Annotated in this window: 23 protein-coding genes; 8 read left to right on the plus strand and 15 right to left on the minus strand. The window is 75.8% G+C overall.

Features of this window, described 5'->3' with window-relative positions; genetic code table 11:
• Positions 1 to 65: 65 nt before the first annotated feature.
• The 4 genes from sbnB to ACFUK0_RS23875 all read right to left on the minus strand — a co-directional run bounded on the left by sbnB (position 66) and on the right by ACFUK0_RS23875 (position 3,782).
• Positions 66 to 1,079 carry a 2,3-diaminopropionate biosynthesis protein SbnB gene (gene sbnB, locus ACFUK0_RS23860; protein ID WP_380253423.1) on the minus strand — a complete coding sequence of 338 codons (1,014 nt, stop codon included), beginning with the start codon at positions 1,077 to 1,079 and terminating at the stop codon, positions 66 to 68.
• Positions 1,073 to 2,092 (minus strand): 2,3-diaminopropionate biosynthesis protein SbnA, encoded by a 1,020-nt coding sequence (sbnA, locus tag ACFUK0_RS23865; protein WP_380253425.1) that lies wholly within the window; start codon positions 2,090 to 2,092, stop codon positions 1,073 to 1,075. The genes sbnB and sbnA overlap by 7 nt, the downstream gene beginning before the upstream one ends.
• Before the next feature lie 154 nt (positions 2,093 to 2,246).
• Positions 2,247 to 3,530 (minus strand): MFS transporter, encoded by a 1,284-nt coding sequence (locus ACFUK0_RS23870; protein WP_380253427.1) that lies wholly within the window; start codon positions 3,528 to 3,530, stop codon positions 2,247 to 2,249.
• A gap of 33 nt (positions 3,531 to 3,563) precedes the next feature.
• On the minus strand, positions 3,564 to 3,782 hold the full coding sequence (locus tag ACFUK0_RS23875) for an MbtH family protein (protein WP_380253429.1): 219 nt from the start codon (positions 3,780 to 3,782) through the stop codon (positions 3,564 to 3,566).
• A 190-nt stretch (positions 3,783 to 3,972) separates the two neighbouring features.
• Here ACFUK0_RS23875 and ACFUK0_RS23880 point away from each other — a divergent pair, with 190 nt between their 5' ends.
• Genes ACFUK0_RS23880 through ACFUK0_RS23890 form a run of 3 tightly spaced genes read left to right on the plus strand, consistent with a single transcriptional unit; the run spans position 3,973 to position 18,732 of the window.
• Complete coding sequence (locus tag ACFUK0_RS23880) at positions 3,973 to 5,073, plus strand: TauD/TfdA family dioxygenase (protein ID WP_380253431.1); 1,101 nt, start codon at positions 3,973 to 3,975, stop codon at positions 5,071 to 5,073.
• A complete protein-coding gene (locus tag ACFUK0_RS23885) occupies positions 5,060 to 11,518 on the plus strand; it encodes an amino acid adenylation domain-containing protein (RefSeq protein WP_380253432.1) in 6,459 nt (2,152 codons plus the stop codon). Before ACFUK0_RS23880 ends, ACFUK0_RS23885 begins: the two co-directional genes overlap by 14 nt.
• Positions 11,515 to 18,732 carry an amino acid adenylation domain-containing protein gene (locus tag ACFUK0_RS23890; RefSeq protein ID WP_380253433.1) on the plus strand — a complete coding sequence of 2,406 codons (7,218 nt, stop codon included), beginning with the start codon at positions 11,515 to 11,517 and terminating at the stop codon, positions 18,730 to 18,732. The genes ACFUK0_RS23885 and ACFUK0_RS23890 overlap by 4 nt, the downstream gene beginning before the upstream one ends.
• Positions 18,733 to 18,866: 134 nt before the next feature.
• Here ACFUK0_RS23890 and ACFUK0_RS23895 read toward each other — a convergent pair whose 3' ends face one another.
• From ACFUK0_RS23895 to ACFUK0_RS23945, 11 genes are all read right to left on the minus strand, one after another.
• Entirely contained in the window at positions 18,867 to 19,403 is a 537-nt protein-coding gene (locus ACFUK0_RS23895) for a hypothetical protein (RefSeq protein ID WP_380253435.1), read from the minus strand.
• Between the two features lie 536 nt (positions 19,404 to 19,939).
• On the minus strand, positions 19,940 to 22,237 hold the full coding sequence (locus ACFUK0_RS23900) for a lantibiotic dehydratase (protein ID WP_380253437.1): 2,298 nt from the start codon (positions 22,235 to 22,237) through the stop codon (positions 19,940 to 19,942).
• Positions 22,238 to 22,248: 11 nt separating this feature from the next.
• A complete protein-coding gene (locus ACFUK0_RS23905; protein WP_380253439.1) occupies positions 22,249 to 22,509 on the minus strand; it encodes an acyl carrier protein in 261 nt (86 codons plus the stop codon).
• A gap of 51 nt (positions 22,510 to 22,560) precedes the next feature.
• A complete protein-coding gene (locus ACFUK0_RS23910) occupies positions 22,561 to 23,508 on the minus strand; it encodes a threonine/serine dehydratase (protein WP_380253441.1) in 948 nt (315 codons plus the stop codon).
• Positions 23,505 to 25,031, minus strand: a complete 1,527-nt coding sequence (locus tag ACFUK0_RS23915; RefSeq protein WP_380253443.1) for an amino acid adenylation domain-containing protein — start codon at positions 25,029 to 25,031, stop codon at positions 23,505 to 23,507. The genes ACFUK0_RS23910 and ACFUK0_RS23915 overlap by 4 nt, the downstream gene beginning before the upstream one ends.
• Positions 25,028 to 27,358 (minus strand): lantibiotic dehydratase, encoded by a 2,331-nt coding sequence (locus ACFUK0_RS23920; RefSeq protein ID WP_380253445.1) that lies wholly within the window; start codon positions 27,356 to 27,358, stop codon positions 25,028 to 25,030. The genes ACFUK0_RS23915 and ACFUK0_RS23920 overlap by 4 nt, the downstream gene beginning before the upstream one ends.
• Positions 27,359 to 27,417: 59 nt before the next feature.
• Positions 27,418 to 28,365 (minus strand): ornithine carbamoyltransferase, encoded by a 948-nt coding sequence (locus ACFUK0_RS23925; RefSeq protein ID WP_380253447.1) that lies wholly within the window; start codon positions 28,363 to 28,365, stop codon positions 27,418 to 27,420.
• Between the two features lie 51 nt (positions 28,366 to 28,416).
• Entirely contained in the window at positions 28,417 to 29,685 is a 1,269-nt protein-coding gene (locus ACFUK0_RS23930) for an aspartate aminotransferase family protein (protein WP_380253449.1), read from the minus strand.
• Between the two features lie 56 nt (positions 29,686 to 29,741).
• A complete protein-coding gene (locus ACFUK0_RS23935; RefSeq protein ID WP_380253451.1) occupies positions 29,742 to 32,933 on the minus strand; it encodes an amino acid adenylation domain-containing protein in 3,192 nt (1,063 codons plus the stop codon).
• A 170-nt stretch (positions 32,934 to 33,103) separates the two neighbouring features.
• Complete coding sequence (locus ACFUK0_RS23940; RefSeq protein WP_380253453.1) at positions 33,104 to 33,745, minus strand: response regulator transcription factor; 642 nt, start codon at positions 33,743 to 33,745, stop codon at positions 33,104 to 33,106.
• Complete coding sequence (locus ACFUK0_RS23945; protein WP_380253455.1) at positions 33,742 to 34,365, minus strand: LuxR C-terminal-related transcriptional regulator; 624 nt, start codon at positions 34,363 to 34,365, stop codon at positions 33,742 to 33,744. The genes ACFUK0_RS23940 and ACFUK0_RS23945 overlap by 4 nt, the downstream gene beginning before the upstream one ends.
• A gap of 338 nt (positions 34,366 to 34,703) precedes the next feature.
• Between ACFUK0_RS23945 and lanM the strand changes: the two genes are divergently transcribed.
• The 5 genes from lanM (at position 34,704) to ACFUK0_RS23970 (ending at position 44,145) form a co-directional block, all read left to right on the plus strand.
• Positions 34,704 to 37,871: a type 2 lanthipeptide synthetase LanM gene (gene lanM, locus ACFUK0_RS23950; protein ID WP_380253457.1), complete on the plus strand. Its 3,168-nt coding sequence runs from the start codon at positions 34,704 to 34,706 to the stop codon at positions 37,869 to 37,871.
• A gap of 108 nt (positions 37,872 to 37,979) precedes the next feature.
• Positions 37,980 to 38,183 carry a hypothetical protein gene (locus ACFUK0_RS23955; RefSeq protein WP_380253459.1) on the plus strand — a complete coding sequence of 68 codons (204 nt, stop codon included), beginning with the start codon at positions 37,980 to 37,982 and terminating at the stop codon, positions 38,181 to 38,183.
• 73 nt (positions 38,184 to 38,256) lie between these two features.
• Positions 38,257 to 41,163 (plus strand): helix-turn-helix transcriptional regulator, encoded by a 2,907-nt coding sequence (locus ACFUK0_RS23960; RefSeq protein WP_380253461.1) that lies wholly within the window; start codon positions 38,257 to 38,259, stop codon positions 41,161 to 41,163.
• A 151-nt stretch (positions 41,164 to 41,314) separates the two neighbouring features.
• The gene (gene lanL, locus ACFUK0_RS23965; protein WP_380253463.1) at positions 41,315 to 44,020 is read left to right on the plus strand and encodes a class IV lanthionine synthetase LanL; all 2,706 of its coding nucleotides are present in this window, start codon (positions 41,315 to 41,317) and stop codon (positions 44,018 to 44,020) included.
• Between the two features lie 5 nt (positions 44,021 to 44,025).
• On the plus strand, positions 44,026 to 44,145 hold the full coding sequence (locus ACFUK0_RS23970) for an ALQxL family class IV lanthipeptide (protein WP_380253465.1): 120 nt from the start codon (positions 44,026 to 44,028) through the stop codon (positions 44,143 to 44,145).
• Positions 44,146 to 44,192: the final 47 nt, after the last annotated feature.

A 44,192-nucleotide genomic window follows, 5' to 3' on the forward strand; every position in this document is an offset into this window, starting at 1 on the left:
GCAGCACACGCTGCCCGCCCGCCCTTAGACGTCCCGCCCGTCAGCCGTCGAAGCCGTCAATGCCGTCAGCCGTCGGCGCCGGACGCGGGGCCGGGCAGGAAGTCCGGTACCCGGGTGCCCAGTCCGAGGGGTTCGGCCCGGCGGCGGACGAGGTCGGCGAGGGCGAGGTCGAGGGTGCCCAGGCCGAACGGGGAGAAGACCGTCACGCGGTCCTCGGCGCGCCGGTACGGCTCCTCGGCGCCCAGCACCGAGCCGATCGAGGCGGCGATGAAGTCCCGGTTGCCGGAGTGCTGTTCGGCCAGGTGCAGGGAGGTCGACTCGCGGCACACGTGGTCGGCGTCGTCGACCACGTTGACGGCGGCCAGGATGCTCTCCGGGGTGAGGTCGCGCAGCGACACGTGCAGGACCAGCGTGCCGGGCCGGCAGGCGTCGGTGCTCAGGTGCGGGGTGGCGGCGGTGGTCGCCAGGGTGACCAGCCGGTGGGCGGCGAGCGCGTCCTCGGCGCTCGCGGCGACCTCGGTCTTCAGGCCGGGCCAACGGGCCTCGCAACGGGCGGCGAAGGCCTCCGCCCGGGAGCGGTCGAGGTCGAACACGGTGACGGTGGCGAGGTCCGGCAGCACGGCCCGGAGGTAGGCCAGGATCTCGAACCCGATCACCCCGCAGCCGATCAGCGAGACGCCGGTCTCGGGGACGGACGAGGCCAGCACCGCCGCGGCCAGGGCGGCGCTCGCCGCCGTGCGCCGCGAGGAGATCACCGAGCCCTCCAGCAGGGCCTCCGGCCGCCCGGTGGCCATGGAGTTGAGGATCACCGCGGCGGAGGCGCGCTCCAGGCCGGCCGCGGTGTTGCCGGGGAAGGAGGCGATCCACTTGATCCCCGCCACCGGTTCGTCCTCGCCGAGGTAGCCGGGCAGTCCGATGATCCGGTTGCGCGGGTCGTCGGGAAATCGGAGGAAGACCGAGTGCGGCAGGGCCGTCCGCCCCTGGTCGTGCAGCAGGTACGCGCGGCGCACCGCCGCGACCACCTCGGTCTCGGCGCCGTCGAGGACTTGGCGGACGTCCCCGGTTCCCAGGATCAGCATGGTGCCACCTTCATCGCGAACTCCTTCTCCTTCCACAGGTGGGACACGTCGCCGAAGTGGCGGGCGGCCCATTCGTCGTTGTAGATCGTGTCGAGGTACCGCTCGCCGCGGTCGGGCAGGACGACCGCGCAGCGCGCGCCCGCCGGGATGCGGTCGGCCATCTGGTCGAGCGCCGCCACCAGCGCGCCGGAGGAGCCGCCCGCGAGGATGGCCTCCCGGGCGGCGAGCCGGCGGCAGCCGACCACGCAGTCGAGGTCCGTCACGTGGACGACCTCGTCGGCGAGCCCGTCGCGGTAGAGGGCCGGCCGTACGGCCGCGCCGTGGCCCGGGATCAGCCGGGACGTCGGGACACCGCCGAAGATGGCGCTCCCCCTGGCGTCCACCGCCACCACGGTCACCGGCAGCCCCAGGTCCCGGACGTACTCCGCGCAGCCGCGCAGCGTGCCGCACGAACTCGTCGCGCAGAACAGGTAGTCGATCCCGCCGGGCACCGCGTCCAGGATCTCGCGCATCGTCCGGCGGTGCGCCTGCGGGTTCAGCGGGTTGGCGTACTGGTTGGGCCAGTACGCGCCGGGGATGCGGGCGGTCAGCTCGCTGATTCGGCGGATCCGGACGGGCAGGTACTCGCCGGTCTGCGGGTCGGTCTCGTGGACCACCTCGACCTCCGCGCCGAGCGCCCGCATCACGGCGATGTTCTGCTTGTTGGTGCGCGGGTCCACCACGCAGATGAACCGGAGCCCGTAGTAGGCGCAGATCTGGGCGAGCCCGATGCCGAGGTTGCCGGAGCTCGATTCGACGACCACCGAGCGGCCGGGCACGAGGGTGCCGTCACGGATCAGCTCGCGGAGCATCTCCAGGGCCGAGCGGTCCTTCATGCTGCCACCGGGGTTGAAGGCCTCCAGCTTGGCGTAGGTGGTGAAGTGCCGTCCCGGGGCGAGCTTGGCGAGTTCGACCAGCGGGGTGCCGCCGATCGTGCCGAGAACGCCGGCCGGCCCGTCGTCAGGTACCGGCATGGTGGCCTCGCCCCGTCGGATCGGGGCACGGCCCGAGGATGGTGCGGAACACGCTAGTTCCTCCTGTCAGCACTGGATCGAGGGTTTGTGCGGCGGCCGCCACCCCTGCGGGCGGGCCGGCGGTGGCGGGGTCCGCGGCCGGGCCGGGGCCCGTTCACCGCGCCGACGGACCGGGCGCGGCGCGTACGGAGCGGGCGAGGGAGGCGGCGCCGGCGATCAGCACCATCCAGCCCGCCAGGGCCAGCGCGGCGGTCCGCGCACCGGCCGAGTCGAGCAGCAGGCCGCCGAGCAGGGAGCCGACCGGCAGCGCCCCGTTGGACATCGTGCTCATCGCCGCGAGCACCCGGCCGCGCAACCGGTCGGGGGTGATACTGAGTTGGTAACTGCCGAGCGCCACGTTCCACAGCGGGCCGACGAACCACATCGCCGCGTAGGCGACGGCGAGCGTGAGCGGGTCGCGGCTGAGGGCGATCACGGCCATCAGCACCGCCCAGGCCCAGTTCGCGCCGATCACCAGGGCGCTCAGCCCGACCCGGCGGGCGAACCACGGCGCGGCCAGCGAGCCGAGCACGCCGCCGGCGCCCGCGAAGCCGACCATCAGGCCCACCCCGGCCGAGGACGCGCCGACATCGGTGGCCAGCACGATGGCGACCAGGAACAGCGCCCGGAACATCAGGTTGCTGCCGGCCACCAGCAGCGTGGTGGTGCGCAGGAACGGATGCCCCCACAGCCACCGCAGGCCCTCGCGGACCTGCTCGCCCATGCTGCCGGTACGGGCGGACCGCTCGGCCTCGAACTCCTTGCGGATGAACAGCAGCGTGGTCAGCGAGACCAGGTAGCTGACCGCGTCGGCCAGGAAGGGCACGGCCCGGCCCAGACCGAACAGGACGCCGCCGAGCGGTGTCCCGAGCATCACGGCGGCCCGCCCCCGCGCCTCGTTGCGGGACAGCGCCAGCGGGAGCTGGCCCGGCGCCACCACGTTCGGGACGGCCGCGTGCGCGGCGAGCCCGTGGAACACCGTGAGCGCGCCCTCGGCGAAGCCCACGGCGAGCACCAGCGGCAGGCCGAGGACGTCGAAGGCCGCCGCGAGGGCGATGGCCGCCGCGCCGAGGGCGCGCAGCGCGTCGCACCAGATCATCAGCCGCCGGCGCGGCCAGCGGTCCACCAGGGCGCCGGCCGGCAGCGGGAGGAGCAGGGCGGGGAGGAGCGCCACGAACCCGGCGAGTCCGGCGGCGAACGGCGAGCCGGTGAGGGCCAGGACCAGCAGCGGGTAGGCGATGGTGGTCGCCGTCGAGCCGAGCAGGGAGACCGCCGAGCCGCCCCACAGCAGCAGGAAGTCGCGGTTGCGGTGCAGCGGCACCACCGGGTCGGCGGTGGCCGCGTCCGGCGCGTCCGGCGGCCGCTCGGCCACCGGCGCCCTCGTGTCGGGGTTCGTCATCTTCACACTCCTCGTCCGGCCCCGGCCCGGCCGCTAGCCGCGCCCCGCCCGCTCCATCTGCCGGCGCAGACTGAGCGGTCGCATGTCGGTCCAGACGGTGCCGATGTGGGCCAGGCACTCGGCCCGGGTGCCCTCGGTGCCCTCGGCGTACCAGCCGAGCGGCAGGTCTCGGTCGGCGAGCCAGACGGAGTACTGCTCCTCGTCGTTGAGGACGACGCGGTACGTACGGTCGTCGGTGTCTTCCTCGGCCACGGCGGGCCCTCCTTCGGGTCGACTGCCGCGTCACGAACGTCACGTGACGGTGGCGGCGCCAGCGATCCTGCCCTGCCGGGCCCCTCCGGCTGCAGAGAAGGAGGCGCAGTCACCGCGACGCGGACGCTGCCGACGTGACTGCCGGTTGTTCTCTCGAAACCGCACCGGCCCGGCGGCGACGCTGGGGCGCATGACTGCGAACCCCTCCATCCGGACCGCGCCGGCGGACCGCGCCCGGGAGCGCGGCGCACGTTCCGCCCTCCCTCTGACGCTGCCGGCCGAGTCCCCCGGTACGCCCCTGGCCGAGTACCTGTCGGCCGCCCGACCGCTCGTCCGCGGCCGGCTGCTCGAACACGGCGCGGTGCTGCTGCGTGGGTTCGACGTCGGCGGTGTGGACGGCTTCGAGGCGGCGGTCCGGGCCGTGTCCGGCGCGCCGCTGCCCTACGCGGAGCGGTCCTCGCCGCGCAGCACCATCAAGGGGCAGGTGTACACCTCGACCGACTACCCGCCGAACGAGGAGATCTTCCTCCACAACGAGAACTCCTACCAGGCCGACTGGCCGTTGACGCTGTTCTTCCACTGCGTGCAGCCGCCCGAGACCCTGGGCGCCACGCCGCTCGCCGACACCCGGCGGGTGTACGAGGCGATCGACCCGTCCGTCCGGGAGGAGTTCGCCGCCCGGGGCTGGATGGTGGTGCGCAACTTCTCCGACGGGTTCGGCGTGCCGTGGCAGCAGGCCTTCAACACCGCCGACCGCGGCGAGGTCGAGGCGTACTGCGCCCGCAACGGTGTCGAGACGGAGTGGACGGCGGACGGCCTGCGGACCCGCGCGCGCCGCCGGGCCGTGCACCGCCACCCGGTGACCGGGGAGACGGTCTGGTTCAACCACCTCGCCTTCTTCCACGTGACCACGCTGGCGGAGGAGGTGTGCGGCGCGCTGCGGGAGATGTACGACGACGCGCAGCTGCCCACCAACACCTACTACGGCGACGGCCGGCCGATCCCGGACGAGGTCGTCGCGCACCTGCGCGCCTGCTACCGCGCCGAGCAGCGGCGCTTCGACTGGCAGCGGGACGACGTGCTGCTGGTGGACAACATGCTGTCGGCGCACGCCCGCGAGCCGTTCACCGGGCCGCGCCGGATCGCCGTGGCGATGGCCGAGGCCTACTCGGCGGCGGTGCGGCCGGACGCACCCCTGCAGACCGTCCCACCCGTACGGACCGCATCCGTGCGGACCGACTCGCCCGTCCAGACCGACTCGCTCGTGGAGGCGACCGATGCCCACCGGTGACAGCGGCCACCCGCTCTCGTTCGCCCAGGAACAGCTGTGGTTCCTGGACCAGTTGCGCTCCGGCGCCTCCACCGAGTACCTGATGTGCGAGGCGTTCCGGATCCGCGGGCCGCTCGACCCCCGGGTGCTGGAGGCGGCGTTCACCGAGATCTCGGCGCGGCACGAGGTGCTGCGCACCCGCTACGGCGCCGACGGCGGCGCCGGGGCACAGTTCGTGGACGAGCCCGGTCCCGTCCGGCTCGCCCGGGTGGACCTGACCGGCACCGCGCCGGCGGAGGCCGGACAGCGGCTGCGCGAGCTGCACGCGGCCGAGCTGCGCACGCCGATCGACCTGCGGAGCCGGGCGCCCTGGCGGCTGACCCTGGCGCGGCTGGCCGAGGAGGAGGCCGTCCTGCTGGTGACGGTCCATCACATCGCCTTCGACGGCTGGTCCTGGGGCATCCTCGCCCGGGAGCTGTACGAGCTCTGCACCGCCTTCGCGGCCGGCGAGCCGTCACCGCTGGAGCCGGTCGAGGTGCAGTACGCGGACTTCGCGCAGTGGCAGCGCGACACCTGGGCCGCCGATCCCGGGCGGGCCGAGCGGCGGCGCGGCTTCTGGCGGGAGCGGCTGGCGGGCCTGGAGCCGCTGGAGCTGCCCACCGACCGCCGGCGCCCGGCCCAGTGGGACCCGGCCGGCGACAGCGTCCCGTTCACCGTGCCGGCGGCCCTGGCGCGGCAGCTCGCCGCGCTCGGCCGCGACGCCGGTGCGACGCCCTTCATGGTGCACCTGGCGGCGTTCCAACTGCTGCTCGCCCGCTGGTCCGGCCAGGCCGACGTGGCGGTCGGGGTGTCGGTCTCGGACCGGGGCGAGGTCGAACTGGAGCCGCTGGTCGGCATGTTCCTCAACACCCTGGTGCTGCGGACCGACCTGTCCGGCCGGGGCTCGTTCCTCGACCTGCTGGCGGTGGTCCGGGCGACCACCCTGGACGCCTACGAGCACCAGGACGTGCCGTTCGGCTGGGTGGTGGCCGACCTCGCACCCGAGCGGGACCTCTCCCGCAACCCGGTGTTCCAGGTCGGCTTCGCGCTCCACAACGCCGAGCGCCGCCCGCTGCGGCTGCCCGGGCTCGACGTCGCGAAGGTCGAGTCGGCCACCGAGCACTCCGCCTTCGACCTGTCGCTGCACCTGTCCGAGCTGCCCGACGGCTCGTTGGCGGCCCGGCTCATCTACCCGACCGCACTGTTCGACCGCGCGCGGATCGAGCGGATGACGGCGAGCCTGCTGCGGCTGCTGGCGAGCATCGCGGAGCAGCCGGGCACCGCCGCGCACGCGCTGGAGACCGTCCCCGAGGCGGAGCTGGCGGCCTTCGAGCAGGGCAACCGCACCGAGCTGGCCCGCCCGCGGCAGTCGCTCGCCGAACTGTTCTTCGCCCAGGCCCTGGCCACCCCGGACGCGGTGGCCGTGGTGTCCGGCGCGCGGGAGACCGACTACTCCGAACTCGCCGGCCGGGTGCGCCGGCTCGCCGGGCAGCTGCGCTCGCGGGGCGTCGGCCCGGAGACCGCGGTGGGCGTCGCGCTGCACCGCGGCACCGACCTGGTCGCCACCGTCCTCGCGGTGCTCACCGCGGGCGGCGTGTACGTGCCGCTGGCCCCGGAGCACCCGGCGGAGCGGCTGGCCCATCTGGTCGCCGATGCCGCGGTGGGCCTGCTGGTCACCGAGGAGGCGCTGCTCGGGCAGCTGCCGGCCCACCCGAACACCCTCGTGCTGGACGCGGCCCGGCCGCCGGCCGGCGACGGGGAGGCGCCGGCCCTCGAACCGGCCGGCGCCGCCGACGCGCAGGCCGCGTACGTGATGTACACCTCCGGCTCCACGGGCCGGCCCAAGGGCGTCGTCGTCCCCGAGGCCGCGATCCGCAACCGGGTGCTCTGGTCGGTGGAGCGCTTCGGCCTGGGCCCCGGCGACCGGGTGCTGCAGAAGACCACCATCGGATTCGACGCCGCCCTGTGGGAGTTCCTCTCGCCGCTGGTGTGCGGCGCGGCGGTGGTGACCGGCCCGCCGGACGCCCACCGCGACCCGGTGGTGATGCTCCGCGCCGTGGCGGAGCACCGGGTGACCGTGCTCCAGGGCGTGCCCTCGATGCTGCGCCTGCTGCTGGACGAGCCCTCCCTGGCCGACTGCGGCTCGCTGCGCCTGGTCTGCTCGGCGGGCGAGCCGCTGCCCGTCGAGCTGTCGGCCCGGCTGCGCGGCGCGCTCGGCGCCGAGGTGGTCAACACCTACGGCCCCACCGAGTGCGCCGTGGACTCCACCGCCTGGCCGTTCGACCCGGACGAGCCGGGCGACGTGGTGCCGATCGGCCTGCCGCTGCCCAACGTCCGCACCTACGTGGTGGACGCCGAGGACCGGCAGGTGCCGGTCGGGGTGACCGGCGAGCTGTGCGTCGGCGGCACCGGACTCGCCCGCGGGTACGCGGGCCGGGGCGACCTCACCGCCGACCGCTTCGTCCCCGACCCGTACGGGGCCGTGCCCGGCGCGCGCCAGTACCGCACGGGGGACCTGGTGCGGCGGCGCGCGGACGGCGCGCTGGAGTACGTCGGGCGGGTCGACGACCAGGTCAAGATCGGCGGGGTGCGGATCGAGCCCGGCGAGATCGAGGTCCTGCTCGCGGCCCACCCGTCGGTGGCCGCCGCCGTGGTGGCCGTCCAGCGGTCCGAGGGCGGTGACGCGCGGCTGACCGCGTACACGGTGCCCGTCGCGGGCGGGCGCACCGACCCGGAGGAGCTGCGCGCCCACCTGGCCGCCGCACTGCCGGAGGCCATGCTGCCGTCGGCCTTCGTCGGGCTCGCCGAACTGCCGCTCACGCCCAACGGCAAGGTGGACCGCCGCCGGCTGCCCGCCGCCGAGGCCGCCGAGCCCGCCGAGGCGGCCTGGCAGGCCCCGCGCACCGACACCGAGCGGACCGTCGCCGAGCTGATGGCCGAGGTCCTCGGGGTGGAGCGGGTCGGCGCCGAGGGCGACTTCTTCCTGCTCGGCGGCTACTCGCTGCTCGCGATCAAGCTCGTGCTGCGGCTGCGGCGCGCGTTCGGCATCGACCTGACCGTCGGCGAGCTGTTCCACGCCCGGACGGTCGCCGCGCTGGCGGCCCGGGTCGACGAGGCCGGCGCCGAAGCCGGGGCCGGCACCGGCCCGGACACCGACCCCGACGCCGTCCGCCCGGCCGGCCGGGACCGCCCGCTGCCGCTCTCGTTCGGCCAGCAGCGGATGTGGTTCCTCGACCAACTGGAGCCGGGGAACCACGAGTACGTCGTCCCGCTGGCGCTGCGGCTGACCGGCCCGCTGGACGTCGCGGCGCTGCGCCACGCGCTGGACGCGCTGTCCGAGCGGCACGAGGTGCTGCGGACCAGGTACCGCTCCGAGGGCGGCGACCCCGTCCAGATCGTCGACCCCGCCGGGCCGGTGGACTTCACCCTGACCGACCTGACGGGCGGGCCCGACGCCGGGGCCCGGGCGCGCGGCCTGGTCGACGAGCTGGCCCGCCGGCCGTTCGACCTGGCGGACGGGCACCCGCTGCGGGCGACCCTGATCCGTACCGCCCCGCAGGACCACCTGCTCGTCCTGACCCTGCACCACATCGCCTTCGACGCCTGGTCGACCAACGTCTACCTGCGCGACCTGGACCTCGCCTACCGGGCCCTCGCCGCGGGCGACCCGTCGCCGCACACCCCGCAGCCGGTGCACTACGCGGACTTCGCCGTGTGGCAGCGCGAGCAGCAGCAGGCCGGCCGACTGGACCACCAACTCGCCTACTGGCGCGACCGCCTGGGCGGCCTCACCCCCGTCGAGCTGCCGACCGACCGGGTCCGCTCGGCGGTCCGCGACGCCCGCGGCGGCAACGTCGTCGTCGAGGTGGCGCCGGAGACCGGCCGGGCACTCACCGAACTGGCGGGCCGGCACGGGGCGACCCCGTTCATGGTGATGCTCGCCGCCTTCCAGGTGCTGCTGCGGCGCTACACCGGCCGCGACGACCTCGCGGTGGGCACTCCGGTCGCCGGGCGGACCCGCCAGGAGACCGAGGACCTGGTCGGGTTCTTCACCAACAACCTGGTGATCCGCAGCGACCTCGGCGGCAACCCGGTCTTCACCGACCTGCTGGAGCAGGTCCGCGGCGCCGTGCTCGACGCCTTCGCCCACCAGGACGTGCCGTTCGAGCACCTGGTCGACGCGCTGCGGCCGCAGCGCGACCTCTCACGCAACCCGCTGTTCCAGGTCATGTTCGAGCACCAGCACCTGGCGGGCATACCGGACCGGCTCGGTGCGGTCGCCGTGGAGGCGGTCCGCGCCGGGCTGGAGATCGCCAAGTTCGACCTCACCGTGACCGTCAAGGAGCGCGGCGGCCGGATGTACTGCTGGTTCGAGTACGCGAGCGCGCTCTTCGACCGGGAGACCGTCGAACGACTGGCCGGCCACTACCTGACCCTGATCGGCAGCGTCGCGGCCGCCCCCGGCGCCCGGATCGGCGACCTGGCCGTGCTCACCGGGGACGAACGGCACCACGCCCTCACCACGTGGGCCGACCCGGGGGCCGCGCGGGCCGCCGTGCTCGACCCGGAGCAGGAGCACGGGCTGTCCGTGCCGGAGCTGTTCGCCCGGCAGGTCCGCCGGGCCCCGGACGCGATCGCCGTGGTCTTCGGCGACCAGCAGGTCAGCTACGCCGAACTCGACGCGCGGGCCGACCGGTTCGCCGCCCGCCTGCGCTCCCTCGGGGTCACCGCCGAGACGGTCGTCGGCTCCTGCCTGGAGCGCGGCGTCGAGGCGGTGGTGGTGCTGCTCGCCGTGCTCAGGGCCGGCGGCGTGTACGTGCCGTTCGACCCGCAGCACCCCGCCGAGCGGCTGGACCTCATGCTCGCCGACGCCGGCCCGGAACTCGTGGTCACCACCGGCGCGTTCGCCGGCCGGCTGACCGGTGCGCACCGGCTCGTACTGGCCGACGCCGAGGACGACGGGCCCGCGGCCGCCCCGGAGGCCGGGAGCCCCGCGCCCGCCGTGACCCGGCCGGGGAACCTCGCCTACGTCATCTACACCTCCGGCTCGACCGGCCGCCCCAAGGGCGTGATGATCGAGCACCGCTCCTACGCCCACCACTGCCGGGTGATCGCCGACGCGTACGGGATCGCCCCCGGCGAGCGGGTGGCGCTGCTGTCCGCACTCACCTTCGACGTGGCGATGGACCAGATCGCGGCGACCCTGGTGGCCGGCGCCACCGTCGTGGTCGCCGACCCGGTGTTCTGGACGCCGGCCGAACTGCCGGCCCGGCTCGCCGAGCACGGCGTCACCGTCCTGGAGATCACCCCGTCCTACTACCGGGCCGTCCTGGAGTCGCCCGACCTGCACCTGCTGCGCTCGCTGAAGCTGATGAACGTCGGCAGCGACGTGGTCACCGGCCTGGACGCGCGGCGCTGGGCGCAGACCGGCCTGCCCGCCCGCTTCCTGTGCAACTACGGGCCCACCGAGGCCACCGTCACCTGCCTGCTGCACCCCGTCCCCGAGGTGCCCGCGGAGGGGGACGCGGCCGGCACCCTGCCGCTCGGCCGGCCCGTGCCCGGCACCCGGGCCCACATCCTGGACGCAGACCTGCGGCCCGTGCCGGTGGGCGTGCCCGGTGAGCTGTACCTCGGCGGCGTCCGGCTGGCCCGCGGCTACCACCGGCGGCCGGACCTCACCGCCGAGCGGTTCGTCCCCGACCCCTTCGCCGCCGAGCCCGGCCGGCGCCTGTACCGGACGGGCGACCTGACCCGCCACCGGCCGGACGGCACCATCGAGTTCCTCGGCCGGATCGACCACCAGGTCAAGGTCCGCGGCCTGCGGATCGAACTCGGCGAGATCGAGGCGGCGCTCGCCCGCCACCCCGCCCTCCAGGAGGCGGTGGTCACCGCCCCGCAGACGGCGCCGGGGGAACGACGGCTCGCCGCCTACCTGGTGGCGCGGCCCGGCAGCCAGGTGCCCGACGTGGCGGAGCTGCGCGAGCACCTGCGCGCGCTGCTCCCCGAGTACATGATCCCGTCGGTCTGGGTGCCGCTCGACGCGCTCCCGCTGACGGCCAGCAAGAAGGTCGACCGCAAGGCCCTGCCGGACGCCTCGGCCGCCCTGGCCGGCGGCGCCCGCGAGCACCAGGCCCCGCGCGACCCCGCCGAGGAGGCCGTGGCCGCGATCTGGTCCGAGGTCCTGGGCGTGGAGCGGATCGGCGTCCAGGACGACTTCTTCGCCCTGGGCGGGCACTCGCTGCTGGCCACCCGGGTGCTGTCCCGGCTCCGCGAGACGTTCGCCGTCGAGCTGCCGCTGCGCCTGCTGTTCGAGGCCACCACCGTGGCCCGGCTCTCCGCGGCGGTGTCCGAGGCCGTGGAGGCCGACATCACCGCGCTCACCGACGACGAAGTGGCGGGCCTGCTCGCCGAGGAAGGCCTCCGATGACCGACACCAAGGACCGCGCGCGACTGCGGCAGGAGCTGCTCCGCCGGCGCCTCGCCGGCCGGGCCGCGGCCGCACCGGCGGAGGGCATCACCCGCGCGCCGCGCGGCGGCCCGCTCCCGCTCTCCTTCGCCCAGCGCCGCCTGTGGATCCTCGACGGGCTGCAGCCCGGCGGCACCGAGTACCTGATGACCGCGGCGCTGCGGCTGCGCGGCCCGCTCGACCGGGCCGCGCTGCGCACCGCGCTGGACGGGATCCTCCGGCGGCACGAGGTGCTGCGGACCCGCTACCCGGTGGTCGACGGCGAGCCCGTACAGGTCGTCGACGAGCCGGGCGGCGTCCCGCTCGACGAGGAGGACCTCGTCGGGCTCGACCGGGCCGCCGCCGAGGCCCGGATCGCCGCCCTCGCCACCGGCGCGCGCCGGCCGGTCGACCTGGCCGGCGGCCCGGTGTTCTCCGCGGTGCTGGCCCGGCTGGCGCCGGAGGAGCACGCCGTCCTGCTGACCGTCCACCACATCGCCTGCGACGGGGAGTCGGAGGACATCCTGCTCCGCGAACTCGCGGAGCGCTACGACGACGCCGTCGCCGGGCGGGCCACCCGCTCGCCGGAACCACCCGTGCAGTACGCCGACTTCGCGCTCTGGCAGCGCGAACGGCTCTCCGAGGCGGCGCTGCGCGGCCGGCTCGACCACTGGCGCGAGCGGCTGGCCGGGCTGGCGCCCCTGGACCTGCCCACCGACCGGCCCCGCCCCGCCGTACGCGACTCGGCCGGCGGCCTGGCGCCGCTGGCCGTCCCGGCCGGCACCGCGCGGCAGCTGACGGCGCTCGCCCGCGAGCACGGCGCCACCCCGTTCATGGCCCTGCTGGCCGCGCAGGCCGTCCTGCTCGGACGCTGGAGCGGGCAGCGCGACGTGGCCGTGGGCACCCCGGTGGCCGGGCGGGACCGGGCGCAGCTCCAGGGCCTGGTCGGCCTGTTCCTCAACACGCTGGTGCTGAGGGTCGACCTGTCCGGGGCGCCGTCGTTCGCCGACCTGCTGCGGCAGGTCCGGGAGAGCGCGCTCGACGCCTACGGCCACCAGGAGCTGCCCTTCGAGCGGCTGGTCGAGGAGCTGGCACCGGAGCGGGACCCGTCCCGCACGCCGCTGTTCTCCACCATGCTGCTGTGGCAGGACGCGGCCGCGTCGCCGATGCCCGCGGTGATGGGCGACCTGGCGGCGGAGCGGCTGCCGGTCGGCGAGAGCACCGCCAAGTTCGACCTGACCGTGGGTCTCGCCGAGCAGCCGGACGGCTCGTTGTCCGGCGGCGTCAACTACGCCTCGGCGCTGTTCGACCGGGAGACGGCCGAGCGGTTCGCCGCGCAGTTCGCCCGCCTGCTGGAGAGCGCGGTGGCCGCCCCGGACGCCCCGGTGGACGAGCTGGAGATCCTGCCCACGGCGGAGCGCGAGCGCCAGCTCCTCAGCTGGAACGCGACCGGCCGGCGCTACCCGGCCGGCACCCTCCCGCTGCTGTTCGAGGCCCAGACCGCCCGCACCCCGGACGCCGAGGCGGTGCGCTTCGAGGGCGTCGGCCTCAGCTACCGGGAGCTGGACGTCCGGGCCAACCTGCTCGCCCACCACCTCGGGACCCTCGGCGTCGGGCCGGAGTCCGTGGTCGGCGTCTGCCTGCACCGGGGCCCCGACCTCGTGGTGGCGCTGCTGGCGGTGCTGAAGGCCGGCGGCGCCTACCTGCCGCTCGACCCGGACTACCCGGCCGACCGGCTCGCCTTCATGCTGGAGGACTCCGGAGCCCGCGCCGTGGTCACCGAACCCCGCCTCGCCCACCTGGTGTCCGGCCGGGCGCCGCACCTGGTGGACGTCACGGCCGAACTCCCCGGCGGCTGGGCCCACGACCCGGTCGTCGCGGCGGCCCCGGAGCACCCGGCGTACCTGATCTACACCTCGGGCTCCACCGGCCGCCCCAAGGGCGTGCTGGTCGAGCACCGGGCGATCGTCAACCGGCTGCACTGGATGCAGGAGGCCTACGGGCTCGACCACACCGACCGGGTGCTGCAGAAGACCCCCTACAGCTTCGACGTGTCGGTGTGGGAGTTCTTCTGGCCGCTGATCACCGGCGCGACGCTGGTGCTCGCCCGCCCCGGCGGCCACCGCGACCCGGCCTACCTGGCCGCGCTGATCGGCGACGAGGCGGTCACCACCGTCCACTTCGTGCCGTCGATGCTGCGGGCCTTCCTCGCCGAGCCGCTGCCGGCGCTGCCCTCGCTGCGCCGCATGGTGTGCAGCGGCGAGGCGCTGCCCGCCGACCTGGTCGGCGCCGTGCACGAGCGGATCGGCTGCGAGCTGCACAACCTGTACGGGCCCACCGAGGCCGCGGTGGACGTCACCGCGACCCGGTGCGAGCCGGGCTTTCCCGTCACCATCGGCCGCCCGATCGCCAACACCCGCGCGTACATCCTGGACGCCTCCCTGCGGCCGCTGCCGATCGGCGTGCCGGGCGAACTCCTGCTCGGCGGCGTCCAGCTCGCCCGCGGCTACCTGAACCGCCCGCCGCTCACCGCCGACCGCTTCGTACCCGACCCCTTCGCCACCGAGCCCGGCGGGCGGCTCTACCGCACCGGCGACCTGGCCCGCTACCGCGCGGACGGCGCGATCGAGTACCTCGGCCGGCTCGACCACCAGGTGAAGATCCGCGGCCAGCGGGTCGAACTCGGCGAGATCGAGGCCGAGTTGGCGCAGGTTCCGGGGGTCGCGGCAGCGGCGGTCGCCGTGCACGACGAGCAGCTGGTGGGGTATCTGACGCCGGCCTCGGCCGACGTCGAGGCGGCCCGCGAGCACCTGCGCGGGCGGCTGCCGGAGCACATGCGGCCGGTGCACTGGACCCTGCTGGACGCGCTGCCCCTGACGCCCAGCGGCAAGACCGACCGCAAGGCGCTGCCCGCGCCGGACCGGACGCGCTCCGACCTGGTCGGCACCTTCGTCGCCCCGCGCACCGCGGTCGAGCGGACCCTCGCGGACGCCTTCGCCGCGGCGCTCGGCATCGACACGGTCGGTGTGCACGACGGCTTCTTCCAGCTCGGCGGCGACTCCATGCGCGCCATCCGGGCCGTCGGCGCGCTGCGCGGCCAGGGGCTGGCCCTCTCCGTCCAGGACGTCTTCGCCCGGCAGACCGTCGCCGAGCTGGCCCCGCTGGCCGAGGCCCGGCCGGCGGCCGAGCCGCAGGAGAGCGCCCTGGTGGGCCGGTTCGAGCTGCTGGCCCCGGGCGACCGGGAGCGGCTCCCGGCGGGGCTGGCCGACGCCTACCCGATGGGCCAGGTCCAGGTGGGCATGGTCTACGAGATGCTCGCCGACCCCGAGCGCAACACCTACCTGAACGTCAGCACCTTCCGGATCACGGACGACGGCCCGTTCTCCGCCGAGGCGTTCACCGGCGCCGTCCGCCTGCTGATCGAGCGGCACGAGATCCTGCGCACCTCCTTCCACCTCTCCGGGTACTCCGAACCGCTCCAGTTCGTGCACGCCGCGGACGGTCTGGAGGTGGAGACCGGCGTCACCGACCTGCGCGGCCTGCCCGCCGAGGAGCAGCGGGCACGCGTCCGCGGCTTCCGTGCCGAGGCCCAGCGCACCCCGTTCGACGTCGGCCGCGCCCCGCTGCTGCGCTACCACGCCCATCTGGTCGGCGACCGCGAGTGGCTGCTGACCCACGTCGAGTGCCACGCCATCCTGGACGGCTGGAGCCACCACTCGGTCATCGGCGAGCTGCAGGCCGCCTACCGCGAGCTGGCCGAGGGCGCCGGCACCCCGTCGGCGCAGCCGCCGCAGGTCCGCTACGCCGACTTCGTCCGGCTGGAGCAGCGCGCGCTGGCCTCGCCGGAGGACCGGGACTTCTGGCGCGGGCGGATCACCGGCCACGACCGGCTGCGGCTGCCCGCCGACTGCGCCCCCGCCGAGGCCGGCCTGCCGGCCCCCGAGGTGCGGCTGCCCTGGGCGGAGCTGGAGCCGCGGCTGCGCCGGCTCGCCGCCGACACCCAGACCTCGCTGAAGAGCGTCCTGTACACCGCGCACCTCAAGGTGCTCGGCCTGATCAGCGGTCAGCGCCGGTTCTTCGCCGGCGCGGTCACCAACGGCCGGCCCGAACTCGCGGGCGGCGACCGGGTGCGCGGCATGTACCTCAACACGGTGCCGTTCGCCGTCGACCTGCGGGCCCCGAGCTGGCGCGAACTGGTGCGGTCGGTGTTCGCCGAGGAGCTGGCCCTGTGGCCGCACCGGCGCTACCCGCTGCCCGCGATGCAGCGCGAGTGGGGCGGCGGCGAGCCGCTGGTCGAGGTGGTCTTCGCCTACCTGGACTTCCACGTGCTCGACGGGCAGCGGGCCGACATCGGCACGGTCGACGACCACAGCCCGAACGAGTTCACCTTCGACGTGTGGACCTTCCCCGGCGAGCTGCGGATGACCTGCCGGCCCGGCTGGGCCGGCCGGGAGCGGCTGGCGGCGATCGGTGCGGCGTTCCTGGACGTCCTCACCGCGATGGCCGAGGACGCCGACGCGGACCCGCAGAGCTTCCGGGCGCCCGCCCTGGAGCAGGTCGGCGGGGCCGCGCCGGCCACCCGGCCGCTGCCCGGACTCTGCGTGCCGGAGCTGCTCGCCGCCCGCGCCCGCCCCGACGCGGTCGCGCTGGAGGACGGCGGGCGGCAGCTGACCTACCGTGAGCTGGACGCCCGCTCCAACCAGCTGGCCCACCTGCTGCGCGGCCTCGGCGTCGGTCCGGAGCGGCCGGTCGCGCTCTGCCTGGACCGCAGCGTCGAGGCGGTGCTCGCCATGCTCGCCGTCCTCAAGGCCGGCGGGTACTACGTGCCCCTCGACCCCGCCTACCCGGACGCGCGGATCGGCTACGTCCTGGACGACGTCCGGGCCGGCGTGGTGCTGTGCCGCCCGCAGGACACCGCCCGGCTGGCGGGCTTCGCGGGCGTCCGCAGCGTCGCCCTGGACACCGGGACGGCCGTCCTCGACGGGCTGCCCGACACCCCCGTGGAGGCGGGGACGCACCCCGACAACCTGGCGTACGTCACCTACACCTCGGGCTCCACCGGCCGGCCCAAGGGCGTCCAGGTCACCCACCGGGCGATCGTCCGGCTGGTGCACGACGCGAACTACGCCGACCTCGACGCGGAGCAGGTGCTGCTGCTGCACGCGCCGCTGGCCTTCGACGCGTCCACGCTGGAGGTGTGGGGCGCGCTGGGCAACGGCGCCCGGCTCGCCGTCTGCCCGCCCGGGGCGAACACGGCCGACGAACTGGCCGAGGTGGTCCGCCGGCACGGCGTGACGCTGCTCTGGCTCACCGCCGGCCTGTTCCAGCACATGGTGGAGACCCGTCCGGAACTCCTCGCCGAGGTACGGCAGGTGCTCGCCGGCGGGGACGCGCTCTCGCCCTCGCACGTGCGCACCGCCCTGGCCCACGGGGTGGCGCTGACCAACGGCTACGGCCCGACCGAGTGCACCACCTTCAGCACCGCGCTGCGCGGGGTGACCGCCGCCGACGCCGACCGCGGCGTGCCGATCGGCACGCCGGTCACGGACACCCGGGTGCTGGTGGTCGACGGCGACCTCGACGCGGTGCCGTTCGGGGTGCCCGGCGAACTCCTGGTCGGCGGGCCCGGGCTGGCCCGCGGCTACCTCGGCCGCCCCGACCTGACCGCGGACCGCTTCGTGCCGGACCCGTCCGGGACCGTCCCCGGCGCGCGCCTCTACCGCACCGGGGACATCGTCCGCCGCGACCCCGACGGGACGCTGTCCTTCGTCGGCCGGCGGGACGGGCAGGTGAAGATCCGCGGCCACCGGGTCGAGCTCGCCGAGGTGGAGGCCGCACTCGGCGGCCTCCCGTCCGTCCGGGCGGCGGCCGCGGCCGTGCACCCCGGACCTGACGGCCACAAGCGGCTGGCCGGGTACGTCGTCCTGGAGCCCGGGCACGGCCCGCTGGACGTCGCGGCGCTGCGCGGGCAGCTCCGCCGGCGGGTGCCCGACTACCTGGTGCCCGGCGCCTGGGTGGAACTGCCCGCCCTGCCGCTCACCGCCAACGGGAAGATCGACCGGGCGGCGCTGCCCGCGCCCTCGGGGCCCGCCGCGACGACGGCCTTCACCGCCCCGCGCACGCCCGCCGAGCGGGCCGTCGCCGAGGTCTGGGCCGAGGTGCTCGGCGTGGAGCGGGTCGGGGTCGACGACGACTTCCACGTCCTCGGCGGGCACTCGCTGGCGATCCTGCGGATCACCGCCCTGCTGCGCGAGCGGCACGGCATCGAGCTGACCGTCCGCTCGTTCCTGGAGCACCAGACCGTGGCCGGGCTCGCCGCCGCCACCGAGGCCGGCCCGACGGAGGCCCGGTCGCTGGTCTGGCTGCGGCGCGAGGGCACCCGGCCGCCGCTGTTCTGCGTGCACCCCGGCGGCGGCAGCGCCCACTGGTACCGCCCGCTGGTGCCGTACCTCCACCCGGACCAGCCGGTCGCGGCCTTCGCCTGGCCCGGCCTGCAGGCCGAGCACGGCCCCGTCCCCTCGACGGAGCAGATGGCGGAGCGCTACCTGGCCGAGCTGCGGGCCGCCGCGCCGCACGGCCCGTACCGGCTGTTCGGCTGGTGCGGCGGCAGCGGCATCACGAGCGAGCTGGCGCACCGGCTCACCGCCGAGGGCGAGGAGGTCACCTTCGTCCTGCTCGACCCCGGGCTGGACAACCACGAGCAGCCCGGGCTGTGGCGGGAGTACGGCCTGATCGAGAACTGCGTGGCGAAGCTGACCGAGCTGGCGGACGCGCCCGCCGGGCAGGACACCTCGGAGCTCCGGGCACAGACCCTGGCGCTGCTCGAACACCTGGTGGACGACGTCGACCCCGAGGTCGGGATCGTGCTGCCGGAGCACGGCGCCGGCGAGGTCTGGCTGCCCTCGGCGAAGATGTGGCGGGAGGTCATGGAGATGTGCCTGACCTACCGGCACCGCCCGTACCCGGGGCGGCTGCACCTGATCGCCAGCGACGAACTGGCCGACGGCAAGCACGAGGTGGCCCTCGGGCAGCCGTTCACGGACTACCTGGCCCGCTGGCAGGAACTCACCGGGGACGTGGCGGTGCACCGGATCCCCGGTGACCACTTCGGTGTGATGAGGCCGCCGCACCTGGGCCGGCTGGCCGAGGCCCTCACCGCCGTCCTCGGCGGCGGGAGCGCGGAGACCACCGGCTGACGCCGACGGGAAGGTACGGCCGCGAGGGCGGGGGCGCGCGATGCGCCCCCGCCCTCGCGGCCGGTGGCCTGCCCCCCCCGGAGCGTCCGCGCGTCCTCGTGCCCAACCTGCCACGCCTCCGGGCGCCGGAGTGCTCAGGCTTCCGGGCGGCAGCGGCGGCGGTAGTAGCCGTACGTCAGAGCCAGCACCAGGGGGCCCCACAAGGCCAGCAGGCCGCTGACCGTCATGGCCAGCATGTCCCAGCCCGGCGCGTACGGGAAACCGGGCGAACCGTCGATACGGAAGGCCGTGAAGATCCAGTTGACCATCAGCCCGAGGAGGAGGAGGCCGCCGATGGTGGCGGGAACGATCGCCGCGAAGGGCGGGATCCGCCGACCACCGAGTCGGGGGACCCAGTCGGGCACCACCTCCCCCCATCGGCGGACCAGCCCGAACCCGAGCAGCGCGAACGCCTCGGTCAGGAGACTGAGCGTGAGGACGTACGGGACGTGCCACCACGCCGACGGAGTGTCTTCCCCGCCCATCGCGTAGCCGAAACCGATGGGCAGCCGCCAGAGACACACCGGCAGCCCCAGCAACGGGATGAGGTGGGCGACTCTCTCCGCCCACAGCGGGACGGGGCGATCCGTCCGATCACCCTCGACTGCCTCGCGCACCAAGTCGATTGACATACCCTCATTCTTTCCGGTCTCCCGCTGACCGGGATCAGCCTGCAGGTTGACGCCGCTCCTCCGCTCGGTTGACACCGTCTGCAGTCGACCGAACGCGGGTGTTCCGATCGGAACACCCGGACCGGGGCTCAACCACCCTGCCCCACCTGGGCGTTTCGTTCGCGTCGTACCCCGGTCACGTCACCGGTCCGCAGGAGCCGCAGGAGCCGCCGTCCGAGCAGAGGACGGCGAAGCCCTGGCGGCCGAGCACGTTGAGGTTGCGGTGCCGGCCGGCGGGGGCCGCCCGCACGGGCGGCCTCTCCAAGGAGCCCGGCATCGACTCCGGGGCCGCCACCAGCCCCGGGCTGCCGGCCGACTCCGTCCGGACGGCTTTCTCGACCCAGGCCCGCCACACTCCGGGAGACCCTTTGATACCGGCTGCGTTCTGCTGATGCCCCCCGGAGGCGTCCGAGCCCCCGCCCGCAGAACCGGGCCGGGCTCCTGGGAGGAGCCCGGCCCGGTTCGGCGGTGCGTCGTGCGGTGGTGCGGTCGGCGGATCAGTCCGTGACGGCGACCAGGCGCAGTTCGGAGGTGTAGCGCAGGCCCTGGTCGTCGGTGAGCCAGGCCTGTTCGGGGGTGGGCAGCATCTCGGTGACGGTGAGCCGGGCGTCCGGGTCCTTGCGGGCGAGCCGGCGGGCGGCCTTGTTGAAGATGTTGACGTAGACGGGGCTGTCGAAGTCGACGAAGAACGGCCGCGGTTCGGTGGCCGAGACCACGAAGACGAACCGGGGCAGCTCGTGCGCGTCCCGCCAGCGCCTGGTCCGGACGAACCGCCTGGCCTCGCTCTTGTCGTCCGCGAAGTCGAGGGCGGAGCCGGTGAAGCGCCAGGTCTCCCGGGCCACCGTCATCCGGTCGATGGTGACCCGGGGCGAGTGGTCGGCCTCCGGCAGGATCCGGAACCGGTCCATCACCAGGGTGGTCAGCACATGGGCGAAGACCTCGACGGCCGGGAACACCGCGCCGTCCGGCAGCACCACGCAGAGCCGGCCGTCGCGGTGCTCCACCACGGTGTCGGCGCTCGGCACCGTCCGGTCGCGGTGCGGGTCCGCCGTGTTGTCGAGCAGGGCGACCTGGTAGTCCTGCGGCCGGACGAGGGCGTGCCGGATCCGGGCGGAGAGCCGGGACTTGTGCTCCTTCGGCAGCAGCGGCATGAGCCGGGGCGCCGGGTGGTCCCGGTCGGTCCGGTCGAAGAGTTCACGGGGCTCGGGGTGCTGGTTGACGAACAGTTCGTTCCCCAGCGTGTTGGCGGCCAGGTGCAGCTCGCCGAGGGTGAGGCTGAACTCCCCGCGCCCGATCGCGGCGGCGTCCTCGGCCGCGATCATCACGTCCGGGCTGACGTACCGCGCCGCCGTCCAGCCCGGTGCGCCAGCCGGCCCGAAGGCCTCCGCCACCGGGCCGGCGATGGCGGCGCCGGTGACCGTGACCCGGCGCACCCCCTCGTACGCCGGCAGGATCCGCTGCCAGCGGCGCTCGAACTCCGCCTGGAGGCCTGCGGCGTCGGCGACCGCGGCCCCGTGCAGGACGGGCATGCAGGCGAACCAGAAGGCGGCGAGGTCCACCGGCCGGCCCGGCTCGGTGTCGGCGCGCAGCCGCTCGTACACCTCGGCGACGCGGTCCGCGACGCGGGCGGCCAGGGCGGAGGCGAGCCAGCCGGCTCCGGACATCAGCAGGTCGAGCGGGGCGAGCGCGGCCAGCACGTCGCTGCCGAGCGTCACCGTGGCCGAGCGACGGCTGTCCGAGTAGACCACGGCGCGGCCGGGCGCCGTGGTGGTGCTCTTCTCGCGCTTGGCGGCGGCGTCGGTGACCTGCTGGAACGTCTGCTCGACGCCGGTGAGGGCGGCGACCAGCCGCTCGGGGTCCTCGGCCGCCGCCCGGACGGCCCCGACCGCGTGCTCCAGCTCGTCCAGCCGGGCGAAGGCCGCGGCGCGCACGGCCGGCTCGCCGATCCGCTCCAGGCAGGCGCGGAGCCGGCGTTCGGGCCGGATGTCGGCGGGTACGTCGAGCCGCCAGGTGATCCAGCGCAGCCGGACCAGTTCGTCGAGCAGGGCGGGCACGTCCGTTCCCGGGCCGACCTCCTCCTGGATGGCGACGGCCGAGCGGGTGCCGTCGCACAGGCGCAGCACCCGGAGCGTCAGGGGCGGTACCGGGCGCGGCGGGCGGCCGGGGGTCCGTACGGCGTTCTCCTCCAGCCGGACGAAGGGCACCCGGCGGGGCGCCGTCCAGGCGCGGACCGCCGGGTCGGCGTCGATCTCCCGGGCCAGGGCGTCGACCGACCAGCTGGACCAGAAGACCTCCGAGGAGGCGGTCAGTCCGGTGCCGGGGTGCACCTCGACGCCGCGCCGGGTGGTGTCGAAGGCGCCCCAGCCGACCGGGCCGAAGAAGCCGATGGTGTCGTTCTTGACGCAGAACCGCTGCCAGTAGTGCGCGACGAGCTCCTCGCGCTGGCGCTGCTTGAACGTCCGGCCCTCGGTCGCCGGCGACCAGTTGAGGAACGGCCGGATCGCCGAGTCGAGCACCCCTCGGTTCTGCCAGGCCACCGCTGCCCGGAACGGCCCGGAGGCGGCGATCTCCTGCGCGCTCGCGGCCGCCCGGACGGCGGCCTGCGTGAACTCCTCCTCGAAGGCCTTCCAGGCGGCGCCGGCGAGGGCGTCGCGCGGCCCGAACTTGTCGGCGGCCGCGGCCAGGCCCTCCGGCGCCAGCCGGAGCACCCCGGCCGCGGGGAACCCCGGGCCGCGCACCGCGACCTGGTCCCACAGCCGCCAGCGGCCGCCCAGGGAGACGGATTCCTCGTGCATCCCGGTGCCTCCTAGGCCGATGCGGGAGCGAGGGACAGGTCGTCGACGACGACCTCCGCCAGCTCGGCCGGGGACGGGTAGGTGAAGACCAGGGCGACGGCGATCTCGGCGTCGAGCAGCTCCTGGAGGCGGTCGACGATCTGGAAGGCGGCGAGCGAGTCGCCGCCCGCCTCGAAGAAGTCGCTCGCGGCGTCGAGGGTGTCGTCGCCGAGCGTCTCGCGGTAGTAGCCGGTGATCAGCCCGGTGAGTTCGGCGGTGTCGATGAGGTCCATGGCCTGTCCTTCTGCAGTGGTGGGTGTGCGGGTGTCGATCGGGAGGGCCGGTCAGCGGCCGGCGCCGGCGGGCGCCGGCCGGACGTCGGCCAGCGCCGCGGCGCTGTTGCCGCCGGAGACGACGACGGCGGTGCGGCCGGGGAGGCCGAGCCGCAGGGCGCCGGCCAGGGCGGCGGCGCCGCTCGGTTCGGCCGGGATGCCGGCGCGGTGCAGCAGGTCCATCGCGCGGAGCACGGCCCGGTCGCCGACGCCGATCAGTTCGTCGACCCGGCGCCGCACGATCGGGAGGATCACCTCGCCGGGCCGCTGGCCGCGCAGGCCGTCCGCCACCGTGTCGCTGGGCGGCAGCTCGACGGGGCGGCCGGCGGCGACCGAGCGGGCGTAGCGCCGGGCCCGGTCGGGTTCCACGCCGACGATCCGGACGGGGCTCGCGAGGTGGGCGGCGGCCAGGCAGACGCCGGCCAGCAGGCCGCCGCCGCCCACCGGGACGAAGATCGTGTCGAGGTCGGGGGCGTCCCGGAGCATCTCCAGGCCGACGGTGCCCTGCCCGGCCACCACGAGTTCGTGGTCGGAGGAGGGCACCAGCGCGGCCCCGGTGCGGGCGGCGAGGTCCTTGGCGTACCGGTCGCGTTCGGCCACCCCGCCGGGCACCCGCAGGACCCGGCCGCCGAGCGCCCGGATGGCCCGTGCCTTGGCCTCGGCGGCGCCGGCCGCCATCACCACGGTGACGTGGACGCCGAGCGTGCGGCCGAGCGTGGCCACCGCGATGCCGTGGTTCCCGGAGGAGCCGGCGACCACCTCGTCGGCGCCGGTCGCGAGCATCGCGTTGGCCGCGCCCCGGAGCTTGAACGACCCGCTGTGCTGGAGGTGTTCGGCCTTGACCAGGACTCCGGGCAGCGAGTCGCGGCGCAGCAGCGGGGTGTGCCGGACGTGGGGGGCGATCCGGTCGGCGGCGGCCGGTACGGCGGCCGGTCCGATCCGGGTGTCGGCGGTCGTCATGAGACGGGCTCCGGCACCGGGCCGCGCAGGGCGCGGCGGTCGGCCTTGCCGCTGTGCGTGACGGGCAGGCGCTCCAGCCGGGTGAACCGCCTGGGCATCATGTGCGGCGGCAGGGTGCGGGCCAGGTGGGCGCGCAGCTGGGTGTCGGTGGTGTCGTCGAGCGGGCCGGTGACGTGGGCGCCGAGCCAGGTGCGGCCGCGGTCGTCGGTCGCGGCGGTCACCACGGCGCCGGTGACCTCGGGGTGGGCGAGCAGGGCGCCCTCGATCTCGGCCGGGTCCACCCGGTGGCCGCGGATCTTGATCTGGCGGTCGGCCCGGCCGAGGTACTCCAGCGTGGCGCCGGGGCCGCGGCGGGCGAGGTCGCCGGTGCGGTAGAGCCGCGCACCGGGCGGCCCGTACGGGTCGGGCGGGAACCGGTCGGCCGTCAGGCCGGGCTGCCCGCCGTAGCCGCGGGCCACGCCCGCGCCGCCGATGTGCACCTCGCCCGTCCGCCCGTCCGGGACTTCGCGTCCCCGTTCGTCGAGCAGGCGTACGGCGGTGCCGTCGACGGGGGTGCCGACGGTGTCGGCGGAGGTGTCGGGATCGGCCGGGACTTCGTACCGGGTGGAGGTCATGGTGCACTCGCTGGGCCCGTACTGGTTGACCAGCCGGCCGCCGAGCAGGGCGCGGCCGCCGGCGGCGAGGAAGGGGCGCAGCGACTCGCCGCTGGAGCAGACCAGCCGCAGGCCGCGCAGGCTCCCGGCGGCGCGGGGCGACTGGGCGAGGAAGGTCAGGAAGGAGGGGGTGGTGCTGAGGACGGTGTCGACGCCGTACTCGGCGACGGTGTCGGCGAAGGCCTCGGCGCGCAGCAGGCGCGAGCGTTCGACCAGGACGACGCACCCGCCGGCGGTGAGCGGCGCGAAGGTGTCGCGGATGGAGGCGTCGTAGCCGGGCGGGGCGAGTTGCAGGGTGACGGTGCCGGGGCCGAGGGCGTTGTCGCGGGCGACGGCGCGCAGGTAGGTGTCCAGGCCGCCGTGCTCGATCAGGACGGGGTTGGGGGCGCCGGTGGAGCCCGAGGTGTGGCTGACGTAGGCGAGCGAGCGCGGGTGCGGGGCGGGGAAGGCGGCCGGCGGCGGCCCGGTGGCGGGGAGCCGGTCGAGCAGGACGGCGGGCGCGTCGACGAGTGGTCCGAGCCGGCCGGCGAGGGCGGCGGAGGTGAGCAGGTGGGCCGTGCCGGCGCCGGCCGCGAGGGCGGCGAGCCGCCGGTCGGGCAGGTCGGTGTCCAGGGTGAGGAAGGCCCCGCCGGCCCGGACCACCGCGGCGGTCGCGACCACGGCGTCGGCGCCGGGGGGAAGGGCCACCGCGCAGACCTGCTCCGGCCGCACCCCGGCGGCGGCGAGGTGGGCGGCGAGCCGGTCGATCCGGGCGGCGAGTTCGCCGTACCCGGTCGGGCCGTCGGCGGTCAGGAGGGCGGGCAGGTGCGGCATGCGGGCGGCGTGCGCGCGGATGTCGTCGACGAAGGTCGTCCGGGTGGGGGCGGTCATGCCGGCTCCCCGGGGACGGTCGTCCGGTCGACGGCGACCAGGCGCAGTTCGGAGGTGTAGCGGTTGCCCTGGTCGTCGGTGAGCCAGGCCTGCTCGGGGGTGGGCAGCATCTCGCTGACGGTGAGCCGGGCGTCCGGGTCCTTGCGGGCGAGCCGGCGGGCGGCCTTGGCGAGGATGTTGACGTAGACGGGACTGTCGAAGTCGACGAAGAACGGCCGGGGCTCGGTGGGCGAGACCACGAAGACGAACCGGGGCAGCTCGTGCCCGTCCCGCCACTGCCGGGCCCGGACGAACCGCCGTGCCTCGCTCTTGTCGTCCGCGAAGTCGAGGGCGGAGCCGGTGAAGCGCCAGGTCTCCCGGGCGACGACGGTGGAGTCGATGGTGATCCGCGGCGAGTGGTCGCCGTCGGTGCGCAGGGTGAAGCGGTCCATCACGCGGTTGGTGAGGGCGTGGCAGAACACGTCGAGCAGGTCGAAGACCGAGCCGTCGGGCAGCACCGCCGACAGCCGGCCGTCGTGCTCCTCCACCCGGACGTCGCCGGAGCGGACGGTGCGGGGGCGGTGCGGGTCGGCGCTGTGGTCGGTGAGCGCGACGTAGTGGTCCTCGGGGCGCTCCAGGGCCTGCCGGCTGCGGGCGGACCACTTGAGCGGCAGCTCCTTGGGCAGCATGGGGAGCAGCCGGGGGCCGGGGAAGTCGCGGGTGGTCTCCTCGATCAGCTGCCCGCGGTCGGGGTGCTGGTGGACGAAGAGGGACTGGCCGAGGGTGTTCATCGCGACGTGCAGCTCGCCGATGACGAGCTGGAACTCACCGCGTCCGACGGCGGGGAGGTCCTCGGCGACGATCATCAGGTCGGGGCTGATGTAGCGGCTGAGCGACCAGCCGCGCCCCTCCTCGGGGAAGGCGTCGCGGACCTGGCCCTCGATGTCGGCGACGGCGAGCTGCACCCGCCGGGCGCCGGCCGGGGCGTCGATGATCCGCGCCCAGCGTTCGCGCAGGTCGGCCTGGATGCGCTCGATGTCGGCGAACGACTGCGGGTGGGGGGCGGGCAGGCAGGCGAACCAGAGCGAGCCGAGGTCGACCTGCCCCTGCTTCTCCCGCAGGGCGAGGTAGGCCTCGTGGATGCGCGCGCCGACGGCCTGCGCGTACCGGTTGGTCATCCAGCGGGCGGCGGTCAGGCACAGTTCCAGCGGGGCGAGCTGCTCCAGGACGGCGGTGCCGACGGTCGCCGTGGCGGAGCGGCGGGTGTCGGAGTACACCAGGGCGCGGTTGGGCGCCGTCCGGGCGCCCTTCTCGCGGACCGCCGACTCGTCGGTGATCCCGGCGAAGCCGTCCTCCAGCGCGGCGAGCGCCGCGGTCAGCTCCTCGGGGTCGGTGCCGGCCCGCTCGACCCGGTCGCGGCCGGCCTCCAGCACCGCCAGCTTGGCGAGGGCGGGCTCGCGCACCGCCGGGTCGCCGATGCGCTCCAGGATGGCGCGCAGCTCCCGCTCGGGGTAGGTGCCGGCGGGCACGTCGGTCTTCCAGGCGACCAGGCGGCGGGCGACCAGCCACTCCAGCGCCTCGGTCAGCTCCTGCTCCGGCAGCTCCCGGCCGAGTTCCCGGGCGGCCAGGGCGGCGATCTCGGCGGGCGTCCGGCGTCCGTCGCACAGTTGCAGGACGGTGAGCGCGGGTTCGGGGGCCGGCTGCGGCGGGCGGCCGGGGAGGCGCACCGTGCCGTCCTCCACCCGGACGAACGGCAGCGGGCGCGGCGGCGTCCAGGCGCGGATCCGGGGGTCGCGGTCGACCGCCTTCGCCAGGGCGTCCATCGACCAGCTGGAGAAGTAGACCCGGGAGTCGGCGGTGAGGCCGGTGCCGGGGTGCACCTCGACGCCGCGCCGGGTGGTGTCGAAGGTGCCCCAGCCGACCGGGCCGAAGAAGCCGATGGTGTCGTTCTTGACGCAGAACCGCTGCCAGTAGTGGGCGACCAGCTCCTCGCGCTGGCGGGGCATGCTGGTGCGGCTCCCGGCGGTCGGCGTCCAGTCGAGGAACGGCTTGATGCCGGTGCGCAGCACCGCGCGGTTCTGCCAGGCGACCGCGGCCCGGAACGGCGCCGAGGCGGCGATCTCCTGGAGGTCGCGCGCGGTGTGCACCGCGGCGGCGGAGAAGGCCTCCTCGAACGCCTCCCAGTCCGCCCCGGCCGGTACCTCCCCGGGGGCGAACTTGTCCGCGGCCGCGGCCAGGCCCTCCGGGGCCAGCCGCAGTACCCCCGAGGCGGGGAAGCCGGGCCCGCGGAGCGCGAAGTGCTTCCACAGGCGCCACCCGTCGCCGGGCATACGTATGGTGTCGGACATTGCTGTGCTACCTCCCTGGGAGATGTGCGCCGGGTCGCCGGCCGGCGGCCGACCGGTCGTCAGGCCAGCTCTGCCGGGATGCCGCCGAGGCACCACTCCAGGACCGCGCGGGCGCTGTGGTACTTGTTCTCGGCCTGCTCGAACGCGATGCTCGCGGGGCCGTCCAGCACCTCGCCGGTCACCTCGTCGCCGCGGTGCGCGGGCAGGTCGTGCATGAAGACGGCGCCGGGGCAGGCCGCCAGCACGGCGGCGTCCACCCGGAACGGGGCGAAGACGCGCCGCCAGTCGGGGTCGGGCTTGGTGGTGCCGGTGGTCTGCCAGCGCGTGGTGTAGACGATGTCGGCCTCCGGCAGTCCGGCCATGTCGTGCCGTTCCTCCACCAGCGCGCCGGACTCCTTGGCGTGGGCGCGGGCCCGGTCGAGGAAGGCCGGGTCGAGGCCGTAGCCGGGCGGGGTGCGCAGGTGCAGCTCGGTGCCGGGGAACCGGCTCAGGGCCAGGGCGAGCGCCGAGGCGGTGTTGTTGCCCTCGCCGGCGTAGAGCACCCGGAGCCCGTCGATCCGGCCGAAGCGGCCGAGGATGGTGGTGAGGTCGGTGAGCGCCTGGGTGGGGTGCTCGGCGGCGCTCATCGCGTTGACCACGGCCATCCGCTGCTGGGCGGCGTAGGCGCGGAGCTCCTCGGTGCTGCCGGCGGTGCGCGCCACCAGGACGTCGAGCATCCGGGAGAGCACGTCGCCGGTGTCCTCGGTGCTCTCCCCGGTGTTCTCCTGGAGGTCGTCGGGGCCGTAGGTGATCAGCCGCCCGCCGAGCCGGAGCGCGCCGGCCGAGAACGCCGTCCGGGTGCGGGTGGACGTCTTGCGGAACAGCACGCCGACGACGGCGTCGGCGAGCGGCCGGGCGCCCTCGCACTCGCCGGCGGCGTACTGGGCGCCGCGGTGCACGAGCCAGCGCAGCTCGCGGTCGGTCAGGTCGTCGACGGAGATCAGGTGGCGGCGGTTCGGACGGGGCATCGGGGTTCCTCTCCTCGGGTGGCTTTCCGGTGGCTGGTCGGTGACGGCTCGTCAGCCCTCGCGCAGGGCGTCGTGCAGGATGCCGAGCCCCTCGTCGAGCAGGGCGGGCGCGACGTTCAGCGGGGGCATCACCTTGAGGACCTCGTCGTAGCGGCCGCAGCGCTCGACGATCAGGCCGTGCTCGAAGGCGTGGCGCTGGACGCGCTCGGCCCGGTCGGCGCCGCCGGCCAGGGCGGTGTCGATGCCGAGCACCATGCCCCGGCCGCGCAGCCCGAGGGCCGGGTCCAGCGCGCCGACCTCGGCCCTGAACCGGGTGAGGCGCTCGGCGCCCTGCCGCAGGCCGGTCAGGAAGTCCTCCTGCTGCCAGAGTTCGCACGCGGCGGTGGCCGCGACGAAGGCGAGCTGGTTGCCGCGGAAGGTGCCGGTGTGCTCGCCGGGCTGCCAGAGGTCCAGCTCGCGGCGGAACAGGGTGAGCGAGAGCGGCAGCCCGTAGCCGCTGAGGGACTTGGAGACGGTGACGATGTCCGGGACGATCCCGGAGTCCTCGAAGCCGAAGAACGAGCCGGTGCGGCCGCAGCCGGTCTGGATCTCGTCCAGGATCAGCAGCACGCCGTACCGCTGGGTGACCTCGCGCAGACGGCGCAGCCACTCCCGGCTCGCCGGGTGGACGCCGCCCTCCATCTGCACCGGCTCGACGACGACCGCCGCGGGCAGTTCGGTGCCGGAGGACGGGTCGGCCCACAGCCGCTCGATCAGGCCGATCGAGTCGAACGGGCCGAGCGGGCCGTCCTCGAAGGGCACGAAGGTGACGTCCCCGCCGGTGACCGAGCCCGCGCGGCGGGCGCGGCGGCTGCCGGTGACCTCCAGCGAACCGCGCGACATGCCGTGGTACGCGCCGGTGAAGGCGGTCAGGCCGGTGCGGCCGGTCGCCCGGCGGGCCAGCTTGAGGGCGGCCTCCACCGCGTCCGTCCCGGTCGGGCCGGTGAACTGCACCTTGTAGTCGAGCCCGCGGGGCTGCAGGACGATCTCGTTGAACCGGGTGAGGAAGTCGCGCTTGGCGACGGTGTGCATGTCGAGGCCGTGCATCATGCCGTCGTCGGCGAGGTAGCCGAGGATCCGCCGCTTCACGGCGTCGTTGTTGTGTCCGTAGTTGAGGCTGCCGGCGCCGCAGAAGAAGTCGATGAAGGTCCGGCCGTCGTCGGTGTGCAGCAGCGCGCCCTTGGCGCGTTCGAACACCACGGGGAAGGTGCGGCAGTACGACCGCACCTCGGATTCGAGCTTCTCGAAGACGGAGGTGTCGGTGGTCGTGGCGAGGGTCATGGCGGTTCCTTGGGACGAGGAGGCGTGGAGGCGTGGAGTCCTGGGGACGGTTGCGGTCAGCGGGCGGCGGCGGCGCGGTCGCCGCGCGGGCGGGCGGTCAGCCGCGGCAGCGGGCCGCCGGCGGCCGACCGCGGGTAGCCGTCCAGGGCGGTGGCGAGGGCGGCGACGGTGGGGTGGTCGAACAGCGCCCGCACGGGCACGTCCACCCCGAGGGCGGCGCGCAGGCGCACGGACACCCGGGTGGCGAGCAGCGAGTGCCCGCCGAGCAGGAAGAAGTCGTCGTGGGCGCCGATCCCGGTGGCGCCGAGGACCTCCTCCCAGACCGCGGCCACCGAGCGCTCCCGGGGGGTGCGCGGAGCGGCGGCCGGCCCGGCGGCCTGCGGTGCGGGCACCGGCAGGGCGTGGCGGTCGACCTTCCCGCTGACCGCGGTCGGGATGGCGTCCAGCAGGACGAACGCGGCGGGGACGAGGTGGTGCGGCAGGAAGTCGAGCAGCTCGGCGCGCAGGGCGTCGGGCGCGGGCGGGTTCGCGGCGTCCTCCGCGACCAGGTACGCGGTGAGCTGGCGGCCGCCGCTGCCGTCCGGCGTCGGGTGGACGACGGCGGCGCGCACGCCCGCCAGGGCGAGCAGGGCGGCCTCGATCTCGCCCGGTTCGATCCGGTGGCCGCGGATCTTCACCTGGTGGTCGCTGCGGCCGAGGATCTCCAGCGAGCCGTCCGGGCGGAGCCGTCCGAGGTCGCCGGTGGCGTAGAGCCGGCCGCCGGGGGCGGTGGCGTGCGGGTCGGGGAGGAAGACGCCGGCGGTCTGGGCGGGCCGCCCCCGGTAGCCCCAGGCGAGGCCGTCGCCCCCGATGCAGACCTGCCCGGTGCCGCCCTCGGCCACCGGCTCCAGCCGGTCGTCGAGCACCCGGACGGTGGTGTTGTCCACCGCGGCCCACTCCCGGACGTGCCCGTCGGCGCCGTGCCGGGCCACGCTGGTCCAGATCGTGGCCTCGGTCGGCCCGTAGAGGTCCTGGACGGGGGCGCCGCCGGCGGCCAGCGCCGCGGCCAGGTCGGTGTGGAGCTTCTCGCCGCCGGAGAGCACGGTGAGGCCGGGGCCGGGTGTCCAGCCGGTGTCGACGAGCATCCGCAGCATCGAGGGGGTGGCCTGGAGCACGTCCGGGCGGGCCTCGCCGATCAGGCGGATCAGGCGCTCGGGGTCGCGGGCCTGCTCGGCGTCGGCCAGCACCAGCCGGGCGCCGGTCAGCAGCGGCAGGCACAGGTCGAGCATCGAGGGGTCGAAGGAGGCGGTGGTGATCCCGAGCACGGTGGCGTCCGGGGCCAGCTCCAGTCGGGCCGCCATCGCGTGCAGGAAGTTGGCCAGCGCGCTGTGCGGGATCTGCACGCCCTTGGGCGTGCCGGTCGAACCGGAGGTGTGGAAGACGTACGCGAGGTCGTCGGGGCCGGTGCTCCGCTCCAGCCGGGACGCCGGGCCGGCCGGCGGCGGGCCGCCGTCGAGCAGCAGGACCTCCGCCCCGGCGCCCGCCACCCGGCCGGCCAGCGGCCCGGTGGTGACGACCACGGCGGCCCTGGTGTCCTCGATCAGGCTGCCGATCCGCCGCACGGGGTGCAGCGGGTCGAGCGGGACGTACACGCCGTCGGCCTTGAGGACGGCGAGCAGGGCGACGAGGAGTCCGGTGCCACGCTCCAGCAGGACGCCCACCCGGGTGCCGCGGCCGACGCCGAGGCCGCGCAGCCGGTGCGCCAGCCGGTCGGCGCGCTCGTCGAGTGCGGCGTAGCTCAGTTCGCCGTCCCGGGAGCGGACGGCGGGGGCGTGCGGGGTGCGGCGCGCCTGCTGCTCGAAGAGGTCGGTGACGGTCTGCGGGGGGACGGCGCGGGCGCTGCCGAGGCCGAGGGCGAGCCGGCGGCGGCGCTCGCCGCCGGGCAGCGGTTCGATCTCCGCGGTGAGGTCGGCCAGTGGCTGGTCCGGGGAGGCCAGCAGGCCGCGCAGCAGCCGGACGTAGTCCTGGGTGAGGCGGTCCGCCGTCTCGGGCGCGAACAGCGCGGTGGCGTACTGCAGGCGCAGCCCGAGGCTGCCGTCGGGGCGTCCGAGCAGGTCGAGCGCCAGGTCGAAGGGTGTTCCGGCGACCGGGGTGGGGACGAGCTCGACCGCGAGGCCGGGCAGGTCGGGCGGCTCGGCCTGGGAGTCGAGGGTCAGGAAGGAGACCTGGAAGAGCGGGTTGCGGCTGAGGTCGCGGGGCGGCGCCAGCTCACCGACCACGCGTTCGAACGGTGTGTCGGCGTGCGTGAGGTCGGCCAGGGACGCGCCCCGGACCCGGTCGACCAGCTCGCCGAAGGTCGGCCGGCCGGACAGGTCGGCGCGCAGCACCACGGTGTTGACGAAGGGGCCGATGAGGTTGCGGGCGGCGGCGTGGCCGCGCCCCGCGACCGGGGTGCCGACCGCGAAGTCGCGCTGCCCGCTGTACCGGCCCAGCTGGGCCTGGAAGGCCGCGAGCAGCACCATGAACCGGGTGGCGCGGTGGGCGCGGGCCAGCCGGTCGGCCTGTGCCACCAGGTCGGCGGGGAGGGTGAACCGGGCCACCGCGGCGGCGCCGTCCCACTCGGCGGGGCGGGGGCGGTCGGTCGGCAGGTCCAGCGGCGGCAGGCCGGCCAGCCGGGAGCGCCAGTGGCCGAGGCTGCGGGCGAGCCGGGGGCCGGTCGTCCGCTCGCGCTGGCGGGCGGCCAGGTCGGCGTACTGCAGCGGGAGTTCCGGCAGCCCGTGCGGGAGGCCGGTGGTCCTGGCGCGGTAGGCCGCGGCCAGCTCGCGGGTGAGGATGTTCCAGGAGGAGAAGTCGAAGGCGATGTGGTGCACCACCACGACCAGCAGGTGGTCGTCGGGCGCGAGCCGGGCCAGGGTGGCGCGCAGCGGCGGCGCGGCCGACAGGTCGACCGGCCGGTGCAGCACGCGGCCGAGGACGGCGGCGATCCCGGCCGCTCCGGGGGCGGGCGCCTCGACCGTGTCCAGCGGCACCTCGACCCGGCGCAGCACGTGGGCGAGCGGCTCGCCGTCGGCGGCCGAGTACCGGGTGCGCAGCACCTCGTGGCGGTCGGCCACGTCGGTCAGGGCGGCGGCGAGGGCCTCGGGGTCGAGGCCGCCGCGCAGGCGCAGGGCCAGCGGGAGCAGATGGTCCGCCGTGCCCGGGCGCAGTTGGTCGAGGAACCACAGCCGTTGCTGCGAGAAGGACGTCGTCCGGCCGTCACCGCGGTCCACCGGCTCACCTCCAGGGAGTTGGGTTGGTCGTCGCGCCCCGGTCGGCCGGGGCACATCCGGAGCTTGCCGCTCACCCGCGGCCCGGCAGTAGGGAAGGAGCGGCAGCGCGGGCCGCGGCTTTTGCTGCGTCAATGTCTCTGGTCGGGGCCGTGACCGGGGGCGGAGCCTGGTCAGATCAGCCCGGTGCGGACGGCGTGCGCCACCGCGTGGGCCCGGTTGCGGACCTGAAGGCGGGCCATCAGGTCGTAGATGACGTTCTTCACGGTGTGCTGGGAGCAGGAGAGTTCGCGGGCGATGGCGGCGTTGCCGTGACCCTCGGCGACCAGTGTGAGCACCGCCGTCTGCCGGGCCGTCAGGGGCGATCCGGGGGCCGGCCGGCGGCGGTCGGCCGCGTCCGCGTCCCCCTCGCCGAGGAGGCGGACCAGGACGCCGTAGGGCATCCGGCCCTCGCCGTGCCGGGCGCCGTGGACGGCGGTGAGCAGCCGCTCCGGGGTGGCCTCCGCGGACTGCAGCATGGCCACCGCCCCGGCCCGGACGGCCCGGCGCACCCCGGCGGCGGTGAAGGTGTCGGCGACCAGCAGGAGGGGGCCGCCGCCGGGTTCCGGCCAGCCGTCGAGCGCCGCACCGGGCGTCCGGCCGGCGGCCACCCGGACGGCTCCCTCGGAGCGGACGGCCGCCAGCTCGATGCCGGCCCGGCGCAGGTTGGCGGCCACCGTGTCGCGGGCCGCCCCGCCGGCCGGGCCGAGGTGCACGCGCAGGGCGCCGGTGCGCCGCCCGGCCTCCGGCGGCGCTTCGAGGACGAGGGCGCTCACAGCAGGCCCGCCCGCAGGGCGTAGGCCACCGCGTGGGCGCGGTTGCGCAGCCGGAACCGCTGGGTGATGTCGCGCACCACGGTGGTCACCGTCCGCGCGGAGTAGCAGAGCTCCTTGGCGATCTCGTCGGTCTCCCGGCCGTCGGCCACCATCCGCAGGACGGCGCGCTCCCGCTCGTCCAGGCCCCAGCCCGGTCCCTGCCCCCGGGTGCCCGCCTGCGGGTCGATCTCCGCACCGTGGTCGAGGAGGCCGTCGATCAGGTCGGGCGGCACGGTGCAGTCGCCCCCGGCCACGGTCAGCACCGTCCGTGCCAGGCGGTCGGCGTTGACCTCGCGCCGGCGCAGCAGGCCGCGGGCCCCGGCGTTGATGGCGTCCGCGGCCTCCGCCGGGGACAGTTCGGCGGCGATCACGACGATGGCGGGCCGGTGCGGGCCGGTGCGGGTCGCGTTCACCAGGTCGAGTTCCTGGCGGGCCACCCGGTCGAAGATCACGACGGCCACGGCGGCCTTCTCCGGCGGCTGGACCAGGGCGATGCCCGGGATGCCGGACAGGGCGCTGACGGCGCCGGCTTCGAGCACCGGGTCCAGGGCCACGACGCAAAGCGGCAGGGGGTTGCCCATGTGCACTCCTCGGTCAGGCTGGGATGGAACCTCTCGGCGAGGAGTCTCGGCGCCCCGTGCGCCGCGCCGCATGGGGCCCGATCACCCGTATTCCGGTACCCGGCCGGGCCGCCCCCGGCCGCGCGGCGGCCGCCGGACCGCGGCCGGCCGGCGGTACCGGCCGCCGCGGGCCCGGTGGCCGCGGGCCCGCCGCCGCCGTGGCCGCTCGCGGGCCACGCCGGACCGCCCGGCGACGCGGAGGTGGGGGACGGCGGGGGCGGCGACTGGGTAGTCCGCCGCGAAATGTACGGGTGCAACCACCCTGTACGGACGGGCGGCGCCGCTGGAAGGTGATGGACGTGACCACAACCGACACCGCCTCCTCCGCCACCTGGCCGACGCCCTCCTGGTGGGCACCGGCCGCGACCCTGCGCGAACGGCTGTCGGCCCCCCACCCGCCCGTGACGCCGGCGGCGGGGCCGCCCGCCGGGCCGCGGGCCCGCTCGGCGGTCGAGCTGGCCTGCGAGTCCGTGCGGTCGGCCCGGCTGGGCGCCGACGCCGGGCTGGTCGCGGCGCTCGCCGCCGAACCGCCGCTCCGGCTGGCGGGCCGGCTCGCCAAGCCGCAGTGGGCGGTGTTCGCGGAGAGTGCGGTCGCCGCGGCCCCGGGGACGCCGGCGGACGTCTCCGGCGAGGCGCCGGCGGCCGTGCCGGACGAGGCGGCGGACGGCGCGGCGGTGTTCGAGCCGGTGCTGCGCCCGTTGGTGGCGGCGGCGGTCGCCGAACTGGCCGAGCAGGCCGGGGCGGGCGGCGCCGAGCCGGGCGAAGTGGCGGTGTTCGCCCGGGAGTACGCGCACTGGCTGGCACAGCGGCTGGCCAAGGCCGCCGCCCGGACCCTGGTCGTCGAGCTCGCCGCCGCGCGGGACGCGGGCGACCTGTCGGGCGCCACCGGGGCGGACCGGTTCGCCGACTTCACCGCCCGGGCGGGCACCCGGGCCGGCCTCGCCCGGCTGTTCGCCGGGTACCCGGTGCTCGCCCGGCTGATGGCCCGCACCTGCCGGCACACCGCGCGGTCCGGCGCCGAGCTGCTGGCGCGGCTCGCCGCCGACCGGCGCGAGATCGCCGAGGAGCTGTTCGGCGGGCGCGACCCGGGCCCGCTGGCCGACGTCGAGCTGGGGCTCGGGGACCTGCACCAGCAGGGCAGGTCGGTGGCGGTGCTCCGGTTCGCCGGCGGCGGCAGCGCGGTCTACAAGCCCCGGCCGGTCGGCCAGCACGCCCTGCTGGACGGGATGGCCGGCTGGCTGGACACCAAGGTGGCGGGCCTGGGGCTGCGCACCCCGCGCTGGGTGGCCGGGAACGGCTACGGCTGGCTGGAGTTCATCGACCACCGGGCCTGCCGCTCGCTGACCGAGATCGACCGGTTCCACCGGCGGCAGGGCGCGCTGGTCGCCCTGGCCTACACCCTCGAAGGGGTCGACCTGCACTGCGAGAACCTCCTCGCGCACGGCGACCAGCCCGTCCTCGTCGACGTCGAGACACTGCTGCACCCCGTCCTGCGCGAGGGCGGCACCACCCTGCCGGACCCGGCCACCGCGGCGCACGCCTCCTCGGTGCACCGCACCTGCCTGCTGCCGCAGCTCCTGATGGGCGAGCTCGGCGCGGTCGACATCTCCGCACTGGGCGGCGCGCCCGGCGGGGAGTTCCCCAACACCCGGATGGCCTGGGAGGACGCGGGCACGGACGGGATGCGCCTGGTGCGCCGCCCCGCGCCGTTCACCGGCGCGCTGAACCGGCCCTACGGCGAGGTGGCGGGGCACCGGAACTCCGACCGGCTGGCCTCCGTCCTGGCCGGATTCCGGTCCGGGTACGACGCCGTCGTCCGGCACCGCGACGAACTGTCCAGCCCGGGCGGCCCGCTGGCCGCCGGTGCGGACGCGCTCGGCCGGCTCGTGGTCCGCCCGACGATGCTGTACGCCACGCTGCTGGAGGAGGCGACCCACCCCCGGCTGCTGCGCGACGGGCTCGACCGGGACGCCGTGTTCGCGGTGCTGTGGGCCGAGTCGGACGGCGACCCGGCCCGCCAGGCCCTGATCGAGCACGAGATCGCCGACCTGTGGGACGGCGACGTCCCCGTCTTCTTCCACCGGCCTGGCGCACCCGAGGTGTTCGCCTCGGACGGCAGCACGGTGCCCGGAGTCCTGGACACCTCGGGCCTGGCGTCGGCGCGGGCGAAGCTCGCCGCCATGAGCACCGTCGACCGCCACGACCAGGAGTGGATCATCTCGGCCACCCTGGCGTCCGCGGATCCGGGCGCCGCCCGGTCCCGGCACCTGGCGGGCCGGCTGACCCGCACGGCCCCGGCCGCCGTGCCGGAGCCCTCGGCGCTGCTGGCCGCCGCCTCGGGGATCGCCGACGAGATCGCCGGCCGCTGCGTCCGCGGGCCGGACCGGGTCAACTGGATCGGCCTGGAGTCGGTCGACGACCGCTGGACGGTGCTGCCCATGGGGGCCGGGCTCGCCCAGGGGTACACCGGGGTGGCCCTGTTCCTGGCCCAGCTCGGCGCGCTCACCGGCTCCGCCCGGCACACCGGGCTGGCCCGGGCGGCGCTCGCCCCGGTGCCCGGACTCGTCGCCGCGATGGCAGCCGACCCGGCGCTCGCCCGGGCCGTGGGCCCGGGCGGCTTCGACGGGCTGGGCGGGGTCTGCTACGCCCTCGCCCGGGTGGCCAACCTGCTGGACGACGATCTCGCCGACTGCCTGCCGACGGCGCTGGACGCCCTGGCGCTGGCGGCGCTCGGCGACGACACCCCGCCGGACGTGTCGGCGGGCCTGGCCGGAGCGCTCGCCGCCCTGCACGCGGTGCACCGCGAGCGCGGACTGCCGCAGGCGGCCGACCTCGCCGACCGGATCGCCGAACGGCTGCTGCGGCTCCCGCCGGCCGGGCCGGCCGGGCCGGCCGGCGACGGGCCGGCGACACGCTTCGGTTTCGCCTTCGGCGAGGCCGGGATCGGCTGGGCGCTGACCCGGCACGCCCGCTTCGCCGGCGGCCCGGCGGGCGAGCGGGCCGGCGTCGCCGGCCGGGCCAGGCTGGGCGCCGCCCTCGCGGCGGCGGACCGGCTCGACGCGGGCTGGTGCTCCGGGACGGCCGGCGCCGTCCTGGCGGCCGCCGACGCCGGGCTCTGTCCGCAGCCTGCGGACGGCCCGGCCCGGGACGCGGTCCGCCGGCTCACCGAGCACCCGCCGGCGGCGGACCTCAGCCTGTGCCACGGCGAGCTCGGCACCGCCGAGGCGCTGACCGCCCTCGCGGCGCGCGGCCACGCGGGTGCGCAGAGCAGCCTGAGCGGCCGGGTCGGCCTGGTCCTCGGCCTGCTCCACGACTGGGGGCCGCGCTGCGGAACCCCCGGGCACGTACCGACGCCCGGACTCCTCACCGGATTGTCGGGCATCGGCTACGCCCTGCTCCGGCTGGGCTTCGCCGGCGCGGTGCCCTCCGTCCTGCTGCTGGACCCCGCTCCGGCGACCGCGGCGTAAGCCGCCACAACGACCATTTTCGGACATCGCACCGCGGAACAGAAATGAACTCTCAATAAACAGATTGATCCCGCGTCGGATCGATTTCCCGAATGGAAAGGAAGACCAATGTCCCACTTCCTGCAGAACGGTACCGTCCACGGCGAGGCCACCGGCGCGTCCGCGGCGGCGACCGATCCGGCCGGCGAAATCCGGCTCGTCCGCTGGAACGGGGCGTGCGCCCGCACCCGGGCGCTGGCCGGAATGAATCTGGGCAGCGGCGTCGTGGTCGGCCTCGGCTCCATCACCACCACTGTCTCGGTGCCCGCCTGACCTGCCGTCACGAGACATTCTGTGCGCTCAGGTGTACGACACTTCCTGAGACGAGCGACTACTATCCGAAGCTATGCGTGTGCGGGCAGCTCATCTCATCGGCCGAGAGGCCGAAGTCACCAAGCTCGGCGAATCATTGCGGGATCTGGACCGGTCACGCGGTTGTACGGCGTTTCTGGTCGGAGAGGGAGGCACCGGCAAGTCGCGACTGGTGGCCGAGTTGATCGGGTCGGCCCTGGACGCCGGCGTCCGGGTCCTGAAAGGCCGGAGCAGCACCATCGGTCCGATGGTGCCGCTCCGGCCCCTCACCGAGGCCCTGATGCCGCTCTCCCGCGGCGGGGTGGCACCCGACGAGGCGAGCCTCGGCCCGTACCGCCCGGTGCTCGGCCGGCTGATCCCGGACTGGAGCACCGGCGCGCCGGACCAGGGATCGACGGTGGTGCTCGCCGAGGCGGTCCTCCGCCTGCTCGCCTCCGCCGGCCGCGAGCACGGCTGCCTGCTGGTGCTGGAGGACCTCCACGACGCCGACACCGAGACGCTGGCCGTCGTCGAGTACCTGGTGGACAACCTCGAACAGCAGCCGATCATGCTGGTGGCGACCGTCCGGTCGGAGCCCGGCGAGGCACTGCGCCTCGCCGAGTCCGCCGGACGCCGCCGCAGCGGGACGGTGTTCCGGCTGGCACCGCTGGACGCCGAGGAGGTCGGCCGCCTGATCGCCTCCTGCCTGGACACCGACCCCGCCCTGGTACCCGCCGAGGTGCTCACCCAGATGCGGGAGGACAGCGCGGGCATCCCGTTCCTCGTCGAGGAACTCCTCCAGGGCGCGGTCACCGGCGGCTCGCTGGTCCGCGAGGGCGCCGCCTGGCGCGTGGCCGGCAACCTGCGCCGGAACGTGCCCAGGGCGCTGCTGGAGGGCGCCATCCACCGCATCGACCAGCTCGGCCCGCAGGGGCAGACGCTGCTCTCCGCCGCCGCCGTGCTCGGCCGGCGGTTCCCCCTGTCGGTGCTCCAGCTGATGACCGGCGCCGACGACCGGAGCCTGCTCAGCCACCTGCACGCGAGCGTGGCGGTCCGGCTGGTCTCGGCCGACGAACCCGCCCCCGACTGGTACGCCTTCCAGCACCCGCTGACCGCCGAGGCGCTGCTGGCCCAGCTCACCCCGTCCGCCCGGGCCGCCCTGTCCCACCAGGCCGCGGACGCCATCGAGACCCTCAACCCCGGCCTGCCGGGCGACTGGTGCCCGCTCGCGGCGACCCTGCGCGCCGACGCCGGCGACCCCGTCCGGGCCGGCCGGCTGTTCACCGAGGCCGGCCGCCGCGCCCTCGCCGGGGGCGCGGTGGGCTCCGCGGTCGCGCTGCTCGACCGGGCCGAGCGGCTGCTGGCCGGGGGCGACGACTCCGCCGCCCGGGCCGAGGCCCTGGAGGCGCTGCTGCCCGCGCTCGCCGAGACCGGCGACCTCACCCGCGCGCTCAGCCTGACCGGCAGCCTGCGCGAGCTCGTCGGCGCCGGCCTGGGCGCGGCCCGGCTGGCGGCCCTGCACACCCGCCTCGCGCAGGTGGCGTACATGGCGGGCCGCTGGGCCGACGGCAACAACCAGATCGAACGGGCCCGCGCCCTGCTGGGCACGGCACCGGACGAGGCCCACACCGCGCTGACCGACGTGGTCGAGGCGTACCTGTGCCTCGACACCCCCGGACCGGACCGCACCCAGCGGGCCGAGCGCCTCGCCCGGGCCGCGATCGGCACCGCCGAACGGCACGACCTGCCCCTGGTCGCCTGCCAGGCGTGGGAGCTGCTCGGCGTGGTCGCCCGCGAACGCGACCTGTCGGAGGCCAGCACCTACCTGGAACGGGCGATGGCCACCGCCGAGCGGCACAGCCTGCCGCTCCAGCGGATGTACGCGCTCACCCGGCTCGGCGGCGTCCGCTGGCTGGCCGACGGCAGCACCGCCACCCTGGAGGAGGCCCGCACGGAGGCCCGGCGGCTCGGCGCGGTCACCGTCGTCTACAGCCTCGACGGGATCCTCACCCTGCACGACGTGCTGTGCGGCCGGTTCGCCGAGGCCCGCGAGCTGGGCGACGAGACGCTGACCATGGCGGCCCGCCTGAAGCTGACACCGGTGGCCCGCTACCTGCTGATGACCCGTTCGGTGCTGGCCGCCCACCAGGGCGACCGGGCCGCGATGGAGGAGGCCCTGACCGACTTCGGCCGCTGGGGCGGGAGCGGCTCGCCCGAGGAGCCGCTGGCCCTCGGCCTCGCCCGGGTGTTCTGCGCCCTCCTGGAGGAGGACCGGGACCGGGCCGCCCGGGACATGGCCGGCCTCCAGGCGCTGGAGGCCGAGAACCCGACCACCTTCCACCTGAGCGGACGGCACGGCCTCGGCCTGCTGCTCGACCTCCTGGACGGCCGGGCCGACCGCGCCCGCCTCGACCTGGTGGCCGCCAGCTCCGCGGGCCGGATGCGCTGGAACCGCCAGTTCGTCCTGCTCGCCGAGGCCGTCCAGCTCGGCCGGGAGGGCCGGCCCGAGGCGGCCGGACGCGCCGCCCTCCTCGCCCAGGAGGCGGGCACGCCCTACCCCACCGCCCGCCACCTGGGGCAGCGGCTGGTCGCGGAGGAGGCCCACGCGCTGGGCTGGGGCGATCCGGAAGGATGGCTCCGGGAGGCCGAGCACCACTTCCGCGAGACCTCCGCCACCGCGGTGGTCGGCGCCTGCCGGACGCTGCTGCGCGCGATCGGCGCGCCCGTCCGCCAGCACCGCACCGGCAGCGACCTGATACCGCCGGAGCTGCGCCTCAAGGGCATGACCGTCCGTGAGTACGAGATATTCCAGCTGATGGCCGACCGCCTCAGCAACAAGGACATCGCCGCCCGGCTCTACATATCGCCGCGCACCGTGGAGAAGCACGTCGCCAGCCTGATCGCCAAGACCGGCCTGCCGAACCGCTCCCAGCTCTGCGCCCTGGCGGCGGAGCAGGCCTGACGACCGGCCGGTCCCGGCGCCGATGTGGGGGTCGCGGGCCGGAAGATACGTGCTCCTCACCCATGAACCGCGGGCCCCCGCCGCGGCAGGATCGGCGGTGCGGCCGGAACCCGGCCGACTCCGGCGGTCCGCAGAGGGTGAGGGGCGAGCGATGGCAGAGGGGTACCCCGCGGGTCGGGACTCGGCAGAGGCGGATCCGTACGCCACGTTCTACCCCGGCCTGATCGAGGCGGTGCTCCGCGGGCAGGACGCTCGGGGCTGGTCCGTCACCGCAGAGGACTTCTGGTGCCGCGTCACCCCCGGCGACGCCGGCGCGGGCCGGCGGCAGGGCTGGAAGCTGCACGTGTCCGCCACCCCGCTCTCCGCCCCGACGGTGCTGACCCGGGCCGCCCAGGTGCTGGTCGCCGCCCGGGCCCCGTTCAAGTGCGCCGGTACACCCGGCCGTCTGACGGATCTCGTCTCCGCCCGCTACGACCGGGGCGCCGGCGGCAAGTTCATCACCGTCTACCCGCACGACGACGACCAGTTCCGGCGACTCGCCGAGGAGTTGCACCGGGCCACCGCGCACCTGCCGGGGCCGGGCATCCTCTCCGACCGGCAGTACTGGCCGGGCAGCCTGGTGCACTACCGCTACGGCGCCTTCCGGGGATTCCCCCGGCTCACCAACGACGGCTCCCCCGAGCCGATGCTGCGGGCACCCGACGGGAGCTTCGTCCGCGACCGGCGGCCGGCCGGTTTCAGCCCGCCCGCCTGGGCGGTCCTCCCGCTGCCGGCGCCCGAGGGGCCGCCGCCCGCCCCGGGGACGAGCGTCCTGCTGAACGACCGCTACGTCGTGCACAGGGCGATCCGGCACGCGTACAAGGGCGGCGTCTTCCTCGCCACCGACCGGCGGACCGGACAGGAGGTCGTCGTCAAGGAGGCCCGCCGGCACGTCGGGGCCACCCTGGAGGGCACCGACGCGGGCGACCTGCTCGCCCACGAGGCGCGGATGCACGCGCTGCTGGCACCGCTCGGCCTCTGTCCGCAGGTGCTGGACCTCTTCGAGCAGGGCGGCAACCGGTACCTCGCCGAGGAGCGCGTCCCCGGCCTGACGCTGCGCTCCTGGGTGGCCGGGCGGCTCCGCCCGGACCGGGCGTCGGTGCTGGAGCTGGCCGGGCGGCTGGTGGCGGTGGTCGGGGCCGTCCACGGGCTGGGCCTGGTCCTGCGGGACTTCAACCCCAACAACCTGATGGTCACTCCGGACGGCGAAGTCCGCCTCATCGACCTGGAGACCCTCGCCCGCCCCGGTGACCACGTCCTGCGGCTCCACACGCCGGGCTTCGGCGCGCCCGAGGTGGTGGACGGCGCCCCGAGCGGCCCGGCCCCCGGCCCGGACTCCGACCTCTACAGCCTCGGCGCCGTACTGTTCCACCTGCTGACCGGCGCCGAACCCCTGCTCGCCCCGGACCGCGGGGCGAGCCGCGGCCGGGCCGAGCGCCTCGCCGCCCTGCTGGCCGCCGCCCTCGCCGACCGCCCGGACCTCGCCGCCCTCCAGCCGCTGGTGCTGGGCCTGATGGCGCCGGAGCCGAGCGACCGGTGGAGCCTGGACACCGTCCGCGAGAGGCTCGCCGCGCTGCCCGTCGCCGTACCCGCCGACGCGCCGCCCGCCGGTGGGGGCGTCCTGGACGACCGGACGGCGGAGCGGCTGCTCTCCGACGGGCTGACCCACCTGATGGACACCATGACCCCGCTGGACGAGGTCCGGCTCTGGCCCGCCGACCCCGCCGGCGAACGGACCGACCCGCTGAACGTGCAGCACGGTGCGGCCGGCGTGCTGTCCGTCCTGACCGCGGCCGCCGCGCACCGGGCGGACCCGCGGCTGCGGGCCGCGGTCGCCGGGGCCGCACAGTGGATCGCCACCCGGCCCGAAGACGGACAGCGGCTGCCCGGGCTGCACTTCGGGCGCTCCGGCACCGCCTGGGCCCTGCTGGACGCCGCCCGGCTGCTCGACGACGACGCCCTCGCCGGGCGCGCGGCCCGGCTGGCCCGCGAGGTGCCGGTGCGCTGGCCCAACCCCGACGTGTGCCACGGCACGGCCGGCGCCGGCCTGACCCAGCTCCACTTCTGGCAGGCCACCGGCGACAAGGAGTTCCGGGAGCGCGCGGTGACCGCGGCCGAACACCTGCTGACCACCGCCGCCCAGGGCCGGTCCGGTGTGGTGTGGCCCGTCCCGGCCGGCTTCGACTCCGAACTCGCCGGAATCACCCATCTCGGGTTCGCCCACGGCGTCGCCGGCATCGGTACCTTCCTGCTGCTGGCCGGGCTCGCCGCCGAGCGGGAGGACTTCGTGCACGCCGCCGGGGCGGCCGCCGCGACCCTGCTCGCCACCGCACGCGTCCGGGACGGCGGCGCCGCCTGGCCCGTCGAGGACCGCACCGCCGACGCCCCCGTGCACGCCCCCCACTGGTGCAGCGGCGCCTCCGGCATCGGCACCTTCCTGATCCGGCTCTGGCAGGCCACCGGGGATCCCCGCTACCGCGAGTGCGCCGAGCAGGCCGCGACCGAGGTGTACCGCTGGCGGTGGCGGAGCTCGCCGGCCGCCTGCCACGGCCTGGCCGGCAACGCCGAGTACCTGCTCGACCTCGCCGAGGCCCTGGACGACCCCGGCCACCGGCGCCGCGCCGAGGAACTCCTCGCCTGCGCCCACGCGCGGCACGTCGTCCACGACGGGCTGCTCCTGATCCCCGACGACACCCTGGGAAGGGTGGGCGTCGGTCTCAACACCGGACTCGGCGGGCCGCTCGGCCTGCTGCTCCGGCTCCGACACGGCGGGCCACGCCGCTGGCTGCCCGCCCCCGACCCGGCCGGAAGGAGGTGACCACCATGACCGAGGACGTCAACGCCCTGCAGCTGCTGGAGAGCGAGGAGCAGACCACCGCGGCGTACCCCTGTTTCCCGTTCAGCATCTTCCAGTGCGGGAACTGGAGCATCAACGACATGTAGTGACCGGGGCTCCCCTGACAGCGCGGGTGGCCGGGATCCTCCCGGCC

It is taken from the genome of Kitasatospora sp. NPDC057223 (genome assembly GCF_042669755.1).
Classification (GTDB): Bacteria; Actinomycetota; Actinomycetes; order Streptomycetales; family Streptomycetaceae; genus Kitasatospora.

Coding starts and splice junctions, on each gene's coding strand:
- ACFUK0_RS23895 (WP_380253435.1), bottom strand. CDS start 19,403: ATGTCAATCGACTTGGTGCGCGAGGCAGTCGAGGGTGATCGGACGGAT.
- ACFUK0_RS23880 (WP_380253431.1), top strand. CDS start 3,973: ATGACTGCGAACCCCTCCATCCGGACCGCGCCGGCGGACCGCGCCCGG.
- ACFUK0_RS23890 (WP_380253433.1), top strand. CDS start 11,515: ATGACCGACACCAAGGACCGCGCGCGACTGCGGCAGGAGCTGCTCCGC.
- ACFUK0_RS23955 (WP_380253459.1), top strand. CDS start 37,980: ATGTCCCACTTCCTGCAGAACGGTACCGTCCACGGCGAGGCCACCGGC.
- lanL (WP_380253463.1), top strand. CDS start 41,315: ATGGCAGAGGGGTACCCCGCGGGTCGGGACTCGGCAGAGGCGGATCCG.
- ACFUK0_RS23970 (WP_380253465.1), top strand. CDS start 44,026: ATGACCGAGGACGTCAACGCCCTGCAGCTGCTGGAGAGCGAGGAGCAG.
- sbnA (WP_380253425.1), bottom strand. CDS start 2,092: ATGCCGGTACCTGACGACGGGCCGGCCGGCGTTCTCGGCACGATCGGC.
- ACFUK0_RS23910 (WP_380253441.1), bottom strand. CDS start 23,508: ATGACGACCGCCGACACCCGGATCGGACCGGCCGCCGTACCGGCCGCC.
- ACFUK0_RS23900 (WP_380253437.1), bottom strand. CDS start 22,237: ATGCACGAGGAATCCGTCTCCCTGGGCGGCCGCTGGCGGCTGTGGGAC.
- ACFUK0_RS23925 (WP_380253447.1), bottom strand. CDS start 28,365: ATGCCCCGTCCGAACCGCCGCCACCTGATCTCCGTCGACGACCTGACC.
- ACFUK0_RS23945 (WP_380253455.1), bottom strand. CDS start 34,365: ATGGGCAACCCCCTGCCGCTTTGCGTCGTGGCCCTGGACCCGGTGCTC.
- ACFUK0_RS23870 (WP_380253427.1), bottom strand. CDS start 3,530: ATGACGAACCCCGACACGAGGGCGCCGGTGGCCGAGCGGCCGCCGGAC.
- ACFUK0_RS23920 (WP_380253445.1), bottom strand. CDS start 27,358: ATGTCCGACACCATACGTATGCCCGGCGACGGGTGGCGCCTGTGGAAG.
- sbnB (WP_380253423.1), bottom strand. CDS start 1,079: ATGCTGATCCTGGGAACCGGGGACGTCCGCCAAGTCCTCGACGGCGCC.
- ACFUK0_RS23905 (WP_380253439.1), bottom strand. CDS start 22,509: ATGGACCTCATCGACACCGCCGAACTCACCGGGCTGATCACCGGCTAC.
- ACFUK0_RS23915 (WP_380253443.1), bottom strand. CDS start 25,031: ATGACCGCCCCCACCCGGACGACCTTCGTCGACGACATCCGCGCGCAC.
- ACFUK0_RS23930 (WP_380253449.1), bottom strand. CDS start 29,685: ATGACCCTCGCCACGACCACCGACACCTCCGTCTTCGAGAAGCTCGAA.
- ACFUK0_RS23960 (WP_380253461.1), top strand. CDS start 38,257: ATGCGTGTGCGGGCAGCTCATCTCATCGGCCGAGAGGCCGAAGTCACC.
- ACFUK0_RS23885 (WP_380253432.1), top strand. CDS start 5,060: ATGCCCACCGGTGACAGCGGCCACCCGCTCTCGTTCGCCCAGGAACAG.